The sequence below is a fragment of the Streptomyces sp. NPDC086777 genome (assembly GCF_040702065.1).
Lineage (GTDB): Bacteria > Actinomycetota > Actinomycetes > Streptomycetales > Streptomycetaceae > Streptomyces.
Genome location: NZ_JBFBJI010000013.1, coordinates 168,775 through 226,202 on the forward strand (window position 1 = coordinate 168,775; position 57,428 = coordinate 226,202).

The window sequence follows — 57,428 nt, forward strand, 5'->3', positions numbered from 1 at the left end:
ATCGGCAAGGAACTGGCGACCGGCAAATTCACCGACGAGATGCTCGACGGAATGCGCGCCCTCATCGGCACCGAGCTGCGCACCGACGCGTGCGTCAACAACGAGTACGCGACCCGACTGGCCATCCTCCGCTTCGCCGAGGGCATCGGCGACGACAACCCCCTGTGGTCCGACGAGGAGTACGCGGCCAAGGGACCCTTCGGCGAGATCGTCGCCCCGCCCAGCTTCATCTTCGCCTGCCTGGGATCCGTGCAGGTCGGCTGGCGCGGCCTCGGCGGCTTCCACGCCGAGACGGACGTGACCTTCCACCGGCCGGTCCGCGTCGGCGACAAGATCACGGCGCGGGTGTACTTCGACGGCTTCGACGGCCCGGACGCCAGCAAGTTCGCCGGGCGCCGCATCAAGGACTACCTGCGCCAGGAGTACTGGAACCAGGACGACGAGCTGGTGGCGCGCTTCATCTGCTCACGCGTCAGGTTCGAACGCACCGAGGCCCAGGCGCGCCGCAAGTCCCGCGAGATCGAACTGCCCCATCCGTGGACCGGCGAGGAGCTGGAGCGGATCGAGGACGACATCCTCGCCGAGACGCCGCGCGGCGCCGAGCCCCGCTACTGGGAGGACGTCTCGGTCGGCGACGAGATGGACGTCATCACCAAGGGACCCATCGGCCTGACCGACGAGATCGCCTACATTGCCGCCGGCGCCGCCCCCATCCCGCGGCTGTCCGCGCACGGCGTGGCCCTGCGCCGGTACCGCAAGCACCCGCGCTGGGCGTTCCGCGACCCCAGCACCAACGCCCTCGAACCGGTCTACTCGGTCCACTACAACGACTACGCGGCCAAGCTGCAGGGCGCCCAACTGGCGTACGACGTCGGCATCCAGCGCACCTGCTGGCAGATCCACTCCCTCACCCACTGGGCCGGGGACACCGGCACGCTCAAGGCGATCCACGGCCAGTACCGCGCTCACGTCTACCTCTCGGACGTCGTCCGCCTCGGCGGACGGGTCGTGGCCAAGGAGGTCGACGAGGACGGTGACTCCGTCGTCCGCCTGGAGACCTGGGCCTGGAACCAGCGCGAGCAGAACGTCATGCCCGGTACGGCCGTCGTCGCCCTGCCGCGCCGGAGGAACGCATGAGCACCACGACAGCAGCGGTCTGGGGCCAAGAGACCAGCATCGAGGAGGTGCGGGGGGTCCCGCTTCTCACCTACACCGACCGGCCCCGCGACATCGGCAGCCTGCTGGCTTTCGCGGACCGCTGGGGCGAACGGCCGCACATCGCCCAGGGCGGAGAGGTGGTGACCTTCGGGGGGTTGCGCAACGCGGTCGCGTCGAAGGCGGCCGAACTCGCCGGAGCCGGTCTCGGGCGCGGGGACCGCGTGCTGCTCCTCGGCTGGAACAGCCCGGAGTGGATCACCAACTTCTGGGCCTGCGCGGCCGTCGGCGCGGTACCCGTGCTCGCCAACGCCTGGTGGGGCAAGTCCGAACTCGCCGACGCCATAGCCCTGTTGGACCTCAAGCTCGTCCTGGCCGACAAGCGGGGTGCGGCCGGCCTTCCGTCCGGTACGACGACCGGCCGCTGGGAGTGCGACACCGCGGCGCACCCTGCCCAGCCCCTGGCCCTCGCCGAGAGCGGGCTGGACGACGAGGACGCCCCGGCCGTCATCGTCTTCACCTCCGGAACCTCGGGCCGGCCGAAGGGAGTCGTGCTCTCGCACCGGTCCCTCCTGGCCGGGCTGCACATGCTCCTGCACATCACCCGCCGGCTGCCGCAACAGGTGGACGCGTCGACCGGTGACGCCGGCCTGCACACCGGACCGATGTTCCACATCGGCGGAGTCCAGACGCTCATCCGTGCGATCACCGTCGGCGACACCCTGGTCATGCCGGCCGGCAAGTTCGACCCGGCAGAGGCGCTGCGGCTCGTCGAGGAATGGGGGATCACCCGCTGGAGCGCCGTACCGACGATGGTCTCCCGGGTGCTGGAGCATCCCGACGTCCACCACCGTGACCTGACCTCCCTGCGCTCGATCACGGTCGGCGGGGCACCGGTGCACGCCGAGTTCCTCGACCGGCTGCGCGCCGGACTGCCCGGCGTCGAACCGCGCGTGCCCACGGGCTACGGCCTGACCGAGAACGGCGGCCAGGCCACGGCCGCCTCCGGCCGGGACACCACCGAGCGCCCCGGCACCAGCGGGCGTCCGCTGCCGTGCGTCGAACTGAGGATCCTGGAGGGCGGCGACCACGAGGACGGCGAGATCCTGGTCCGCAGCCCCACCCAGATGATCGGCTACTTCGGAGCGGACGAGACACCGGTCGACGCCGACGGATGGCTGCACACCGGCGACCTCGGGCGCGTCGACGAGGACGGCTACCTGTGGATCACCGGCCGTGCGAAGGACATGATCATCCGGGGCGGGGAGAACATCGCCCCGGCCGCGGTCGAGGAGGCGCTCGCGGGGATCCCCGGCGTGGTCGAGTCCGCGGTGTTCGGCGTCCCGCACCCGGACCTGGGGGAGGAGGTGATGGCCGCGGTGGTCGTCGAGGACGGCCTCACGGCCGAGCTGCTGCGTGCGGAACTGCGCCCCAGGCTGGCGTCCTTCGCCGTCCCGAGCCGCTGGCACATCCAGCACGAGCCGCTGCCGACCAACCACTCCGGCAAGATCGACAAGAAGGCTCTGGCGGCCCAGGCGGGAGACCGGGCATGACGGACGTCTTCACCGAGCCGGTGGCCGATCGCGTCGTGCTGGTGGAGCTGCGCAGGCCGCCCCACAACTTCATCGACGAGCGCGGGCTGACCGAACTGGCCGACACTCTGCTGGCGTACGACGATGACGACGACGTCTCATGCCTCGTGCTCGCCGCCCAGGGCAGGCATTTCTGCGCGGGGGTCGACCTGCGCGGCATCGGTGCGGCCGGCATCCGTCGCTTCTACCGTCAGGCCCTGCGGGTCTTCTCCGGACGCAAGCCGGTGGTGGCGGCGGTGCACGGCGCCGCCGTCGGCGGCGGCCTCGGCCTCGCCATGGCCGCGGACTTCCGTGTCGCGGCTCCCGACGCCCGGCTCACGGCCAACTTCGCCCGGCTCGGCTTCCATCACGGCTTCGGCCTGAGCGTGACCCTGCCGAGGGCGGTCGGTCAGCAGCGAGCCCTGGAGCTGCTGTACACCGGCCGGTCGGTGGGCGGCACCGAGGCCGTCGAACTGGGACTGTGCGACCGGGTGGCGGACGATCCGCGCGGCACGGCGATCGCCTTCGCGTCGGAGATCGCGGCCTCCGCGCCGTTGTCACTGCCCGCGATCCGGGCGACGATGCGGCGCTCGATGGTGGCGGACGTCTCGGCGGCCCTCGACATCGAGGCGAACGCCCAGGCCGCCCTCCTGGGCACGGCGGACTTCGCCGAGGGGATCGCCGCGTCCGTCGAGAAGCGTTCACCCCGCTTCTCGAGTTCGTAATTATGAATCCCTGATCAGCGTGAGCTACATTGTGTGCCGTGACGGACATGTCTTCAGCTCCCGACGACAGCGGCCCGAAGAACCATCGAACCGTCGACCGGGTGACCCAGATCCTCGAAGAGGTCGTCTACAACCCGGGCATCGGTTTCGCCGAGATCGCCCGGGCGCTGGGCGCCCCGAAGAGCTCGGTGCACGGCTTCATCCGCGGCCTGCAGGCCAAGGGGTGGCTGTACGAGGACAATCGCCGCTTCTACCTGGGGCCGGCCGTGTACGGCCTCACCCTGGCCAGCGGGCACATCCGTGCCGGGCAGGTGACGCAGACCGACCTCGACGCCCTGCACAAGGCGACCGGCCTCACCGTCTTCCTCGGCGTCGAGGCCGGCGACCACCTGATCTACATCGGGGAATCGGGCACGGACGCGCTCACCGGGTTCGCGGCCCGCACCAACATCCGGCGCACCCTGCTGTCGACGGCGGGTGGCAAGGCCCTGCTGGTGGCCCGCCCCGACGCCGACCGGGAGGCCTACCTGCGCCGGCAGCAGTCGGAGAACGCCGAAGGTGTCTCGGAGTTCCTGGCTGAGTTCGCCGACATCGCCAAGAGCCGTGTCTCGTCGAACCTCCGCCACCACGGGGCTCAGCTCGCGCTCGCGGCCGTCGTGCGCAACCAGGCCGGGGACAGCGTCGCCGCGGCGATCCTGGTCGGCCAGGCGGCCGAGATGAGGCCCCGCGAGGACAAGCTGCGCAGGGCCCTCCTCAAGCACGTCGACTCCTGGTCGCGGCAGAAGGTCTCAGCGCGGGAGCCGATCTGAACGCCCTTCGGCCTCGGCGCTGAGGAACTCGTGTACTGCGCGGGTGAAGACGTCGTTGTCGTCGCCGGCGATCATGTGACCGGCCGGGACCTCCACCAGGCGTGCGGTGGGGATGAGCGCGAGCAGTTCGGCGGCGGCCTCGGCGGTGACCATGTCGGAGTGCCGGCCGCGGACGAGCAGCGCGGGAGCGGCGACACGACGGGCGGCTTCGGTCATCCTCTCCTCGGAAGTGTTCGCCGGGTCGGCGGTGAAGCTCAGGAACCGCGGGTCCCAGTGCCAGTGCCAGCGGCCGTCCTCACGCAGCCGGAGGTTCTTCCTCAGCCCCTCCGGGCCGGAGGTCGGCCGACGGTGCGGGTTGTAGGCGCGGACCGCCTCCGCGGCCTCCTCCAGTGAGGCGAACCCGTTCGGGGCGCCGCGCATGAAGGCGCGCACCCTGGCCTGCCCCGCCGGGTCCAGCCGCGGCGCGATGTCGACCAGCACGAGCCCCGCGACCGCGCCGGGGTGCTCTCCCGCGGTGACCAGAGCGGTCCGGCCGCCCATCGACGCCCCGATCACGACGGGCGGTTCGGCGAGCGACTCCACCATGTGCAGGAGATCGCCGACCATGTCGTCCAGCCTGTACACGCCGGTGGGAGCCCACGCGCTGTCTCCGTGTCCCCGGGCGTCCACGGTGACGGCTCTCCAGCCCCGCGCGGCCAGGCGCCGGGCTGTCCGCGTCCAGGAGTGGCGTGTCTGGCCACCCCCGTGCAGCAGCACAACCGTGCCGTGGGGGTCGACGGGTTCCCAGCGGTCGGCGGCGAGGCCCACGCCGTGGAGACCTTCGAATGTGACCTGGTGGCGCACGGCGCGGCTTGTCTCCGTCACGGGTTCTCCTTCGGACCGTTGACACTGTCGGCTGCCGAGCGTAGCTTGCAGTAGGTCGGAATAGCGATACAGAGTTCGTATATACGAAAAATTGCAAGGTCGTTGTCGAGTGCCCGGGACGGCGCCCGACAAGGCACCAACTGCTGGACGTGAGCTGCCTCTTGACGTCCGTCACAGCCGGGAGCCCGGAGAGCGAGGGCCCCGCTTCCCTTCCTCGCGTGCAGCCCGCGGATCCCCGTGCCCGGTCTCGCCGGGCCGTCCTGACATAGATCGAGCAGACAGGAGTGTGTCCGGTGATCGAGCGCGACCAGATCTTCATCAACGGCAAGTGGGTGGCGTCCTCGGGCGACGGTGTGCTTTCCGTGACCAGCCCAGTCACCGAAGAGACCGTGGCGACGATCCCGGCCGGCTCGGCCGAGGACGTCGACCTGGCCGTACGGGCCGCGGCGGACGCCTTCCCCGCCTGGTCGCAGACGTCGGTCGACGAGCGCGTGGACATGCTCCACAAGCTGGCCCGGCTGACCGAGGCGCGCAGCGAGGAGATCACGCGGGCCATCGTCAGCGAGATAGGCCAGCCCGCGAAGATCGCCCAGGAGTCACAGGGGGCCGCGGCGGTCGAGGACCTCCGCAGCATCGCCGAGAGTCTGCCCGGCATCACCTGGGAAGAGCAGGTGGGGAACACCGTGGTCGCCCGCGAGGCGGCGGGCGTGGTCGGCGCGATCACCCCGTGGAACGGGCCGATGCGCATGGTCTGCATGAAGGCCGGTGCGGCGATCGCCGCCGGGTGCACCGTGGTGCTCAAGGGCACCGAGGTCGCGCCGCTCAGCTCCTTCATCTTCGCCGAGATCGTCGCCGAGGCCGGCCTGCCCGACGGAGTCTTCAACCTCGTCTCCGGCGCCGGACCGGACGTCGGCGAAGCCCTCGTGACCCATCCGCTGGTCGACATGGTCTCCCTCACCGGCTCCGTACGCGCCGGACGCCGGGTCATGGAGCTGGCCTCCCGGTCCGTCAAGAAGGTCGCCCTGGAACTAGGCGGCAAGTCGGCCAACGTCATCCTGGAGGACGCCGACCTGGAGCAGGCCGTGAACGTCGGCATCGAGGACGCGTTCCGCAACTCCGGGCAGGTCTGCGGTGGCCTCTCCCGCATGCTCGTCCCGCGTTCCCGGCTCGCCGAGGCGGAGGAACTGGCCGTACGCAAAGCCGAGAGCTATGTGCTCGGCGACCCGTACGACCCCGCCACCACGCTCGGCCCGGTCGCCAACGCCAACCAGCAGCAGCGAGTGCGGGACTACATCCGCTCCGGCCTGGAGGAAGGCGTGCGCCTGCTCACCGGCGGCCCCGAGGCCCCCGAGGGCCTGGAGCGCGGCTACTTCGTCCGGCCGACGATCTTCTCCGGCGACAACACCTCCCGGATTGCACGCGAGGAGATCTTCGGCCCCGTCGTGGTGATCGTCCCCTTCGACAGCGAGGACGAGGCCTTCGACATCGCCAACGACACGGACTACGGCCTCGCCGGCGCGATCTGGGCCGCCGATGCCGACCGAGCGCGGGCCCTGGCCCGCAGGCTCCGCGCGGGCCGCATCCGCATCAACGGGTCGCCGGTCAACCAGCGTGCCCCGCACGGTGGCTTCAAGCTGTCCGGCATCGGCCGCGAGTTCGGACGGTACGGCATCGAGGAGTTCCTCGAGTACAAGTCCATCGGCTGACGAGAACGAGGAGAAGCATGATCACCGTCAACGCCCGCTCCACGGCCGGCCCCGGTGAACCGTTCAAGCCAGCCGCGATCGACCGGCGCGACGTAGGCCCGACGGACGTCCTGATCGACATCGCGTACTGCGGGGTCTGTCACACCGACGTCAGCCGCGCGCGCAGCGAGTTCGGAACGACCACCTACCCACTGGTACCCGGACACGAGATCGCCGGCGTGGTGTCGGCCGCGGGGTCCGAGGTGACCAGGTTCTCGCTCGGCGATCGGGTGGGAGTGGGCTGCATGGTCGACTCCTGCCGGGAGTGCGACTACTGCCGGGCCGGGCTGGAGCCGTACTGCCGCAAGGGGCACGTGCGGACCTACAACGACACCGGCCGGGACGGCGAGCCCACTCTGGGCGGATACAGCGAGAAGATCGTCGTCGACGAGGCCTACGTGGTCCGCATCCCCGACTCCCTCCCGCTGCACACCGCCGCGCCCCTGTTGTGCGCGGGGATCACGATGTACTCGCCGCTGCGGCACTGGAAGGCGGGGCCGGACAAGCGGGTCGCGATCGTCGGCTTCGGCGGTCTGGGGCACGTGGGTGTGTCGATCGCCGCGGCCCTGGGCGCGCCCCCGACCGTTCTGGACCTGACGCCGGACCGGCGTGCCGACGCGCTGCGGCGCGGTGCGCGTGACTACCGGGTCACCAGCGACCCCACGACGTTCACCGAACTCGCCGGAGCCTTCGACCTGATCGTGTCGACCGCGCCGGCGAACCTCGACTACGAGGCCTTCCTCGAACTGCTCGCGCTGGACGGCACATTCGTCAACCTCGGCGTCCCGAAGAAGCCGATCAGCGTCGATGTCTTCTCCTTTCTGTACAACCGGCGATCGATGGCGGGCACGCTGGTCGGCGGCATCCAGGAGACACAGGAGATGCTCGACTTCTGCGCCGAACACGAGATTGCCGCCGAAGTGGAGGTCATCCACGCCGACCAGATCGATGCTGCCTTCGACCGGGTCGCGGCCGGTGACGTTCGCTACCGCTTCGTGATCGACGTCAGCACGATGGCGGCGGACTGAACGCGAAGGGAAGAACGGGTTGGGCACATGGACTCCGGCGCCGTGCTGCCGGCCGTTGCTACCGCCGCCGTGCAGCACACATGTGTTGAGCGAGCCTTGTCCGAACGGAGAATCGCCCCAGGTGCCCTCGCCGACGTGGGGAAGGGATCATCCGGCGCCGGCCAGGCTCGCCAGTTCGGTCTCGATCCCCTCCGGGGACAGGATGTGCTGGCAGACGAGCTGACTCGCTCCCGTGATCGCGGCACGGTCGCCGGCGCGCGAAAGAATGATCCGGAGGTTGGTGGTGGCGAGCGGCGGCGAGCGGCGGTAGACGACCTCGCGCACCCCTGCCATGAGGTGTTCGCCGGCCGCTGCCATGGAGCCGCCGATCACGATCACGCTCGGGTTGAGCAGGTTGACGCACGTGGCGAGGACCTCACCGATGTCACGCCCGGCCTGGCGGAGCGCCTGAATCGCAACGATGTTGCCGTGCGAGGCGAGCGCGATCACGTCGGCGCCGTTCGCCGCGTCCAGTCCCTGGGCAGCCAGGGACTGGGCGACGGCGTCTCCGGACGCGATCGCCTCGAGGCACCCTGTGTTGCCGCAGCGGCACACGATGTCCTGGCCGCGGCCGGCACGGACGTGCCCGAGATCGCCCGCGGTGCCGTCGGCTCCGCGCTGGAGCTGACCACTGCTGATGACCCCGGAGCCGATGCCGGTGGCGACCTTGACGAACAGAAGGTCGTTGGCGTCGGGCCAGAACCCCGTCCGCTCCCCGAGAGCCATGATGTTCACGTCGTTGTCCACGAGGACCGGCGAGGGCAGGGACCGCTGGACGAAGCCGACCACGTCGAACCCGTCCCAGCCGGGCATGATCGGAGGTTTGACGGGTCGTCCTGTCGCGTGGTGGACAGGGCCTGGAAGACCGATGCCGACGCCCGCGAGGTTCTCCGGGCAATGGCTCTGGTCGAGCAGGCGCTTGCCGGAGTCGACGACATATCCGAGGAGCGCCTCGGGACCTGCCGCGACTGGCATGTTCGTACGCTCCTCGGCGAGCAGCTCGCCGTTCAGATCCGTGAGGGCCACGCGTACATGGCTTGCGCCGATGTCGGCCGCGAGCACCGTACGAGCCCGGGGATGAAAAGCGAAGCGGGACGCCGGTCGCCCTCCGCTCGACAGGGCGTCCCCGACCGAGACGACGAGCCCGGAACCCAGAAGCAGGTCGACCTTGCCCGCCACGGTCGAGCGCGCGAGCCCTGTGGCCATGGCGAGCTCGGCGCGCGTCCAGGGACTTCCGTCTCGGAGGAGCTGGAACAGATCACCGGCCCGTGAGCCCCCGGCGGCAGGAGCCTGCCCCCTGCCGGTGTCCTCAGCGGTCGCGCGGCGCCCTTTGCGTCGGTCTTCTGCCATGGGGCCGAGTGTTGCACAGCGGCTTTCGTAGTACTAGACACGAAAGTCCGCCGATGATCTTTGTACTTTCTATTGTCTCCCGTCAAAAGTCTCCCTAGGCTCCGGGACACCGGACGCGCCGCCTGGCGTCCGAGAAGCGCAGCCTCAACGGGCAGTTGGTGAAACTCCCGCCCACGCCGGCCGCCCGGGCCGTCGCGACTGCCCCCAGGGGCCCACATCCAAAGACCTCGGCGTGCTGTGACACGTCACCTCTGCGTCTCCGGCCCTCCCCTGGCCGAAGCGCAGCATCCGTCCCCAGTTCCTTCGACGAATGGGACCAGCGATGAGAACCACCCGCACAACGTTCACGCGCCGCGGCTTCCTGGGCCTGGCGGCCGCCGCTGCGGCGAGCCCCGCGCTCGCCGCGTGCGGTGGCGGCCTCGGCTCCTCAGGAGGTGGCAGCGACACCATCAAGTTCTGGGACATGCCGTGGTCCACCCCGGCGTACAACACCGCGGCCAAGAAGATCACCGAGGCCTACACGCCGTCGTCGGGCCGCTCGAGGGCCAGCTACCAGACCATCCAGTGGAGCAACTTCTACCAGACGTTCTCCTCGGCGATCGCCTCGAAGACCGGCCCGGCGGTGTCCACCGGCGGCGGCTTCCAGGCGTTCCAGTTCGACGAGCAGGGGCAGATCGCCCACGCGGACAACGTCATCGACGCGCTCAGGAAGAACGGCCAGTACGACGATTTCCTGCCCGGTGTGCTGGACCCCTTCAAGTCGGACAAGGGCTATGTCGCGGTGCCGTGGCAGCTGGACATGCGTGTCTTCTGGTACCGGAAATCCCTCTTCGACAAGGCGGGCGCGACGGTCCCGACGGACTGGCCGTCGCTGCTCGAGGCAGGAAAGGCCCTGAAGAGGATCGGCGTCATCGGCTTCGGCACCGGTGCCGGCACCGGCAACTTCCTCGGTAACCACTTCATGATCGCCATGATGATCAGCAACGGCGGCGGCGTGTTCACGCCCGACGGGCACCTGGACCTGCTCAGCGACCGCAACGTCGAGGCGATCGAGTTCGTACGCGAGCTCGTCTCGAACGGCGTCACCGACCCCGCGGCCGTGAGCTACACCATCGACAACATGGACACGCAGTGGAAGAGCAGCAAGACGGGCTACGGCCTGTATGTCACGGGCCTTCCCCAGCGCGTCGGTGACACGTCGGGTGACATCATCGCCGCGAGCCCACTCACCGGTCCGCACGGTGACAAGGCGACCCTGGTGTTCCCGAACAACATCATGATGTACGAGCACACGCCGTCCCAGGCGTCCTCCGAGGCATTCCTCGTGTACTACATGGGCCAGCTCAAGCATCTGTGGCAGCAGAAGCTGATGAGCGCGCTCCCGGTGTTCAAGTCGATCACCCAGCTGCCGGAGTTCGCCGGCGATCCGAACAACGTCAAGATCGTCAAGGAGTACCAGCCGATAGCCAAGACATTTGCGTCCCGTGGCACGGCCCTCGACGCGAACATCGCGGTGCTCGACGGCGGCCAGGCCATCAACCAGTTCACGCAGACGATCCTCACGGGCAAGTCGGACGCCAGGACCGCGCTCAAGACGTTCCAGTCCGGCCTGCAGTCCGTCATCAAGTCCTGAGCGGAGGCATCCCGTGACCGCCATGACCGATGGACTGGCCAAGGCCCGCCGGGGCGTCGCCCCCGGCGGGCCAGGGCGGACCCCGAAAAAGCGCACCGGGACGAGCACCCTGAAGTCGCAGGCCGCCAGGACGTTCTTCTGGCTGCTGCTGCCCTCGGTGCTCCTTCTCCTGCTCATCAACGGCTTCCCGCTCGTCTACGCGGCGATCCAGGCCACGCACAACGGTTCTCTCATCAACACCGGCGGCTTCGTCGGCCTGGACAACTTCGTCAACGTCCTGACCTCACCCGCGTTCTGGAAGGCTGCCCGGTTCACGCTCGTCTTCACGATCGTGGGGGTGTTCGGCTCGTGGGCCGTCGGCCTGGGGCTCGCGCTTCTGCTCCGTACCCGGATCCCGGCGCGCGGCCTGTTCAAGGTCCTGCTGCTCCTGCCCTGGGTCGTGCCGATCGTCGTCTCCTCGACGGCCTGGAACTGGCTGGTCGCGACCCCGCAGAGTCCTGTTCCGGCCCTGTTCAAGACCCTCGGCTTCGGAACACCGCTGTTCCTCGCAGACCCGACCCTGGCCGTGGTCACGGTCTGCGTGTTCAAGGTGTGGGTCAGCTTCCCGTTCATGATGATGATGTCGGCCTCCGCCCTGGCCTCGGTGGACGAGACCGTCTACGAGGCCGCGAGCATGGACGGTGCGAGCAGGTTCCAGCAGTTCACGCAGATCACGCTCCCGCTCGTGGCGCGGTCCACCTACATCAGCTGGATCCTCATGACGATCTTCTGCGTCAACGACTTCCCGACCATCTACCTCCTCACCGGTGGAGGTCCCGTCGACGCGACCACCTCACTCGTCGTCTTCGCCTACCGCACCGTGTTCCAGAACTTCCAGACGGGGCCCGGCGTCGCCGTCGCCTTCCTCATGACGCTCACCCTCGTGATCGTCTCCGCCCTCCTGTACCGCCAGATCCGAAAGGCGGGCGTCGAATGAGCACCGTCGTGCACACCCATACCGCTCCTGCCGTGGGCGGCCCCGCCGTCCCCGGCTCTCGGGAACGCCGCACCGTCTCCGAGGCCGGCATGCGAGGACGCTGGTGGCGCTTCGTCGTCATCCTGCTGATCACCGCAGCCGTCCTCGTCCCCATCGTGGTGGTCGCCGTGCTCGCCTTCACCCCCGGCACCACCAGCACGGCGACGGGGCTCACCTTCGAGAACTTCACGAACGTCTTCGACCAGACCCTGGCCTCGACGTGGCTCGGCAACAGCCTGGTCGTGACCCTGGCCACCGTCGTCGTCTCGGTCTCGGTCGCCGCGCCGGCCGGCTACGTCCTCTCCCGCGGCCGCAGCAGGGCTGTCTCGTCCTACTCGCTCCTGCTGTTCGTCATGCAGTCACTGCCGATCATCACCTCGGTCGTGCCCCTGTTCATCCTCTTCGCCAACCTCGGACTCGTCGACAACCTGCTGGGCGTCACCATCGTCTACGTCGCTTCGACCATGGCCGTCGCCACCTGGATGATGGCGGCATACTTCGACTCGATCCCGATCAGCCTCGAGGAGGCGGCGTGGATCGACGGGTGCTCGGTGCTCGGCTCCTTCACCAAGGTCGTCCTGCGCAACAGCCTTCCCGGCGTGCTCTCGACCGCGATCTTCGCCTTCCTGCTCGCCTGGAACGACTACCTCGTGGCGATCGTGTTCCTGCGCTCGGACCAGACCTTCACCCTCCCCGTCGGCGTCCAGTCCTTTTTCCAGCAGAACGCCACCGACTGGGGCTCTGTCATGGCCCTGGCCGTCGTCATGATGCTCCCGCCGGTGATCGTCTTCGCCGCCCTCAACAAGTATTTCAGCGTCGGCGGCATCGGCGGTTCCCTCGCGGGCCGCTGACGCCCGAACCGCTCGCGTCTGACCCGTTCTTCCACTTCACCGATCCCGAGAGGACACGGTTCCCCATGGCCTATTCCGTTCAGCTCTACACCGTCCGGAACGCGATTGCCGAGGACCTCCCCGGAACGATCCGGCGACTTGCCGAGATCGGCTTCACCCACGTCGAGCCGTACAACTTCGCGGCCCGTGCCGATGAACTCGCCGCGGCTCTCGCCGACAGCGGCGTCACCGCCCCGACGGGCCACGCCCCCTTGCTCTCCACCGACCAGGACCAAGTCTTCGCCGCCGCGAAGCGCCTCGGCATCGGCACGGTGATCGACCCCTACCTCCCGGCCGAGCACTGGCAGGACGCCGAGACGATCCGCGGCACCGCGGCGCGGCTGAACGCCGCGGCGAAGAAGGGCGCGCAGCACGGGATCCGCGTGGGCTACCACAATCATTACTGGGAGCTCTCCTCGAAGATCGAGGGCACCACCGCCCTGGAGTTCTTCGCAGGCCTGCTCGACCCCGAGGTCGTCCTCGAGGTCGACACCTACTGGGCCGCGGTCGGCGGCGAGGACCCGGCCGCGCTCCTGGAACGCCTGGGCAAGCGTGTGGTCGCAATCCACATCAAGGACGGGCCGATCTCCACAGACGTGAGGGCCCAACTGCCCGCAGGCCAAGGCGCGATCGACGTCAGGAGCGTCATCGCAGCCGCCGAGGACATCGAGGTCGGCATCGTGGAATTCGACGACTACGCAGGCGACATCTTCGAAGGCCTCGCTTCCGCTCTGCGCTACCTCGAGGCCGGCGACACGGTCTCCGACGGGGGTACCCGATGAGCCGCGGGCCGGTCGGCGTCGCCGTCATCGGCGCCGGCGTGATCAGCAAGCAGTACCTGGACAACCTCACGAAGTTCCCGGACCTGAAGGTCCAAGCCGTAACGGACCTCCTGCCCGAGGCCGCGAAGACACGCGCGCAGGAGTACGGGATCGCCGAGCACGGCAGCCCTGAAGTCGCGCTTGACCACCCGGACGTGGAGATCATCGTCAACCTCACGATCCCGGCGGCCCACGTCGACGTCGCGACCGCGGCGGTGCGGGCGGGCAAACACGTCTGGAGCGAGAAGCCGTTCGCACTCGACCGCGAGAGCGGGCTCAAGCTGCTGAAGGAGGCGGACGAGGCCGGGCTGCGCCTCGGCTGCGCCCCGGACACCTTCCTCGGAGCCGGCCTGCAGACGGCGCGACGGGTCATCGAGCGCGGGGACATCGGGGTTCCGCTGACCGCCCAGACCGTGTTCCAGACCCCGGGCCCGGAGTCCTGGCACCCGAACCCGGCGTTCCTGTTCCAGTACGGCGCGGGACCCTTGTTCGACGTCGGCCCGTACTACCTCACCGCGCTCGTGCAGACCTTCGGCAGCGTCCGCCGGGTCGCCGCGATCGGGTCGAAGGCCAGAGCCACCCGCACCATCGGCTCGGGCCCGAGGGCGGGCGAGGAGTTCGACGTCGAGGTGCCCACGCATGTGAGCGCGCTGGCCGAGTTCGAGTCCGGCGCCTCCTCGCACAGCATCTTCAGCTTCCAGTCCCCGCGCACCCGGATGGGCTTTGTCGAGATCACCGGCACCGAGGCCACCCTCTCCCTGCCCGACCCGAACTACTTCGACGGCGAGTTGCGGATCTGCCGTACGGGCGAGACGGAGTGGACCGCGTTGCCGACCACGGGCCCGGCGAGCGGGCGGGGCATGGGTGTGCTGAACATGGCCCGCTCCATCAGGTCCGACGAGCCGCACCGCGCCACCGGACAACTGGCCTACCACGTCCTGGACACGATGGTGTCCGTCTCCGAGTCGATCGACTCGGGCGGGTTCACCGAGGTCGTCAGTTCGGCACCCCCCTCCGCTCCGCTGCCGGAGAACTGGGCACCGAACGAAGCGACCATCGACGGGGTGTTCGCATGAGCCCGGTGCCGGGGACGGCCGTACCGGGGGCACTGGGAGTCGCGGCGATCGGGTACGCGTTCATGGGCAGGGCCCACTCGCAGGCCTGGCGCAACGTCGCGGCGCATTTCGACGTCCCGGCGGTGGAGCAGCGCGTGCTCGTCGGACGCGATGCCGCGCGGGTGGCGGAGACGGCGGCCCGGCACGGGTGGGCCGAGACCGCGACGGACTGGCGCGAGGTCATCGGCCGGGACGACGTGCACATCGTGGACGTCTGCGCTCCGGGCTGGCTGCACGCGGAGATCGCCGTCGCGGCGCTGGAGGCCGGCAAGCACGTGCTCGTGGAGAAGCCGCTCGCGAACTCCCTGGCCGAGTGCGAAGCCATGGTCGCCGCCGCGCGCGCCGCGCGGGCCCGCGGGGTGCAGTCGATGGTCGGGTTCAACTACCGGCGCGTGCCAGCCCTGGCCTATGCACGCCGGCTCATCGCGGACGGCCGCATCGGCACGGTCCGGCAGGTCCGCGCGTCCTACCTGCAGGACTGGCTCGCCAGCGAGGACGCGCCCATGACCTGGCGGCTGCGGAAGGAGACCGCGGGGTCCGGGGCCCTGGGGGACATCGCCTCGCACACGATCGACCAGGTCCAGTTCCTCCTCGGGGACACCGTCACCGAGGTCTCCGGGCGGCTGCACACCTTCGTCGCCCGGCGCACCGGTCCCCATGGCGTCGAGGACGTCACCGTCGACGACGCCGCGTGGGCCACGCTCCTCCTCGCCGGCGGAGCGGTGGCCTCGGTCGAGGTATCCCGGGTCGCACTCGGCCGGAAAAACTCACTGCGGATCGAGGTCTACGGCTCCGAGGGCGCCCTCGCGTTCGACCTCGAACGGCTCAACGAGCTCGAGTTCCTCGACGCCGTCGGACCGGCCGCGGAGCAGGGATTGCGGCGCATCATCGTCACCGAGCCCGAGCACCCCTACCTGGGAGCGTGGTGGCCGCAGGGCCACATCATCGGCTGGGAGCACACCTTCACCCACCAGATCCGCGACTTCCTGGCAGCGATCCGAGAGGGCACAGCCCCTTCGCCCTCGTTCGAGGAAGGCCTGCAGGTCCAGCGTGTCCTGACCGCCGTCGAGGAGTCCGCCGCCAAGTCCACCGCCGTCCAGCTCTGAGAAGAACCACCCCCACGAAAGGAACCCCATGCCCCGCCCCTTCACCCTGTTCACCGGCCAATGGGCCGACCTGACCCTCGACGAAGTGGCCCGGCACGCCTCCGAGTGGGGCTACGACGGACTCGAGATCGCCGTCTCCGGAGAGCACCTGGACGCCTGGCGGTGGAAAGACGAGGCCTACATCGCCGAGCGGCTCGGCATTCTCGAGCGCCACGGGCTGAAGGTGTGGGCCATCTCCAACCACCTCAAGGGCCAAGCGGTGTGCGACGACCCCATCGACTTCCGCCACCAGGCGATCGTCGGCTCCCGCGTGTGGGGTGACGGCGATCCCGAAGGCGTACGGCAGCGCGCCGCCGAGGAACTGAAGAACACCGCCCGCCTCGCCCGCGCCCTGGGCGTCAAGACCGTGGTCGGGTTCACGGGGTCCAGGATCTGGCAGTACGTGGCGATGTTCCCGCCCGTTCCGGCCGACGTCATCGACGCCGGGTACCAGGACTTCGCCGACCGGTGGAACCCCATCCTGGACGTCTTCGACGAATGCGGTGTCCGCTTCGCCCACGAGGTCCACCCCTCCGAGATCGCGTACGACTACTGGTCCACGAAGCGCGCCCTCGAGGCCGTCGGACACCGCGAGGCATTCGGCCTGAACTGGGATCCCTCCCACATGCTGTGGCAGGGCATCGACCCCGTCGCGTTCATCACCGACTTCGGCGACCGGATCTACCACGTGGACTGCAAGGACACCCGCATGCGCATGGGCAACGGCCGCGCCGGGATCCTCTCCTCGCACCTGCCCTGGGGCGACCCGCATCGTGGCTGGGACTTCGTCTCCGCCGGCCGCGGCGACGTCCCCTGGGAGGACTGCTTCCGCGCCCTGACCGCCATCGGCTACGACGGTCCCGTCTCCGTCGAGTGGGAAGACGCAGGAATGGACCGCCTCCAAGGCGCTCCTGAAGCCCTCCAGGCGCTGAAGAAGTTCGACTTCGCTCCGGGCAAGCAGTCCTTCGACGCCGCGTTCAGCAACCAGACCTGATCCTCCGGGGACATCCGTCTCTCAAAGGGCGCAGGGCACTTCGCAGAAACCGCATGATCGAAAAGGACAACACCGTGATCCCCTGTTCCGATCGAGCGCTCGTCGCCGCACTGCTCGATGTTCTGGTCCCGGCCGATTCTCAGCCCGGCGCGACCGAGGCCGGGCTGTTGGGCTGGATGGACAGTCTCGCTGATCGCGATCACGCGACGTACTGGGCTCGGCTGTTCACCCCGGGGCTGGAGGCACTGTCCGTCGAGCTCGAAGCGGGAGCTGTTCTGGGCCCCGAACTCGTCGACGAGTTGCAGGGGGCCCGGGATCGGCACGGATGGGCGGTCTCACCGTCCGAGTTCATCGCGGCGATGGCCACTGTGGCCTCCCACGGGTACTACGGGCGACGGGAGAGCGGGTCCTGGGAAGGGCTTGGATACGAACCGTCTCCGAAACAGCCGACAGCAGAGCCTGTCCATCACGCTCGCCCCGTCGAATCCGGGCCTGAGGCACTGCAACTCACGTGGGACGTAGTGGTGGTCGGGGCCGGCGCGGGCGGGGGAGTGACCGCCCGCGTCCTGACCCAGACCGGGGCCCGGGTGTTGCTGCTGGAGCGTGGACGGTTTCTCACTTTCGAAGAGATCGGACACGACCATCTCGCCAATCACCGGTTCTCCGCCTACGGCCACACCACCGGGCCCGACTACACCGGCAACCCGCGCGTGGTGGCCGAGCCGGGGAAACCGGACCGCCGGGTCGAGCGGCCCTACAGCAGGGAATGGCAGAACAATGCGATGACCGTCGGCGGCGGCACCCGCGTCTATCAGGGCATGGCCTGGCGGTTCCAGCCGGACGATTTCCGCATGGCGTCACGGTACGGCGTGCCCGACGGCAGTTCGCTCGCGGACTGGCCGCTGACCTACGACGATCTCGAGCGTCACTACACGCGTGCCGAGCAGGAGTTCGGTGTCTGCGGGGACGGACAGGCCCACCGGTGCCAGGGCTTCCGCAGCGCTGAGTACCCGATGCCCGCTCAGCCGGCGACGCACGAGGCCGGCGTGCTGCGCAAAGGCGCCGCAGCCCTCGGCCTCAGTACCGGGCCCGTGCCGTTGCTGATCAACTCCCGACCACGCGATGGACGTGCCGCCTGCGTGCGATGCGGTCAGTGCATCGGGTTCGGCTGCCCGGTGGATGCCCGTGCCGGTACCCACAACACCGTTATCCCGTTGGCACTGAACACGGGTCTGTGCCGGCTCGTCACCGGGCAGCGAGTACAGCGAGTGCTGGTGGACCCCACCGGACGTGCCACCGGTGTCGTGGTACGCGACATGAACACGGGTGCTCGTGTCGAAGTGCGCGCCGGGGCCGTGGTTCTGGCAGCAGGGGCAATTGAGACCGCCCGGCTGCTGTTGGCCAGCGCCACTGACGAACATCCTGCGGGCCTGGGAAACCGTACGGACCAGGTCGGACGCAACTTGCAGGGGCACAACTACGTCGGCGCGTTCGGGTTGTTCGACGACCCGGTACAGGACCTCCAAGGTCCGGGTGTGTCGATAGCGACCGCCGACTACACACATGATCTGGGCGGCGAGGCGATCGGGGGAGGGGTGCTCGCCAATGAAGTCGTGAAGATGCCCGTGCTGTTCCATGCCTGGGCGATGCCCTCGGACGTTCCGCGGTGGGGTTACGAGGCAAAGCGCTGGATGCGGGAGTCCTACCTGCGCACCTCGCACGTCATGGGCCCGATCCAGGAGATTCCGAATCCGGAAGCACGGGTGACCCTTGCCTCCCAGGTGTTCGACTCCGGCGGTGACGCCGTAGCCAGACTCTCCGGGGTGCAGCACCCGGAGAGTGTCCGTGCCGCGAAAGCGCTGCGCGAGCGGGCTCAACGCTGGATGCATGCGTCCGGCGCGCGCCGAGTATGGACGCTGCCAGTGCAGAGAGGCCTGTCCGCGGGCCAGCACCAGGCGGGGACGGCCCGCATGGGCACAGATCCGGCGGCCTCGGTGACCGACCCTTTCGGCCGGGTACACGGACACCCCGGGCTCTGGATCACCGACGCGTCCCTGCACGTCACCAACGGCGGAGTGAACCCGGTACTGACCATCCTTGCGCTGGCCTACCGATGCGCCGAGGAACTGGCACTGGCCCGCACGTAGGAAGCGCCCCGGCACGGCGGCTCAAAGGCTGATTTCCGCTCAGTGAGGAAAACGATGAAGCAGTCGGAAACGAAGGAGAACGCGACCTTGCCAGAGCAGGATCAGTTCGATCCCGACGAGACAGAGCGGCCGATGAGGTATGCCCGCACACTCCTTCCAGGCCAGCGTGCGGAGCTTCATGTCCTGGACGTCGAGGGCGGTCGCTCCCAGCTGGCACTGTGCTCCGAGGACCAACTGTTCGAGGCACCCAATTGGCACCCGGACGGGCGCTGGATCGTCGTGAACGCCGACGGCGCCCTGTACCGAGTGGACAGTCACGACCCCACGGGTCTCGAACCGATTCACGCCACCGGGCTGCCCGAGGTGAACAACGACCATCTCGTGTCCCCGGACGGCCGTTGGCACTATGTGTCGGCCAATGACGGGCACCTGTACCGGGTGCCGTGGAACGGGGGACGCACTGAGCGCATCACCCTGCCCAAGGCCCCGGAGCGCAGATTCCGTCACTTTCTGCATGGCATATCCCCAGACGGCAGCACCCTGCTTTACGTCGGTACAGAGGTCCTCGACGGAGACGAGTGGGGAAGACGCGCGCTGTGGTGCCTGGACCTCGTCAGCGGAGAGGAGCGCCTCGTCGGTGACGGCTACTCTCCTGCGGACGGACCGGAATTCTCCCCCGACGGCGCGAGTGTCTTTTTCAACTCGGAGGTTGCGTCCAGCGTGCCCGGTCACGCGCAACTGTTTCGGCACGACCTCGCTGAGGCGTCCGTGCAGCAGCTCACCTCCGACGAGCACGTGAACTGGTTCCCGCACCCCTCGCCTGATGGCCGTCGGCTGGTCTACCTCAGCTATCCGCCGGGAACTGTCGGGCATCCCGCCGACCTGCCCGTAGTCTTGCGCCTGATCGACCTTCCGGAGAGTCCTTCACGTGATCTGGTCACTCTCCCGGGGGGCCAGGGAACCATCAACGTTCCGTGCTGGGCGCCCGACTCCCGGCGCATCGCCTACATAAGCTATCCACTCAGTGGCACTAACGACTCCAGCCGCGCTTCTGCTGCCCCAGCAGCACTTTGACGGTTTCCCGTATGTGGGGGTCTGTGCGGTCTTCGGCCCTGTCTCACATTCGGTGGTGACGGAGAGTTGTCAGGGTCGTTGACCTTCATGTGATGAGTGTCAACGAGCTTGTGCTGACGGTGTTTTCGGGTCTGTCGCCGCTGGTCATCGAGGATGTTGCCGACGAGGGTGAGCGGATCGTGGTGCGGGCCCGGACGCCGCTGGACACCGCGGTCTGCCCGGTGTGCGGGGCCTCGTCGGGACGGGTGCACGGCTATCACCGGCGGACGGCGGCCGACGTTCCGGTCGACGGACGACGGGTGGTGGTCCGTGTGCGGGTACGGCGTCTGGTGTGCCCCACGCGAGGCTGCCGCCACACCTTCCGCGAACAGGTGCCCGGGGTGCTGGAGCGATACCAGCGACGCACCGCTCGTCTGACCAGGCAGGTCAAGGCCGTGGTCAAAGAGTTAGCGGGCCGGGCGGGATCACGTTTGCTGGCGATACTCGCGGTGGTCCTGTCCCGTCACACGGCCCTGCGCACCCTGCTGCGCATCCCGTTGCCCACCGGGCGGATGCCCCGCGTGATCGGCGTCGACGACTTCGCCCTGCGCCGGCGCCACCGCTACGCCACCGTGGTGATCGACGCCGAAACCCATGAGCGGATCGACGTACTGCCCGACCGCACGGCCGACACGCTGGAAGCCTGGCTGCGCGAGCATTCGGGCATCGAGGTCGTGTGCCGCGACGGCTCAACCACATACGCCGAGGCCATCCGCCGCGCTCTGCCTGACGCGGTTCAAGTCGGTGATCGCTGGCATTTACGGAAGAACCTGTGCGAAGCCGCCCTGAGCGAGGTGAAGGCACACAGTGCCTGCTGGGCCACCGTGCTGGACGCGCCGATCTACGACGGGCCCCGCGCTCAGACCACCCTCGAACGCTGGCATCAGGTTCATGGCCTGCCCGAGAAGGGCGTGGGCCTGCTCGAATGCGCCCGCCGCCTGCAACTGGCCCTGAACACCGTCAAACGCTACGCCCGCGCCGACCGGCCCGAGCGCATGCTCCGCGTCCCCAAGTACCGTGCCGGCCTGGTCGATCCCTACCGCGAGCACCTGCGCAAACGCCGAAGTGAAGACCCCGGCGTCCCCGTCCAGCACCTCTTCGAAGAGATCAAGACTCTCGGCTTCACGGGCTGCCTGAACCTTCTGCACAAGTACATCAACCAAGGCCGCGCGGACGCCGACCGCAGCCATATCTCGCCGCGCCGGCTCGCCCGGATGCTGCTGACCAGACCCGACAACCTCAAGCCCGAGCACCACGGGCTCCTGGCCAAGCTCACCGCCGCCTGCCCCGAGATGACCCAACTGACCTCAGGTATAAGAGACTTCGCCCCGCTCCTTACGCCCCATACCGACAACGCCGATGCGCTCACGCACTGGATCGCCCAAGTCCGAACAGCCGACCTGCCCCACCTGCACGCCTTCACCCGGGGCCTGGACCGGGACATCGACGCCGTGATCGCCGGGCTCACGCTTCCGTACAGCAACGGCCCTACCGAGGGCGTCAACACCAAGACCAAACGGATCGCGCGCCAGATGCACGGACGAGCAGGCTTCACCCTGCTCCGGCACCGCATCCTCCTCGGATAACAGCACGCTCCGTCACCACCGAATGCGAGACAGGGCCGTCGGCTGGACAGACCCCCGACCAGGATACGCAGCCGTACGAAGGCATGTTTCCAAGTTCGACTCGACTACGATCGCGTCAGCCTTGAGGGCGAGGGCGAGCTGGCAGGCCGCACGGCCCCAGTCAGCCCGCTGGCGCGGGGCAGTCTGACGCGGGGCCGGGGACACTGCCACGGCGCGTGCCGAGACCGACGCGGGCGGCAAGATCCTCTACCGCGACGGGGACCAGGCAGTGGCTGAGCGTGTCCACGAGATCGCGGGCGAGCGGGGTCTGTCCTCGGCCCAGGTCGCCCTGGCCTGGGTCATGCGCAACCCGGCGGTGACCTCGCCCATCGTCGGGGTCACCAAGCCGGCCCAGCTGGCCGACGCGGTCGCCGCGGTGGACGTCGAACTCGACGAAGACGAGGCCGCCTACCTGGAGGAGCCCTACCAGCCGCAGGAGGCCGCCTACCTGGAAGGGTCCTTCTACAAGCAGCGGCCTGTGGCGGGCTCCCGGTAGTCCGGGCTACCGCCGGGCCTTCGACGAGTCCTTGGCCTCGGCCTTCACAGCCCTGTGGCTGGCCCGGCGGTGCTTGCGGGCGGCCCCGCGCAACTGCATGATCCGCGCGCTGCCCGCAAGCGCGGAGAGCAGGATGCCCGCCACCTCGGCCAGCAGCAGGGCCACGCGCTGCGGAACGTGCCCGTGGGCACCGAAGTAGCTGACGTTCATTCGGCTGCTCCTGAGACGGCTGGCGAGAGCGGCGAGTGGTGCGACGGTGGCGACTGGCGACAGGTCGGTTCTCCGGCGGCGTTCGTTACGGGCACCTGGATTTGTGGAACCTGCACAATGGCTCGGACAAGCGGTTTAACGAGGCGCGGCAGTAGCTGTAGTCCTCTCGTAGAGGGCATCGTCACATGGGGGTGCCAGCCCGCCGGCACCCGTAGCCGAACTCCAGTGGAGCTGGACTCACCGCTTGGCCTAGTCCTGACCACTCGTCAGTAAAGTCAGCGTTGGGTCAGCATTCGTCCTGGCAAAGCTGCCCACAGATGCCCACACCCTGGAATCGAGAAGCCCCTCGGAGGTGCTGGTGCACCGGCCTCCGAGGGGACTGGCGTCAGTGAACGTCGTGGTGAGGCGGACGGGCGGCGGGCGCTGGGGGCCTGACGTCAGAAACTTGCATCTTTCCTGGTCAGCGGGCCCGTCCCCGCGCCTTCAGGGGGGTCTCGGGCAATGTCGGTGCGCGGAGCGGCGACCCGTCGTAGCCCTTCACCTCGCCGAAACGGGCCCCCTTCTCCCAGTCCTCCCGGGCCTGGACGATCTCGTCCTGGGTACGCCCGACGAAGTTCCACCACATGATCAGCTCCTCCTCGAACGGCTCGCCGCCCAGGAGCATGATCGCCGCGTCGGACTCGGCGCGCAGGGGGAGTTCGGTGCGGCCGCAGCCCAGGTAGAGCATGGAGCCCGGGAGTACCGGTACGCCGTCGACGTGTACCTCGCCGGACATGGCAAGGACGCCGTACTCGAAGTCGGGGTCGAGCGGCAGGCGCAGGTCGGCGCCCTGGGCGAGGGCCAGATCCGCGCCGACGATGGGGGTGAACGTCGTGCCGGGGGACGTCGCGCCGTCGAGGGAGCCCAGGATGACCGTGGCGGTCAGACCGGGGGCCGTGACCGTCGGCAGGTCGGGGTGGTGCTCGAACCGCGGGTCCGTGTGCCGGTGGGAGTCCGGGAGGGCCACCCACAGCTGCGCGCCGTGCAGGTAGCGGGCGTGCGACCTGGGGCTCTCCTCGGAGTGGCTGATCGCCCGGCCCGAGGTCATCAGCCCCAGCTCGCGCGGGCGGATCGTCTGCAGGCTGCCGGTGGAGTCACGGTGCAGGACCTCGCCCTGGTGCAGCCAGCTGACCGTCTGCAGCCCGATGTGCGGGTGCGGCGGGACCTGCATGCCGGGCTGGTCGGCGATGTCGTCGGGGCCGTAGTGGTCGACGAACGCCCAGGCACCGATCATGCGGCGGCCGAGGTTCGGCAGCAGTCGGCGCACCTCGGTCGACTCGCCGAGTTGCACGTGGCGGGGGCTCAGCAGCTCGCGGACGGGTTCGGCGACGACGAATCCGCGGCCGCCGCACACGCTCGGAACGGGCGCGCGGTCAAGGTTGCTCATGTCGGACAACCTAGCGGCCCGAGGTCTCCGTTGCCGAGCGGTCGGCCGGTCGTACGGAATCGGTCCCTCACGTTGCCGAAGACCGGCCGGTGGGTCACCCGACCCCGGTGCCGGCTTCGATGTCTGCGAAGTGCGGGGCGGCGCATGCCGGTCGTCGCCCCGCACGGGTGTGCTCCGGTTCACTGGCCCGTACGTCAGCGGGCGGTCAGTTTCCACAGGTGGTCGACGGTGCCGTTGTCGTCCCACTGGAGGACCTGGGCGCCGGAGGAGGTGCTCATGTTCGTCACCCCGAGCAGCAGTCCGCTGTTGTAGTTGGCGATCTTGTAGTAGCCGTCGCCGGACGGGATCAGCTGCCAGAGGTGGTCGGCGGTGCCGTTGTCGGCCCAGATCAGGGCGGTGCCGCCGGCGCCCGTGCCCGCGTTGGTGATGCCGAGGAGCAGACCGCTCGCCTGCTGCTGGATCTTGTAGAGGCCGTTGCCCGCGGCGACCAGGGTCCAGTTCTGGTCGGTGCCCGTGCCGGCGGCGGCCTGGACGACGAGGGTGCCCTGGGCGGTGCCCGCGCCGCTGGTGTCCAGGGCGAGGCCGCTGTTCCTGTTGGTGATCTGATAGCGGCCGGCCAGCGAGGTGGCGGTGCCGCTCGGCGTGATGGTCAGGTGGTAGCCGTCGGCGGCGTTCATCGTGACCGGTACGGTGATCGAACCGCCGCTGACCGCGTAGTCGGCGTCCGAGATCGTCACCGGCCCGGAGACGGCGGTGGTGCGGCCCTTGGACGGCGTGTACTCCAGCCTGACGTGCACGGTGCTGCCGAAGGCGGAGAGCGAGGACAGCCCGTTGACGGTGACGGCACACGGACCGGTGCAGCCGCCGGTGACCACGCTGATCTGGTTGCCCGCGCCGTTGCGGGCGGCGAAGCCGTCGATGCCGGTCTGCGCGGGAGGCGTGGTGACCAGCATGTTCCCGGACATGTCGCCGTACCACTTGTACAGCCAGTAGGCACCGTTGGGTGATCCGCCGGTGTCGGTGAGGGTGTCGCCGAGGGTGCCGTAGTGGTTCCAGAAGGCCAGCTCGGCGTCGTGCACGCCGGCCCGCTCGAACTTGGCGACATAGCTCGCGAGCGGGCCAGGTACGCCGACCTCGCCCGTGGTGCCGTACTCCTCGATGGCGATCGGGCGGGCGCTGATGCCGAGGCTGCTCTCCAGGGCGCGGTAGGCGGCGACATGGGCGGCGATGTTCTGCGAGCCCTGCAACTCGTGCCAGGAGACGATGTCGGGCACCGTGCCGCTCGCCTTGGCGTCGGTGAGGAACGTGGTCATCCAGCTCTGGTTCCACGCCGAGTAGCTGGGGCCCTGGACCGCGGTGGTGGAGTCCCTGGCGCGGACCTCCCTGTACGTCGTCGCCCATCCGGAGTCGAAGCTGCCGGCCGACGAGGTGTTCCAGGTCCAGTCGGGTTCGTTCCACAGCTCGTAGGCGGCGATGTTGCCGGCTCCGGAGGACTTCACCGAGGCGACCTGCTTGTCCACGGCCGACAGCCAGTCGCTCCAGCTCACCCACTTGTAGGGGAAGTTCGGATACCAGTCCGGCATCCGTACGACGACCTTGGCGCCGGCCTTCGCCGCCTCGGGGGCTACGGTCAGGGCGTCCCCGCCGGGGCTGGGCTCGCCGTTGGGCAACTGCGAGCCGCCGGGTGCCATCTGCACGAAGGTGTTCGGCTTCAGCGGCGCGACGAGGCTGTCCGCCGGCACGCTCGCGGTGTCCAGGCCGTACAGGCCGCCCGAAGCCACGTGCGTGACCGGGCGAAGAGTCTGGTTCGCGTTCACCACGAGGGTGGTGGCGGAGGTGGGCGCCGCCTGGGCGGGGGCCGTGGTGCCGAGGGCGGCGGCGGTGAGGGCCACCGCACCGAGGGCGGCTCCGAGGGGGATGATGCGGCTCATGGCATGGGTCTCCTCTAGGAGTTGGGGGTGTCAGTCCTTCACCGCGCCCGCGGTCACGCCCGCGGCCACATAGCGCTGGGCGAGGATCAGGAGGACGGCCGCGGGGACCGACGCGACGACGGCGGTGGCCATGATCGCGTTCCACTCCTGGTTGTTGTTGCCGATGTACTTGTAGATGCCGAGCGTGATGGGCTTCCAACTTCCGCCGCCGTCGAGGGTGTTGGCGAAGACGAAGTCGGACCAGGCCCACAGGAAGCCGAACAGCGAGACGGTGACGACCGCGTTGCGGCTCAGCGGGAGGACGACCGACCGGAAGGTGCGCCAGGTGCCGGCGCCGTCGATCCGGGCGGCCGAGAGGAGCTCGTCGGGGATGCCCGACATGAACGCGGTGAAGATCATGACGCCGAAGGGCACGGCGATGGTGGAGTCCGCGACGATCAGCCCCCACCAGGAGTTGAGCAGGCCGAGGTCGAGGAAGATGCCGTAGAAGCCCATCGCCATGACGATGCCCGGGATCATCTGGGCGATCAGCAGGGCCAGCGCCAGCGGCCCGCCGCCGCGGGGCCGGAGCTTCGCCAGCGCGTAGCCGGCCGGAGCGGCGATCAGGAGCGTGAGGGCGACCGTGCCGATGCCGATCAGCAGGCTGGTGCCCAGGTAGGGGAGCTGGTCGTCGAGGACCGCCCGGTAGCCCTCGAAGGTCGGGTGCAGCGGGAGCAGGTCCGGCGGGTCCTTGCGCATGTCCTGCTGCGGCGTGAGGGACACGTTGAGCATCCAGTACACCGGGAACAGCATCAGCGCGGTGAGCAGGAGGCCGATCAGGGTGTGGCCGCGCGACCTCATGCTTCCTGCCTCCTCTGGACGCGGACGTAGAGCAGGCCGAAGACGAGCGCGATGAGGATCAGGATGTTGCCGACGGCGGCACCGGGACCGAACCTGGGCAGCAGCGTGCCGAAGCCCAGCTGGTACGACCAGGTCGCGAGGGTGGCGGAGGCGTCGCCGGGACCGCCCTTGGTCATGATCCAGATCAGGTCGAACACCTTGAGGGTGTAGACCAGCCCCAGCAGCAGGGTGATGGCCGACACCGGGCGCAGCAGCGGGAAGGTGATCCGGCGGAACTGCTGCCAGGCGCCGGCTCCGTCGAGCGCCGCCGCCTCGTACAGCTCACCGGGGACGTTCTGCAGGCCGCTGTACAGGATGACCAGGTTGAAGGGGATGCCGATCCAGATGTTGGCGACGATCACCGAGGTCAGCGCCCAGTCGGGCGAGGTCAGCCAGCCGACGGGACCGACGCCGAGGAAGTGCAGGAAGTAGTTCACCACCCCCGACTCGCTGTTGAACATCCACGACCAGGTCGACGCCGACACGATCAGCGGCAGCAGCCAGGGGATCAGGAACAGCGCCCGCAGCACGGTCGAGAGCCGGAAGTGCCGGTTGAAGAAGACCGCGAGGGCCAGCCCGGTCACGTACTGGAACACGATCGACACGAAGGTGAAGACCATGGTGTGCCGCATCGCCGGACCGAACGCCGGATCGTCCAGCACGGTACGGAAGTTGGCCCAGCCGGAGAACGGCGCGTCGCCCGCCACGAAGGAGCGCACGGTGTAGTCGCGCAGGCTCAGGTCGAGGTTGCGGTAGAGCGGATAGACGTAGAAGGCGGCGAGGTAGCCGAGCAGGGGCGTCACGAAGGCGAGCGCGGTCAGTCGGCTCCGGAGCCCGGGGGACGGACGAACCCCCCGCACGGCGCCCCCACAGGGGCGCGGGGAACTGCGCGGCAAGCCCCCGCGCACCCGCAGATGCACAGCCACCGGTCAGCCCTTGTCGGCGGCGGTCTGCGCGGCGTCCAGCGCGTCCTGCGGGCTCTTGCCGCCGGAGAGCGCCGCCTGTACGGCCGTCCACAGGGGCTGCGAGATCGTCGGGTACTTGGTGCCGAGACCGCCGCTGGTCCGGCCCCGCGCCGCCGCGACCGCCGCCACCCACGGCTTCAGCTCCGCGTTCTTCGCGACCTGTTGGGTCTGCACGGCGGAGGTCGGCGCCACGTACATGAGGGTGGTGTCGGTGGCCAGCAGGCTGGAGTCGCTGGTCAGGCAGTTGACGATCTTCTTGCTGACGCCGTAGCGCGAGGTGTCCTTCTGCACGGGCACGGTGACGAACTCGCCGCCCGTGGGCACCGGCGCCGCACCGCCGTTCTGCGCCGGGATGTTGATGACGCCGTATCCGAACCCGGCCTTGTCGGCGTTGCCGAGCTGCCAGGTGCCGTTCTCCCCGAACGCGTAGTCGCCGGTGGCGAACTCCTGCCAGCTGGTGGTCTGGGTGTTCTGCAGCACGTCCTTCGGCGCGTAGCCCGCGGCCATCCACTGCTTCCACAGCGACAGGGCGGCAACCCCCTTGGCGGAGTCCAGCTTCGTCAGGTCGCCGCCCGCGCCCCAGAACCACGGCAGGAACTGGAAGCTGCCCTCCTCGGTGTTGATCGCCGAGAAGGTGATGCCCTTCTTCCCGGCCGCCGCGACCTTCTTCAGCGCGGCCGTGAGCGACGCCCAGTCCCTGACGGAGGCCGGGTCGACACCGGCCGCGGCGAGGACCTTCTTGTTGTAGTAGAGCGCGAGGGTATTGGCGCCGATCGGGACGCCGTAGGAGGCGCCGTCGATCGTGCCGGCGCCGATGATGTTCTTCTGGATCGCGGAGGTGTCGAGCCCGAGGTCGCTGGTCCTGTTGAGGATGCCCGCCTCCACCAGCGTGGAGACCACCGGGTTGTCGACCAGCATCACGTCCGGCGCGTTGCCCTGCTGCGCGGCCAGCAGGGCCTTGTTGCCGAGGTCGGTGGTGTCGTACGCGGTCCGCTTGAGCTTCACCCCGGCCGCGGTGCCGCACGCGCTGACCCGCCGGCCCCAGTCCGAGGAGGCGTCGAACTGCGGGTACGGGTCCCAGAAGGTGTACGTCCCGCCGGCCGAGGACGACGATCCCGAGGAGCCGGAACCGCCACCGCAGGCGGTGAGGGGGAGCAGGGCGGCCGTGGTGAGGGCCAGGAGAGTACGGCGGGTGGGTATCACGGGGTGACCTCGTTGTCGTAGGACGGGGGTGTCTCAGGAGGTGGGGAGCCAGACGCGCATGCTGCCGTCCTCGCGGTTGGCCCAGACGTGGTACGGGATCGCGGTCAACTCGACCGGCTCGCCCCCGGGTTCCGCCGCCGGGCCGGACGCGGGGGCGTACGGCCACCAGCCCCGGTCCGGGATGCGCCGCCGCCGGCCCGCGGCCACCACGGTGGTGACACCGCCGAGCAGGTCCGGGCGGTGCTTCACGGCGAGCGGCCGGGAGGGGTCGAGGACGATGTCGTCGAGACCCCCGCCCGGATGGTCGACCTGCTCCAGGCAGTGCACGAGCGGCCCGCGCTCGATCGCCACACAGCCGCGTACGGCGTCCACGCGCGGGTCGGCGGCCGTGAGCCGCGGCTCCAGGGCGAGCTCCAGCACCACCAGATCGCCCGGCGTCCAGGTCCGCGACAGGCGCAGCCAGCCGTCGTCGGGCGGCGAGTCGTACGTCTCCTCGCCGCACCGGACCCGGAACTCCCGGCACCACGCGGGGATGCGCAGCGACAGCGTCCACGGTTCGTCGGAGGGTGTCTCCTCGACGGTGAACGCGATCGTGCCGTGCCAGGGATAGTCCGTCTCGGCGCGCACCCGGACCCGGTCGGTCGCGTACGTACCGGTGACGAACTGGTGGATCTGCAGGCCCTGTTCGTCGCCCGACGCCAGGTAGTGCGCCAGGCTCGCCAGCAACCGCATCACGTTGGGCGGGCAGCAGGCGCAGCGGAACCAGCGGGTGCGGCGGGCCGACTGGTCGCCGCCGGTGTCGGTGTGGCCGTCGCGGACCTGGAGGGGGTTGACGTACAGCCAGCGCTCGCCGTCCAGCGAGACCCCGGCCAGGAAGCCGTTGTAGAGGGTGCGCTCGATCAGGTCGGAGTAGCGGGCCTCGCCGGTGAGCAGGGCCATGCGCCAGCTCCACTGGACGGAGGCGATGGCGGCGCAGGTCTCGCAGTAGGCGCGTTCGTTGGGGAGTTCGTAGGGGTCGCCGAACTCCTCCTGGTCGTGGTGCGCGCCGAGCCCGCCGGTGAGGTGGGTCTTGGTGGTCGTCATGGTGTGCCACAACCGCTCCCCGACCGCCCGGAGTTCGGCGTCGCCGGTCTCCGCCGCCAGGTCCGCGGCCGCCGCCAGCAGGTACAACTGCCGTACGGCATGGCCCTCGACGTCCGTCGCGGCGCGCAGCGGGACCCGGTCCTGGCAGTAGGCGTCGCCGCCGAGCAGACCGTGGCCGTGCCGGTCGACGAAGTAACCCGCCAGGTCGAGGTAGCGGCGCTCGCCGGTCTCCCGGTACAGCTCCACCAGTGCCGTCTCGACCTCCGGGTGACCGTCGATGCCGTCGAGGGGCCTGCCGCTGCCGGGGAGGCCGAACACCGAGTCGATGTGGTCGGCGAACCTCCGGGCGACGTCGAGGAGTTCGGGACGGCCGGTGGAGCGGTGGTGGGCGACGGCGGCCTGGATCAGATGGCCGGCGCAGTACAACTCGTGTCCCCAGCGCAGGTCCTGGTACCGCTCACCACCCTTGACCAGCTGGAACCAGGTGTTGAGATAGCCGTCGGGCTGCTGGGCGCCGGCCACCAGGGCGACGATCCGCGCCACGTCGGCGGCGAGCGGCTCGTCGCCCTCGTCGGCGAGTTGCCAGGAAGCCGCCTCCAGCCACTTGTAGACGTCGGTGTCCACGAACGGGAACGCGCCCTGGAACACGCCCTTTGCGGTGCCCGCCGCCAGCCGCAGGTTCTGCAGGTTTCCGGCGGACTCCAGCAGGTCCGGTCCCTGCGGGAGGGAGACACGGGCGTTGGTCGCGCGGCGGTCGTGCCAGAAGCCGCCGTCGACGGTGACGGCCGCCGGGCGCAGCGCCGTGCGGGCACGGGGGGTGGGCCGGACCGGACCGGCGGGGGAGGGCAGGGCGGAGTGGGTGCGGGGCATGGCTCTCCGGGGTGGGGAGGGACGGGGGCCGGGGCACGCTTTTCGGGATATCGAACGACGTTTGGAAGGTCGAGCATGGGGCTGCGCGATACGGCGGTGCGGAACCGGCTTGCGCAACCGTTTTCCCGCCGAGAAGTACAGGGCAGCCCGAGGGGTGGGTCAAGACGCCCGGCGCAGATTTTTCAAGTTGCACGACAGGGCTGGAACTTCGGGTGAGCGACTGCGACGATGTGGGGCGGCTCTGCCGTCGGGAGGTCGGCGGCGCAGTCGAGGAACCGTCCAGGAAAAGGTTTGCCCGTGATCCCTGTTCCAGGCTCTCCGCCCGCCGGCCGGGCCAGGCTCGCCGATGTGGCCGCGCTCGCCGGTGTCAGCGTCGGTACGGCGTCCAAGGCGCTGAACGGCGCCGGCCGGATGCGCCCGGAGACCCGGCAACGGGTGCTGGACGCCGTGGCGGCGCTCGGGTTCCGGCCCAACCAGCACGCGCAGAGCCTGCACAGCGGCCGCAGCTGGACGGTCGGCCTGATGACGACGGACGGCATCGGCCGCTTCAGCACCCCGGTGCTGCTCGGCGCCGAGGACGCGCTGGGCGCCGGGAAGATCTCCGTCCTGCTCTGCGACACCCGCGGCGACGCCATCCGCGAGCAGCACCACCTGCGCACCCTCACCGACCGCCGGGTCGACGGCGTCATCGTCGCCGGCCGCCGCACCGACCCCCGTCCGCCGCTGGCCGGCATCGATCCGGCGATCCCGGTGGTCTACGCCCTCTCCCCGTCGACCGCCCCGGCCGACACCTCCGTGGTCACCGACGACCGCGGCGGCGCCCGGCTCGCCGTGGAGCACCTGCTCGCCACCGGCCGTACCCGCGTCGCCCACGTCACCGGGCCCGAGCACCACCAGGCCGCCCGTGACCGCGCCCGGCACGCCGTCGGGCACCTGGCCGAGGCGGGCCTCGAACTCGCTGCGGGACGTGTGCACTTCGGGGAGTGGAGCGAGGCCTGGGGGCGGCGCGCCGCCGACGCCGTGCTGCGGACGGCACCCGGCACGGACGCCGTCTTCTGCGGCAACGACCAGATCGCCCGGGGGGTCGCGGACGCCCTGCGCGAGCGGGGGAAGGACGTGCCGGGGGACATCGCCGTGGTCGGCTACGACAACTGGGACACCATGGCCCTCGCCTGCCGGCCGCCGCTCACCACCGTCGACATGAACCTGGCCGAGATCGGCCGCATCGCCGCCCTGCGGCTGCTCCGGGCCATCGACGCCGAGCCGGAGCCGGGGGTGCACACCGTGCCGTGCCGGCTGGTGGTGCGTGAGTCGAGCTGACGTGGCGCCGGGCGCGCGGCGAGTCCGCACCGGTCCGCACCGGAATCCTGGTTGCTTAAGTCAATCAATTGACTTACATTCGGGAGGGTCGTGCAGACCCCAGCGGCCCGACGGAGGCCCGACCATGTCCCATGCACAGCCCCGGCCGGTCGTCGCCGGGGACCGCGCCGTGCCGCGGACCAACGTAGTCGTCGCGGTGCTGGCCTTCGGCGGGATCGTGGTCTCGCTGATGCAGACGCTGGTGATCCCCATCGTGCCCGAACTGCCGAGGCTGCTCGACGCCTCGGCGTCCGACGCGGCCTGGGCCGTCACCGCAACGCTCCTCGCGGCCGCCGTCGCGACCCCCGTGACGGGGCGGCTCGGCGACATGTACGGCAAGCGGCTGATGCTGCTGACCAGCGTGGTCATGCTGGTCGCCGGTTCGGTCACCGCCGCACTGAGCGACACCCTGGTGCCGATGATCGTCGGGCGGGCCCTGCAGGGGCTGGCCTCCGGCGTGATCCCGCTCGGCATCAGCATCATGCGCGACGAACTCCCCGCCGAACGGCTCGGCTCCGCCACCGCGTTGATGAGCGCCTCCCTCGGCGTCGGCGGCGCCCTCGGCCTGCCCGCCGCCGCGCTGATCGCCGACCACTTCGACTGGCACGTTCTGTTCTGGACGTCGGCCGCGCTCGGCGTCGTCGCCGCCCTGCTCGTCCTCCTCCTCGTCCCGGAGTCGAAGGTGCGCACCGGCGGCCGTTTCGACCTGCCCGGCGCTCTCGGCATGGCGGCCGGTCTGGTCTGCCTGCTGCTCGGCATCTCCAAGGGAGCCGACTGGGGGTGGTCGAGCGCCACCACGCTCGGCCTGTTCGCAGCCGCCGTGGTCACCCTGGCGGCCTGGGGGTTCTACGAACTGCGCACCCGGGAGCCGCTGGTCGACCTGCGCACCACGGCCCGCCGCCAGGTCCTCGTCACCAACCTCGCGTCGATCGCCTTCGGGTTCTCGATGTTCGCGATGTCCCTGGTGCTTCCGCAGCTCCTGCAGTTGCCTCGGGCGACCGGCTACGGTCTGGGCAGGTCGCTCCTGGACGCCGGCCTGGTGATGGCCCCGACCGGCCTCGTCATGATGGCCATGGCGCCGCTGTCCGCCCTCATCTCGAAGAACTTCGGCCCGAAGGTCACCCTGATGTGCGGCGCGGTGATCGTGGCCGCCGGGTACGGGCTCAACATCGTGCTGATGGACGCCGTCTGGCAGCTCGTGCTGGCCTCCTGCGTCATCGGCGCCGGCATCGGCTTCGCCTACGGTGCGATGCCCGCGCTCATCATGGGCGCCGTCGACCCGCACGAGACCGCCGCCGCGAACAGCCTCAACACCCTGATGCGGTCGATCGGCACGTCGACCGCGAGCGCCGTCGCCGGGGTGATCCTGGCCCAGCTGACCACCGTCCTCGGGACGACGGCCGTGCCCTCCGAGAACGGCTTCAAGGTGGTCATGGCGGCGGGCTCGGGCGCGGCGGTCCTCGCACTGCTCGTGGCCGCGTTCATCCCGCGCCGCAAGCAGCCCGGCGCACGTGCCGAGGCAGTGCCGGTGGTCGAACCCGCGGTCGAGCGGCCGCCGGGCGCGGAGGTGGCACCGCCGAACCTCTCCGCCGTCGGCGACGGCATCCAGGTGCACGGCCGGGTACGCGGCGCCGACGGGACCGGCGTCGGCCGGGCCGCCGTCACCCTGATCTCCCCGGGCGGCCGCCAGCTGGGGCGCGCGGTCGCGGACGCCGACGGTGGCTACGCGGTGGCGGCACCCGGCGAGGGGACGTACGTCCTGATCGCCTCCGCCGACGGCTGCCGGCCGCAGGCCACCACCCTCGTCGTGGACTCCGAACCCGTCGCCCACGACCTGCTGCTCACCGGCAGCAGCGGTCTGGCCGGGCTGGTGCGGGCCGCGGACAGCGGGGCGCCGGTCGCCGGTGCCACGGTGGTCCTCACCGACGTGCGCGGGGACGTGCTCGCCACTCAGCAGACCGACGGACTCGGCGAGTTCACGGTCGGCGACCTGGTGCCGGGGACCGTGACCCTCGCGGTCGGCTCGCCCAAGCACCGGCCGCTCGCCCTGCCCGTCGAGATAGCCGGGACCGGGACCACCCGGGTCGACGTCGAACTGCGGCCCGGCGCCCATGTGCGCGGCACCGTCCGGGGAGCCGGGGGCCCGCTGGCCGACGCCCGGGTCACGCTGGTGGACGGCGCGGGCAACGTCGTCGGCACCACCACCACCGGCGACGACGGCGCGTACACCTTCTCCGACCTGGACAGCGGGCAGTACACGGTCGTTGCGACCGGCTACCCGCCGCACGCCGCGGGGGTGGCCGTCTCCGGCGCCGACGTCCACGGCCATGACATCGAACTCGCCCATCCGGGGGCGTAGTCCGCGGGCGGTCTCAGTGCCGGTCGGGCTGCCGGGCCGCCCACAGGCCGCGGACGTGGCCCAGATGCCGGGTCATGACCTCGTGCACGGCCTGCTCGTCACGGGCCAGCAGGGCGTCGAGGAGCTCCAGGTGCTCCTCGGCGGAGGCCTTCAGACGTCCCGCCGCCACCAGCGCCGTCAGTCCGTACAGCCGCGAACGGCGCCGCAGGTCCCGTACCACCGCCACGAGATGGTCGTTGCCCGCCAGCGCCAGCAGGCCCAGATGGAAGGCCAGGTCGGCCTCGACGTAGGCGATCAGGTCGCCCTTCACGGCCGAGGTGACGATCTCCAGGGCGACCGGCCGCAGCGCCGCGAGGTCGCCGGGGTCGGCGGTGGCCGCGAGGGCGACCGTCGTCGGGATCTCGATCAGGGACCGGACGTGCGTGTACTCGTCGAGCTGCCGTTCGGAGACGGCCGTGACCCGGAACCCCTTGTTCGGGACGATCTCGACCATGCCCTCCTTCACCAGCTCCAGCATGGCCTCGCGCACCGGGGTCACGGAGACGCCCAGGCGGGGAGCGAGCCCCGGCGCGGAGTACACCTCGCCGGGGCGCAGCTCACCGGCGATCAGCGCGGCCCGCAGGACGTCCACGACCCGCTCCCGGAAGTTCGGCTTCCGGCCGCCGAGCGACGGAATGGCGGGCTCGGCCGGCTCGGCGGCGGTGGGCGTGCTGCTGGGCCGGTCGGCCATGGTGGAACTCCTGGAGGGTCGTCGCCGGAGGGTCGTCGGAGCAATCAGAGTACGAAGCCCGCCGGGAACGGGTCGTCCGGGTCCAGCAGATACTGGGCGGTGCCGGTGATCCAGGCCCGCCCGGTGAAGCTGGGCAGGACCGCGGGGAGACCCGCGACCTCGGTGGTGCCGAGGAGCCGGCCGGTGAACCGGGTGCCGATGAACGACTCGTTCACGAACTCCGTGTCCAGCGGGAGTTCGCCACGGGCGTGCAACTGGGCCATCCGGGCGCTGGTGCCGGTGCCGCAGGGGGAGCGGTCGAACCAGCCGGGATGGATGGCCATCGCGTGCCGGGAGTGGCGGGCCGTGGCGCCCGGGGCGATCAGGTGGACGTGGTGGCAGCCGCGGATGGACGGGTCCTCGGGGTGGACGGGCTCCGCCTCGGCGTTGATCGCCGCCATGAGGGACAGGCCGGCCCGGAGGATGTCGTCCTTCCGGGTGCGGTCGAAGGGGAGGTCGAACTCGTCGAGAGGGAGGATGGCGTAGAAGTTGCCGCCGTACGCCAGGTCGTAGGTCACCGACCGGCCGTCGGCGAGCACGATCTTCCGGTCCAGCGCGACCGAGAACGACGGCACGTTGCGCAGCGTGACGTTGCGCGCCGCGCCGTCCTCCACCGCCACCTCGGCGACGACCAGCCCGGCCGGGGTGTCGAGCCGGATGGTGGTGACCGGCTCCACGACCTCCACCATCCCGGTCTCCACGAGCACCGTCGCCACGCCGATCGTGCCGTGCCCGCACATCGGCAGGTAGCCGGAGACCTCGATGTAGACCACGCCCCAGTCGCAGTCGGGCCGCGTCGGCGGCTGCAGGACCGCCCCGCTCATCGCGGCGTGCCCGCGCGGCTCGTTCATCAGCAACTGCTTGATGCCGTCACGGTGTTCACGGAAGTACAGCCGCCGCTCGTTCATGGTCGCGCCGGGGATGGTGCCGATCCCGCCGGTGATCACACGGGTGGGCATGCCCTCGGTGTGCGAGTCGACGGCGTGCAGGACGAGTTTGCTGCGCATGACGCTCCTGGAGGGTGGGCGGGTTCGGTCACGCCAGTCCGGCCGCGACGGCCTTCTCGGTGGCCGCGCGGACCACGGCCTCCTGCTCGGGCAGCAGCGGTACGCGCGGCGGGCGGCAGGGGCCGCCGGGCCGGCCGACGATGTCCATGGACAACTTGATGGCCTGCACGAACTCGACCCTGGAGTCCCAGCGCAGCAGCGGATGCAACTGCGCGTACAACCGCCCGGCGGTGTCCAGGTCGCCGCGCGCCGCCGCGCGGTACAGCTCGACCGTCGCGGCCGGCAACGCGTTGGGGTAGCCGGCCACCCAGCCCTTGGCCCCCGCGATCGCCAGCTCCAGCAGGACGTCGTCGGCCCCGATCAACAGGTCCAGGTCCGGGGCGAGTTCGGCGAGCTGGTAGGCGCGCCGGACGTCTCCCGAGAACTCCTTGACGGCGTGGACGTAGCCCTCGCCGTGCAGTGTGGCGAGGAGTTCCGGGACCAGGTCGACCTTGGTGTCGATGGGGTTGTTGTACGCCACCACCGGCACCCCGGCCTTCGCGACCTCCGCGTAGTGCGCCAGCACCGAGCGCTCGTCCGCGCGGTAGGCGTTGGGCGGCAGCAGCATCACCGCCGCGCACCCGGCGTCCCGGGCCTGCTCGGCCCACCGGCGGGCCTCGGCCGACCCGTAGGCGGCGACCCCGGGCATGACGCGCGCCCCGCCGACCGCGGCCACGGCGGTCTCGACGACCTTTGCGCGCTCCTCGGGGGTGAGCACCTGGTACTCGCCGAGAGAGCCGTTCGGTACGACCCCGTCACAGCCGTTCCCGACCAGCCAGGCGCAGTGCTCGGCGTACCTGTCGTAATCGACGGAGAGGTCGTCACGGAGGGGAAGGGCGGTGGCCACGAGCACGCCCCGCCAGGGGCGGGCGTGGGGGTGGGGGTGCGGGGTGGGCATCAGGGTTCCTCCGAGGGGGCCGGGTGGTCCGCGTCGTCCAGGTGGTGTGTGACATGGCACTGTTCGTCGTCGTCGCTGCCGGCCCGTGCCAGCACCCCGAGCGGCACCGGCCGCGCGAACGGCCTGCGTGCCGCCGTCTCCGGGCAGCCGGCGAGCCCGGCGACCGCGGGCCCGCACATCCGGCCCTGGCACCAGCCCATCCCGGCCCGCGTGAGCAGTTTGACGGTCCGTACGTCTTTGGCGCCCAGCTCGGTCACGGCCCGTCGGACCGCACCGCCGGTGACCTCCTCGCAGCGGCAGACGACCGTGTCGTCCGTGACCTGCTCGGCCCAGTGGGCGGGCGGCGTGTACGCCTCGTCCATCGCCGTGGCGAACCTGCGCAGTGCGGCGCGGGCCCGAGCGGCCCCCGCCCAGTCGCGTGGGCCCGGCTCCCGGCCCGCCAGCCGCGCGGCGGCCGAACTGCCCGCGACGTGTCCCTCGGCGAGGGCGAGGAGGGTCCCGCCGACGCCGGTGGTCTCGCCCGCCGCCCACACCCCGGGCACGTCGGTACGCTGCTCGTCGTCCACGTGCACCGCGACCTCGTCGATCCGGCAGCCCAGGCTCCCGGCGAGGTCGGTGTGCGGGAGGATGCCGTGCCCGACGGCCAGGGTGTCGCAGTCGATGCGCCGCCGGGTGCCCGGCCGTACCCGGCCCGCGGCGTCCAGCGCGGCGACCGTGACTGCTTCGAGCCGTCGGCCGAGCCGGTCGCCGTGGGCCTCCACGACGGTGTGGTGGACCAGGGTCCGGACCCCGTGCCGCAGCAACCGGGCGGCGTGGTGGGCGCCTTCGGCGAGCTTGCCCGGCTGGGCGACGAGTGCGCGGGAGTGCCGTACGAAGGCCCGCGGGTCGGCCGACTCCACCAGTGCCGCCACCCGGGCGCCCGCCGCCGCGAGCCCGGTCGCGACCGGCAGCAGCAGTGGTCCGGTGCCCGCGACGACCGCCGTACGGCCCGGAAGCACCAGTCCGCCCTTCAGCATGGCCTGCGCCCCGCCCGCCGTGACGACACCGGGGAGCGTCCAGCCGGGGAAGGGCAGCACCTTCTCGTAGCCGCCGGTGGCGAGCAGTACGGCGTCCGCGCGCACCTCGACGGGCCGTTCCTGTTCGGGGCCGAGCAGGGCGTGCACGGTGAAACCGGACCGCCGCCGCGTCACGCACCACACGTGATGGTCCCGCAGGTGCGTCACCAGCCCCGCCGCGACGAGTCCGTCCAGGCCGGCGCGCAGGCGCTCCCAGTCGCGCCACCGGTGGTGCAGCGCCTGCGGACGGCGGGCGCCGAGCCCGGTGGCGGGCTGCCGGTAGAACTGGCCGCCCGCCTCGGGCGCCGCGTCGACCAGGGTGACCCGCAGCCCACCGCGGGCCGCTGCCAGGGCGGCGGCGAGACCGGCCGGGCCCGCGCCGACCACGGCGAGCCGGGGCGCCGGCCCCCGTCGATGCGGGTCAGTCATCGTGCCCCGTCCCCCGCTGCGTACCGATCGCGTCGCCAGGGTGCAGGGGAATCACGCAAGCCCGTTGATTGGGGCGGCCGTTGACGGTCACCAGACAGTCGAAGCAGACACCGGTCCCGCAGAAGACCCCGCGTGGCAGAACCGCGCCGCGGGTGGAACGCCAGGACGTGACACCGGACGCCCAGAGCGCGGCCGCGACCGTCTGACCCGGCAGCGCCACGATCTCGCGCCCGTCGAAGGTGACGGTGAAGGCCGGGTCGGGGCGGGCCTGCACCAACTCCATGGGATTCACGGGCTCTCCTCGCCGAAGCGCTCGGGACGGAACGGGGTCAGGTCCAGCTCGGGTGCCTTGCCGCTCAGCACCTGGGCGATCAACTGCCCGGTGCCGGTGGCCAGTCCGATGCCCGCGCCCTCGTGCCCGCAGGCGTGGAGGAGACCGGGCACCCGGGGGTCCGGTCCGATCGCGGGGAGGTGGTCGGGCAGGTACGGGCGGAAACCCAGGTACGTGCGCATCGCCCGGATCCCGGACAGGAAGGGGAACAGCCGGACGGCACCGGCCGCCAGCGCCCGTACGGCCGGCAGCGAGAACGACCGGTCGAAGCCGACGCGTTCCCGGCTCGCGCCGATCAGGACCGGCCCGGCCGCCGTGCCCTCCACGACCGGTGAGGTCTGCAGGGCGGCCGAATCGCTGGCCACGTCGGCCACGTAGTCGGCGGCGTACACCTTGTGCCGTACCCGGCGCGGCAGCGGCTCGGTGACCAGCACGAAGCCGCGCCGGGGGAGGACGGGCAGGCGCGCACCGGCGAGCGCCGCCACCTCGCCGCCCCAGGTCCCGGCCGCGTTCACCACGGCCGGGGCGTGGATGTCGCCGCGGCCGGTACGGACCCCGCGTACGGCACCGTCGGCGCCGCGCAACACCTCCGTCACCGGATGGCCGGTCGACAGCCGGGCGCCCGAGGCCCGCAGGAGATGCGCAGCGGCCAGGGTCGGCATGACCTGGGCGTCCTGGGGGTAGCGCACCCCGCCCGCCAGACCGGGCGCCAAGTACGGTTCGAGGTCGTGGAGTTGATCCGCGCCGACGTTCTCCGCCGTCACCCCGGCTGCGCGTTGCCCGGCGGCGAACCTCTCCAGGGCGGCCAGCCCCTCCGGTTCGGCGGCGACGACCACCCCGCCCTTGGGCTCGTACTCGATCCGGTCGCCGAACTCCCCGGCCAGTCCGGTCCACAACCGGCCCGACAGCAGGGCGAGTTCGAGCTCGGGCCCCGGTTCCTTGTCGGAGACGAGCAGATTCCCCTCTCCCGCCCCGGTCGTACCGCCGGCCACCGGGCCACGGTCCACCACGATGACGTCCAGACCCGCCCGGGACGCGTACAGCGCACAGGCGGCGCCTGCCATGCCCGCCCCGATCACCACGACATCGCAGGTCAGTCGCATGCTCACGCCAGTAATATGTCACACAGCACAGACTCGCGGAAAGACCCCGGCACCCAATGGCGCTCCCGATTTGACAGGGAAGGGACTACGCGAAGGCCGAGGAGGGCTGAGAGCGGCCCACGGTGCCGTCACCCTGCGCGGGTGGCGGCACCCGGTGCGTCAAACCGGCAGCAGCCTGGCGATCAGGCCGCCGAGCTGGCGGGCGGTGCGGCACTCGTGCATCTCCACCAGCTCCGCGTAGTCGGGCGCGGCCGAGTCGCCGGTGCCCCACAGGGAGAGCGGTTCGGGGTTCAGCCAGTAGACGCGCCGCGCCTGTCCGGCGATCCGGCGGACGGCGGCGAGGTTCGGGTCGAGGTTGTTGGTGCGGGCGTCGCCGAGCACGAAGACCGTGGTGCGCGGGCCCACCGCGGCGCCGTACCGCTCCGCGAACTCGCCGAGCGCGACGCCGTAGTCGCTGCTGCCGTGCCAGCCGGTGAGGGTCGCCTCGGCGCGGATCCGGGCGCCCAGCCCCTCCGGATCGGCCCTGCCGTGCTCCAGCAGGCCGGTCACCTCGTCGATCCGGTTGACGAACGCGAACACCCGCACCTTGCTGAACTGGTCGTGCAGCGCCTGTACCAGCAGCATCGTGAAGTCGGAGAACCCGGACACCGAGCCCGACACGTCGCACAGCAGCACCAGCTCGGGGCGGACCGGCCGGCGCCGGCGCAGTACCGGACGCATCGGCACCCCGCCCGTCGACAGCGAGCCGCGCAGGGTGCGGCGCAGGTCGATGGTGCCGCGCGCGGCCCGGCGGCGGCGCGCGGCCAGCCGGGTGGCCAGCTTCCGCGCCAGCGGCTGCACGGTCCTGCGCAGTTCGGTGAGCTGTTCCCGGCCGGCGGACAGGAAGTCCACCCGGTCGGCGGACGGCGCCACCGCCCGCCGCGCGATCCGGTCCCGCCCGCGCCGCTCGGCCACCCGGCGCCGGGCCTCCGCCGCGACCATGCCCCGGAAGGCCTCGATCCGCCGCCGGATCTCGTCGTCGAGCAGCCGGTCCGCGAACCCGGAACCGCTCCCGCCCCGCGCGCGGACATCCGCCCGCACCCGCGCCAGCAGCGTCTGCGGCCGCAGCCGGTCCAGGGTCTGGTACGACGACCAGCCGTCCGAACCCGGCGAACTCCCGTACCCGCCCAGGCCGTCCACCGCCTCGGCCGCCAACTGCCGCATCAGCGCGGTGTCGTCGTCGGCAAGCGCGGCGGCGAGCCGGTCCCGAAGCTCCTCCCGGTCGCCGGACGGGTCGCCGGAGCCGCCGCCGGGCGCGCCCACCGCACGCGGGAAGTAGAGGTCGAAGACCTGGTCGAAGACGGCCCGTTGGCCGGTGCCGTGCAGCAGGGTCGCGGCCAGCCCCTCGCGCAGCAGCCCCCGGTCCGCGAGGCCCAGCGCCGCCATCGCCCGCCCCGCGTCCACGGTCTCCCCGGTGCCGATCCGCACCCCGTGCGCCCGTAGCGCGCCGACCAGGCCGGTCAGCCGCCCGGCGAGGTCGGCCGCGGCCCCGGTGGACGAGTCGGCCGGTGCGCCGGCCGGCGTGCTCACAGCGCGTCCAGGTCCAGCTTGGCGGCCGCCTTCTGGATGTCGTCCTGGTGCTTGAGGATCACGCCCAGGGAGTCCCGCACGACCTGCTCGTCCAGCGTGTCGGCGCCCAGGGCCAGCAGGGTGCGGGCCCAGTCGATCGTCTCCGCCACCGACGGGACCTTGCGCAGGTCCATCGCCCGCAGCGCCCCGACCACCCGGACCACGGACTCGGTCAGCGCCTCGGTGAGACCCGGCACCTTCAGCCGTACGATCCGGCGCTCCAGGTCCTCCTCCGGGAAGCCGATGTGCAGGAACAGGCAGCGGCGGCGCAGTGCCTCGGACAGCTCGCGGCTGGCGTTGGAGGTGAGGACGACGAAGGGGCGGCGGGTCGCGGTGACCGTGCCCAGCTCGGGGACGGTCACCTGGAAGTCGCTGAGCACCTCCAGGAGCAGCCCCTCCACCTCGACGTCGGCCTTGTCGGTCTCGTCGATCAGCAGCACCTTGGGGTCGTCGCCCCGGATCGCGGTGAGCAGCGGGCGGGGGAGCAGGAACTCCTCGCTGAAGATGTCGGTGCGGGCCTCGTCCCAGGTCTCGTCCCGGCCGGCGCTGATCCGCAGCAGCTGCTTGGCGTGGTTCCACTCGTACAGCGCCCGGGACTCGTCCACGCCCTCGTAGCACTGCAGCCGCACGAGACGGGCCCCGGCGACCTGGGCCACGGCCTTCGCCAGCTCGGTCTTGCCGACCCCGGCGGGGCCCTCGACGAGGAGCGGTTTGCCCAGCCGGTCGGCCAGGAAGACGGTGGTGGCGACGGCCGGGGAGGCGAGGTAGCCGGTCTCCGCGAGGCGCGCGGAGACGTCGTCGACGGAAGTGAACAACGGGGCCTCCGGCTGATCGGGGGTGGAACGCCCGCAGGTGGGACGTGCGCGGGGCAACAGGTTCGAGTTCCTATCTAAGCGCTTGTTCACCTCTCCTGCCACCCTGTATACCGATCAGTTTCCTCACGTCGCCCCACGCGGTAGTCTCGGCCGTATGGCCACCACAGAAAAGGCGTCCCCCCGCGACCGCCTCCTCGACGCCGCCGCCGAGCTCTTCTACCGCGACGGCGTCTCGATCGGCGTCGAGGCGCTGTGCAAGTCCGCCGGGGTCTCGAAGCGCTCGATGTACCAGCTCTTCGGCAGCAAGGACGAGGTGCTGGCCGCCAGCCTGGAGCGGCGCAGGCCCTGGTACGAGACCCAGCTCAGGTCTCCGGGCGTCGAGACGGCCACCCCTCGCGAACGGATCGGGTACGTGTTCCGCCGGGTGGAGGAGAACGCCGCGGCCCCCGGCTACTGCGGCTGCCCGTACCTCGCCGTCCTCGTCGAGCTGAAGGACGGCGAGCATCCCGCGAGCGTGGTGGCCCAGGCCGCCAAGGAATTGCTGCAGGGCTACTTCGAGGAGCAGGCCGAACAGGGCGGCGCGGCCGAACCGGCCCTGCTCGCCCGGCAGCTCATGCTCATCTTCGACGGGGCCAGCGCCCGGGCCGGCGCCCGCATCGAGCACCTCGACGACGGGCTGCTCACCCGGACGGTGACCACCCTCCTGGACGCGGCCGGGCTGAAGTAGCCGCCCGGACGGATCACCACAACGCGCCGGGCCGGTCGCCCGCCCGGTGCAATGGAGGCGTGACCGCGCCCCCGAACGACTGCCTCGCGCGCAACGAGTGGATCTGCGGCGCCTATCTGACCAGCCGCCGCCAGATCCTGCTCGACGCGGTCGGCCAGCATCTGCGGCTCACCGTGGTCTCGGTGCTCCTCGGACTCGTCATCGCCGTTCCCCTGGCCGTGCTGGCCCGCCGCTGGCACTGGTCGGCCGGACCCGTCCTCGGTATCACGACCATCCTCTACACCATCCCGTCCCTGGCGATGTTCTCCCTGCTCCTGCCCCTGTACGGGCTCTCGGCCACCCTCGTCGTCGCCGGGCTGGTGCTCTACTCACTCACCCTGCTCGTCCGCAACATCCTCGCGGGCCTGCGCGCCGTCCCCGAGGAGACCCGGCAGGCCGCCCGCGGCCTGGGCTACGGCCCGATCCGCCTCCTGCTCACCGTCGAACTGCCCCTCGCACTGCCCGCCGCGATGGCCGGCCTGCGCATCGCCACGGTCTCCGCGGTCTCCCTGGTCACCGTCGGCGCGATCGTCGGCTTCGGCGGGCTCGGCAACCTGATCTACGCCGGCATGAACACCTACTTCAAGGCCCAGGTCCTCACCGCCTCCGTGCTCTGCGTGCTGATCGCGGTCGTCGCCGACCTGCTGCTGCTCGGGGTGCAGCGACTGCTCACCCCGTGGACGCGGGCGGCCCGCACGTGAAGACGCTCGCCGACGCCTGGGCCTGGCTCACCGACCCCGCGCACTGGTCCGGTGACGACGGCATCGGGCACCGGCTGCTCCAGCACCTCGTCCTCACCGCGGTCTGCCTGGTCGTCAGCTGCCTGATCGCGCTCCCGGTCGCACTGGTCCTCGGCCACCTCGGCAAGGGCGGCGCGCTCGCCGTGAACATCTCCAACGTCGGCCGGGCCGTCCCCACCTTCGCCGTCCTGGTGCTGCTCCTGCTCACCCCGATCGGCGGCTGGGGCGAGGGCCCCACCGTGGTCGCCCTGGTGCTGTTCGCCGTGCCGCCCCTGCTCACCAACGCCTATGTCGGCATGCGCCAGGTCGACCGGAACATCGTGCAGGCCGCCCGGGGAATGGGGATGACCGGGCGGCAGATGCTGTGCCACGTGGAACTGCCCCTTTCGCTCCCCATGGTCCTCACCGGGGTGCGGATCGCTGCCGTCCAGCTCGTCGCCACGGCCACCATCGCCGCACTCGCCGGCGGCGGGGGACTCGGCCGGATCATCACCGCCGGATTCAACCTGGCCAGCACACCCATGGTGGTCGCGGGGGCGATCCTGGTCGCCGTCCTCGCCCTGTTCGTCGAGGGGATCTTCGAACTCGCCGAGCGCCTCGCCCCACTCTGGCTGCGGGGCTCGCGATGAGACTCCGTACGGCCGCCGCCGCCGTACTTCTCGCCCTCACCGCGTGCACCACCGGACCCTCCCTGGAGGACCGCGGCGAGGTCACCGCACCCCCGGGCGACAGCAGGCACCTGACCGTCGGCTCCGCCGGCTTCACGGAGAGCGACCTGCTCGCCCAGATGTACGCCCAGCTCCTGAACCAGGCCGGGTACCGGACCTCCCTCATCACCGTCGCCAACCGCGAGCTCTACGAACCCGCCCTGGAGTCCGGCCAGATCGACGTGGTCCCCGAATACGCGGCCACCTTCGCCGACTGGCTCGACGCCAGGACCAACGGCCCCGACGCGCCGCCCGTGGGCTCCCCGGACCTCACCACCACGATGCGGGCACTGCGCCGCCTCGCCACCCCCCGTGGCCTCACCGTCCTCGACCCCGGCAGGGCGGTGGACCAGAACGCCTTCGCGGTCACCGCCGCCTACGCCCGGCAGCACCACCTCAGGACGCTCAGCGACCTCGGCGCCTCGGGGCTGAAGGTGCGACTCGCGGCGGGCGACGAATGCGTGCAGCGGCCGTACTGCGAGCCGGGGCTGAAGAAGGTCTACGGCATCGACATCACCGGTGTCGACCCCAAGGGCGTCGGCACCACCCAGGCCAAGCGGGCCGTGCAGAGCGGACAGGACCAGATGGTGCTGACCACGACCACCGACGCCACGCTCGACCAGTTCGGCCTGGTCCTCCTCGCCGACGACAGACATCTGCAGAACGCCGACTACGTCGTCCCGGTCGTCAACCGCGCGCGGGCCGGCAGCGAGCGGGTCACCAAGGCGCTCGGCAGACTCAACGACGTCCTGACCACGGCCGACCTCGCCGCGATGAACCGGCAGGTCGACAGCTGGCGGCGGCTGGCCCAGGACGTGGCCCGGACCTATCTGCGGGACAAGGGCCTGCTGAAGTGACCGCGAGCGGCGGCCGGTGCCAGGACGGCCGGGGCCTTGTCAGTGGCGGGCGGTACGTTCGGGGGCATGGGGATCTATCTGGTGAGTGTCGGTGCTCAGGAGTGGCTCGCCGGCGACGAGGACGACGAGGACGAGGGCGGCAGGGGCGCCCTCGCCCCGGCACTCGACGACGAGCTGCGACGGCGCGGGCTGGCACCGTACGAATCGGTGCCCGAGACGGCCGCCTTCGTGCGCGGCTCGGGGCTGTCCTTCGAGGAGAAGCTGGTCCCGGCCATGGACGGGTTCGGCGCACTGTGCCGGGAGCACCTGTCGGCGCGGGAGGGCGAACTGCTGCTGGGCTGGTCGGTGCTGGTGCCCTTCTCGCTCGACGAGGAGATACGGCTGCCCGTCGAGTCCGCCTACACCGACGAGACGGTGGTCGCCGGCGCACCCGAGGTGCTCGCCCTCGCGCAGCGGCTGGCGGCGGTGATCGGACTTCCCGTCGAGGCGGTACCGGAGGCCTGCGACAACCTCGATCTGACCCTGTGGTTCCTGGAGGGGCAGGCGAAGGAGACGGCCGAGTCCCGCCCCGGCCCGTGGGGCGAGGACCTGGACACCGCGTTCTACGTGGCGCTGTACCTGCGGGCCGCCCAGCACTCGTTGCGCCGCGGCTGCCCGATGACGTACTGCTGACGGACACCGGACTCGCTCCGCCGGTCAGGCGTCGGAGACGGAGTCGAACGGCACCTGGCCGCGCGGCACGCCGCGCGCGTCCGCGTCCACCGAGCGGCGCAGCGCCTCGTGCAGCTTGGCCGGGGTGAGGACACCGAGGAAGCGCGAACCGTCCAGTACCGCGACCCATCCGGCGTCGTACTGGAGCATCACACCGAACGCCTGCTTCAGCGGGGCGCCCACCGGCACCCACGCGGTCATCCGGTGGGCGAGTCCGTCGACCGTGCCGCCCGTCGCCAACTCGTCCCGGCCGACCCAGCCGTGCAGGTCGCCGTGCGGGTCCAGGACCACCGCCCATCGGGCACCCTCGGACCGCAGCCGTGCCGCGGCGCGCTCGGCGGACTCGCCCAGGCGCACGACCGGCGGCTGCTCCAGGTCGTCCGGCTCGACGTCGGTCACCGAGAGCCGCTTCAGCCCGCGGTCCGCGCCCACGAACCCGGCCACGTACGGCGTCGCGGGCCTGCCCAGCACCGTACCGGGAGTGTCGAACTGCTCGATCCGTCCCTGCCCGTACACCGCGATCCGGTCGCCGAGCCGCACCGCCTCCTCGATGTCGTGCGTGACCAGCAGTACCGTCTTGCGCACGGCGGCCTGCATCCGGAGGAACTCGTCCTGCAACTGCTCCCGCACCACCGGGTCGACCGCGCCGAAGGGTTCGTCCATCAGCAGCACCGGGGGATCGGCGGCGAGCGCCCGGGCCACGCCGACCCGCTGCCGCTGGCCGCCGGAGAGCTGGTCCGGGTAGCGCGGCCCGTACGTCTTCGGATCCAGGCCGACGAGGTCGAGCAGTTCGGCGGCGCGGGCCCGGGCCCGGGCCCGTCGCCAGCCCAGCAGGGCCGGGACCGTCGCGGTGTTGTCGAGGATCGTGCGGTGCGGGAACAGGCCCACCTGCTGGATGACATAGCCGATCCGGCGCCGCAGCCGCACCGGGTCCACGCCCGCGACGTCCTCGCCGTCGACGAGGATCCGGCCCGACGTCGGTTCGATGAGCCGGTTGACCATCATCATCGTCGTGGTCTTGCCGCAGCCGGAGGGGCCGACGAGCGTGACGAGTTCGCCCGCGGCCACCTCGAAGGTGAGCCCGTCGACCGCGGTCGTCCCGTCCGCGTACCGTTTGGTGACCTGCTCGAACCGGATCATTCCCTCACGTTAACCGCGAGCGTCACGATCCGCCCGTACCGGACTTGGCGCCCCGCGGGCCGCCGCCGACGAGCACCACCTCCAGGGTCCGTGGGCCGTGCACCCCCTCGACCCGGTCCAGTTCGATGTCGCTGGTGGCGGAGGGTCCGGAGATCCAGGTCAACGGGCGTGTGGGGTCGAGTCGTTCGAGGGCCTGGGGCACGGACGACACGACCTGGTCCGGGATCCGGACGACGCAGATGTGGTGGTCGGGGACGAGGGTGATGCGGCGGCGGCCCTGGTCGGGGCCGCCGTCCAGGACGATCGTGCCGGTCTCGGCGATCGCCACCGCGCACCCGGTGACGACGCTGTCCACTGCATCCAGCTCGTGCGTCGTGTCCACCGCCCGGTCCGCGACCCGTTCCGCCTCGGTCGCGGTGAGCCACTCCGGGGGCAGTCCGGCCGGCACGATCACCGTCCCCGCACCACGTCGGGCGATCAACCGGCCGATCGTGGCGGCCAGTTCGTCCTCCGCGCACCGGTGCACGAGCGCCCGGTAGTCCGCCAGGTTCTCGGCGAGCAGGTCCACCGTCTCCGCGACGCTGCGGTGTCCGTGTTCGCGGAGATACGTCCGTTCGACCGGTGTGTCCTCCTCCCGTGCCTCGGCCAGTGCGCGTCGTACCCGGCCCAGGATCCGTTCTCTGCTGCTCACTTGGCGTGGTCCTTTCCGCCGTTGGTGCGCTGCCACCAGTCGCGGAACGGCTCGGCCGGGAGGGTCGGCAGGTCCCGGGTGCCGGTCCAGGCCCGGCCGGGGCCGGGCAGGGTGCGGGGATGCAGACGGCGGGTGCGGGAGGCCAGGCGCTGGCCGGCGCGCAGGGCGGCCGGGTGGGAGAAGGCCCAGCGGGCCGCCCGCATCGCGGCCCGTTCGGCCGCGTGCCCCCTGGCCGGCTTGAGCACCACCTTGTTACCGCCCCGGACTGCTTCGCCGCCTTCGACGATGCGTTCGCGCAGGTGGACGAGGACTTCGGGGATGTCGATGGCGACCGGGCACACCTCGTAGCAGGCCCCGCACAGCGACGACGCGTAGGGCAGGGAGGCGTCGATCGCGCTGGTGGTGCCCCGTAGCTGGGGGCTGAGGATCGCGCCGATCGGGCCCGGATAGACCGAGCCGTAGGCGTGGCCGCCGGCCCGTTCGTAGACGGGGCAGACGTTGAGGCAGGCCGAGCAGCGGATGCAGCGCAGGGCCTGGCGGCCCACCTCGTCGGCGAGGGTGTCGGTGCGGCCGTTGTCCAGGAGCACCAGATGGAAGGCACGGGGCCCGTCGCCGGCGGTGGTGCCGGTCCACATGCTGGTGTAGGGGTTCATGCGTTCGGCGGTCGAGGAACGGGGCAGGGTCTGCAGGAAGACCTCCAGGTCCCGCCAGGTCGGCACGATCTTCTCGATGCCGACGACCGAGATCAGCGTCTCGGGCAGGGTCAGGCACATCCGCCCGTTGCCCTCGGACTCCACGACGACCAGGGTGCCGGTCTCGGCGACCATGAAGTTGGCGCCGGAGACACCGACCTTCGCGCGCAGGAACTTCTCCCGCAGGTGCAGCCGGGCCGCCTCGGCGAGCTCGGCGGGTGTGTCGGTGAGGCCCTCGGGCGCGGGACGCCCCCACTCGCCCATCTCACGCCGGAAGATGTCCCGGATCTCGCCCCGGTTCCGGTGGATCGCCGGGACCAGGATGTGCGAGGGCCGGTCCTGGCCCAGCTGCACGATCAGCTCCGCCAGATCGGTCTCGTAGGCCCGGATGCCCTCGGCCTCCAGCGCCTCGTTCAGCCCGATCTCCTGCGTGGCCATCGACTTGACCTTCACGACCTCCGACTCACCGGTCTCCTTGACCAGATCGGTCACGATCCGGTTCGCCTCCTGGGCATCCGCCGCCCAGTGCACGACCCCACCGGCCCGGGTGACGGAGGCTTCGAGCTGTTCCAGATAGGTGTCCAGGTGCCGCAGTGTGTGGTCCTTGATCCGCTTGCCGGCCTCGCGCAGCGCAGCCCAGTCGGACACCTCGGCGACCGCCCTGGCCCGCTTGGCCCGGATGGTGTGCGTGGCATGACGCAGGTTCTGCCGCAGGACGGGATTGCTGACCGCCTCGTGCGCGGCCTGCGGGAAGGCCGGCATCCCCAGATAGGTTCCGCTCACAGCGCCGGCTCCTCCTCGGTGCTCGCCAGGATCTCCGCGATGTGCACCGGCCGCAGCCTGCTGCCCAGCCGGGCCATGGTGCCCCCGATGTGCATCAGGCACGAGTTGTCGGCCGCGCACAGCACCCCAGCCCCCGTCGACTCGGCATTGCGGACCTTGTCGGCCCCCATCGCCGCCGACACGTCGGGGTTCTTCACCGCGAACGTGCCACCGAACCCGCAGCACTCCTCCGCCCCCGGCAACTCCACCAGCTCCAGCCCCTTCACGGCCTGCAGCAGCCGCCGCGGCCGGTCCCCCAGCCCGAGACTCCGCAGCCCGTGGCAGGTCGGGTGGTATGTGACATAGTGCGGATAATATGCCCCGACGTCCGTCACCCCCAGGACGTCCACCAGGAACTCCGTCAGCTCGTACGTCTTCGGCACCACCGGCGCCAGCACGGTGGCGAGATCCCCGCCGCGCCCCTCCGCCCGCGCCCGTTCACCCAGCCGCGGATACAGCTCCCGCACCATCGCCCCGCACGAGCCGGACGGAGTCACGATCGCCTCGTACCCGCTGAAGACATCGGAGAAATGCCGAGCCAGCGGCTCCGCGTCGTGGCGGTACCCGGTGTTGTAGTGGGCCTGCCCGCAGCAGGTCTGACCCATCGGGAAATCGACCTCCACGCCCAGCCTGGTCAGGAGTTTCACCACCGCGCGACCGGTGTCCGGATACAGCGTGTCGTTGACGCAGGTCAGGAACAGGGCGACACGCATCGCGGCTCCTAGAGGTCGATCATCGGATGAGTGCAGCGTAATGGGCCGGTGCGAGGAGCGGGAGACCCGGTCACCGCCTGGCGAGTCGTGCCTCGGCCGCCTCCCAGCGGGCGGTGCCGCCCCGCGGCGCGTACCGGGTCAGCGGCTGGGTGCGGGTGAGCAGCCGCCGCATGTCGGCCAACTCGCCGACGACACCGTGCGCGCGGGCTTGGACCAGCACGTTCCCGAGTGCGGCCGCCTCCGCCGGCCCCGCCACCACCGGCAGTCCGCAGGCGTCCGCCGTGAGCTGGCAGAGCAGCGCGTTACGGGTGCCACCGCCCACCACGTACACCGTGTCCACCGGATGGGCGGCGAGCCGCTGCGCGTCCGCGACCGCCCGCCGGTGGGCCAGTGCCAGCGAGTCGAGAATGCACCGGGTGATCTCACCGGGCGTGAGGGGCACCGGCTGCCCGGAGACCCGGCACGCCTCGGCGATCCGCTCCGGCATCCGCCCGGGTGCCAGGAACCCGGCGTCCCCCGCGTCCACCACCGACCGCAGCGCCGGCACCGCGGCCGCCTCCCGCAGCAACCCGCTCAGTTCCGGGTCGCCCCAGGCCCGTACGCACTCCTGGAGCAGCCACAGCCCCATGATGTTGCGCAGGTAGCGGACCGTGCCGTCGAGCCCCAGTTCGTTGGTGAAGTTGGCGGCCCGGCTCTCCTCGGTCAGCACGGGCGCCGTCAGCTCCAGCCCGGCCAGCGACCAGGTGCCGGTGCAGATGTAGGCGAACCGCTCGCCGAGCGCCGGTACGGCGGCGACCGCCGACGCCGTGTCGTGCGAGCCGACCGCGGTCACCGGCACCGGCCCGGTCAGTCCCGTCTCCTCCAGCACCCCGGGCCGCAGCACCCCCGCGGGATCCCCGGGCCGCCGCAGCGGCGCGAACAGCCCGAGGTCGATCCCCAGTCGGTCCGCGACCTCGTACGACCACTCGCGTGTCCGGGGGTCGATCAGCTGGGTGGTGGAGGCGTTGGTCAGCTCGGTGCCCTGCTCGCCGGTGAGCCAGTACGACAGCAGGTCCGGGACGAGCAACAGCCGCTCGGCGTGGGCGAACTGGACGCTCGACCGCGCCGCCACCAGCTGGTAGAGGGTGTTGAAGGGGGCGTACTGCAGCCCGGTGCGGGCGTACAGCTCCGCCGCCGGCATCCTCGCCCACACCTGCTCGGCGACACCGTCGGTCCGCGCGTCCCGGTAGTGCACCGGGTTGCCGAGCAGGGTCCCGTCGGCGTCCAGCAGCCCGTAGTCCACGGCCCAGCTGTCGATGCCGACGGAAGCCACCTGCCCGGCGGCCCGCAGACCGTCCAACACCCCGGCGTACAGGCCGAGTACATCCCAGCGCAGCCCCTCCGGCACCCGCACCGGGCGGTTCGCGAACCGGTGCGCCTCGGCCAGTTCCAGCGAGTCCGGGCTCACCCGCCCGACCATGACACGCCCGCTGGACGCGCCCAGGTCGACCGCCGCGTACGACCTCGGCGAGCTCATCGCAGGAACGCGGCCGCCACACCCGCGTCGACGGGCACGTGCAGCCCGGTGGTGTGGGTGAGTTCGCCGCCCGTCAACGCGAACACCGCGTTCGCCACGTGCTCGGGCAGCACCTCACGCTTGAGGATGGTCCGCTGGGCGTAGAACTCGCCCAGCTTCGACTCCTCCACCCCGTACACGGCTGCCCGCTGGGCTCCCCACCCCCCGGCGAAGATCCCCGACCCGCGCACCACACCGTCCGGGTTGACGCCGTTGACGCGAATGCCGTGCTCGCCCAACTCGGCGGCCAGCAACCGCACCTGGTGCGCCTGGTCGGCCTTCGTCGCCGAGTAGGCGATGTTGTTCGGCCCGGCGAACACGGCGTTCTTCGACGCGATGTAGACGATGTCACCGCCGATGCCCTGCGCGATCATCACCCGGGCCGCCTCCCGCGACACCAGGAAGGAACCGCGGGCCATGATGTCGTGCTGGAGGTCCCAGTCCTTCGCCGAAGTCTCCAGCAGCGGCTTGGAGATGGAGATCCCGGCGTTGTTGACGACGAGGTCGACCCCGCCGAAGGCCAGGACGGCGGCCCGGAAGGCGGCGGTGATCTGCTCCTCCTCCGTCACGTCGACGGTGACCGCGACGGCCCTGTCGGCCCCGCCGAGCTCCTCCGCCACCGCGGCCGCGCCCTCGGCGTCGAGATCCGCGACGACGACACAGGCCCCCTCGGCCGCGAGCCGGTGCGCGATCGCCTTCCCGATCCCGCTCCCGGCCCCGGTCACCAGCGCCACCCGGGTCGCGAGCGCCTTCGGCCTCGGCATCCGCTGGAGTTTGGCCTCCTCCAGCGCCCAGTACTCGATCCGGAACTTCTCCGACTCCTCGATCGGCGCGTACGCCGACACGGCTTCGGCGCCGCGCATCACGTTGACGGCGTTGACGTAGAACTCACCGGCGACCCGGGCGGTCTGCTTGTCCTTGCCGAAGCTGAACATGCCGACGCCGGGCACGAGCACGATCGCGGGGTCTGCGCCGCGCATGGCGGGGGAGTCGGGCAGGGCGTGCCGCCGGTAGTAGGCGGCGTACTCCTCCCGGTACGCGGCGTGCAGCTCGCGGAGCCGGGCGACCGCCTCCGCCACCGGTACCGCCGGCGGCAGGTCGAGCACGAGCGGCCGTACCTTCGTGCGCAGGAAATGGTCCGGGCAGGAGGTGCCCAGCGCGGCGAGCCGCGGATGCTCGGCCCGCGCCAGGAAGTCGAGCACCACGTCGGAGTCGGTGAAGTGCCCGACCTGCGCCCGGTCCTGGGAGGCGAGGGCCCTGACGCACGGCGCGAGGGCCGCGGCCCGCTCTCGTCGCTCGGCCTCCGGCAGCGGGCCGTACCCCTCGACGAGGGGCCCGAAGGGTTCCGCCTTCCCGCGCTCCGCCAGGAACCGCTCGGCGGTACGGATGATGTGCAGCGAGTTGCGCTCGCACTCCTCGGAGCTGTCGCCCCAGGCGGTGATCCCGTGCCCGCCGAGGACGCACCCGATCGCCCGCGGGCTGGCGGCCTTGATCGCGGCGATGTCCAGCCCCAGCTGGAACCCCGGCCGCCGCCACGGCACCCACACCACGCTGTCCCCGAAGCATTCGGCGGTCAGCTTCTCCCCGTCCGCGGCACAGGCGAGCGCGATCCCGGAGTCCGGATGCAGATGATCCACGTGCGGGGCGTCGACGAGCCCGTGCATGGCGGTGTCGATGGAGGGAGCGGCCCCGCCCCTGCCGTGCAGGCAGTAGTCGAAGGCGGCGACCATCTCGTCCTCGCGGTCGACCCCCGGGTACACCCCGGCCAGCGCCCGCAGCCGGTCCAGCCGCAACACGGCGAGCCCGCCCTCGGTGAGCGTCCCGAGATCCCCGCCGGACCCCTTCACCCACATCAGCTCGACATCACCACCGGTGACGGGGTCGGCGGCGGTGCCCTTGGCGGACGTGTTGCCGCCGGCGTAGTTCGTGTTGCGGGGATCGGCACCGAGTCGATGGGACCGGGAGAGGAGAGCGTCGGCCTCGGGATGGGTGGACATGAGGTTCCTTACTTGTCGAAAGAGGGTCACTGCACTCCGCAGGGGTGCTGGGGGTAGCCCGGCCGAGGGCTGGGGGAGGAACTGCGCGACCAGCCACATCCGGTCCGCAGCCCGCGACGGGACAGCTCAGGGCGTACGCTTACGCCCCCCAACCCGCCTGTTCCCCTCCGACACGTTCGGCGACGATCTTCTCGGCCCACCCGGAACGGCGGTACGCCGCGATCGGGTCGGGGTCCAACCCCATCTCGTCCCGCACCTCCCGCAGCAACGGCCGTACATCCGTGTTGTAGGCATCCATGACCACGGCATTCGCGCCCAGCACGTCCCCGTCGGCCTGCGCCCGAGCCAACGCCCCCCGGTCCACCAGCAACGCCTTCGCCGTCGCCTCCTGCACGTTCATCACCGACCGGATGATCGCCGGGATCTTCGCCTCGATGTTGTGGCACTGGTCGAGCATGAAGGCGACCTCGGCGGTGAACCCACCGCCCCGCACCACCTCGTACATGATCCGGAACAGCTGGAACGGATCGGCGGCCCCCACCATGAGGTCGTCGTCCGCGTAGAACCGCGAGTTGAAGTCGAAGGCGCCGAGCTTCCCCTCCCGCAGCAGCGTGGCGACGATGAACTCGATGTTGGTGCCCGGCGCGTGGTGGCCGGTGTCGACCACGACCTGCGCCTTCGGTCCCAGCTTGAGGCAGTGCGCGTAGGCCGTCCCCCAGTCCGGCACGTCGGTCGTGTAGAAGGACGGCTCGAAGAGCTTGTACTCCAGCAGCATCCGCTGCCCCTCGCCCAGCCGCGCGTACACCTCGGCCAGCCCCTCGGCCAGCCGGTCCTGGCGCGCCCGGATGTCGTCCTGACCGGGGTAGTTCGTGCCGTCGGCGAACCACAGCTTGAGGTCCTTCGACCCCGTGGCGTCCATGATGTCGACGCACTCCAGCAGATGACCGACGGCCTTGCGGCGCACCGCCGCGTCCGGGTGGCAGATGCTGCCCAGCCGGTAGTCGTCGTCCTGGAAGGTGTTGGAGTTGATCGCGCCCAGCCGCAGGCCACGCTTCTCGGCGTGCTCGGCCAGGTCGGCGTACCCGTCGGAGCCGTCGACCTTGTCCCAGGGGATGTGCAGCGCGACCGTCGGCGCCACCCCGGTCACGGCGTGGACCTGCGCGGCGTCGTCCAGCTTCTCCTTCGGCGAGCGCGGTACACCCTGCTGGGCGAACACCTTGAAGCGGGTCCCGGAGTTTCCGTACGCCCACGACGGCGTTTCGACGGCCTGGGTCTTCAGCGCGGCCTTCACCGCGGCGAGGTCGGTCACTTCGGGGCTCCTGGAGGATCGGAACAACTGAGTGGTGAAACGATTCAGAACCGCAAAGTATGAGCCCCTCGCAGGGGTGTCAAGCGTTCCGACCAACCCCGTTCTTCGTGACCCGGCCGTGACCTTTGGCTATCGAAATTTTTTCGACACGGACCCATTGACGTGACATGCCCGTGGTGCCTACGGTCCCGGCAATCCAGTTGAAACCTTTCACGACGCCGTGAGGTCCGGTGCCCCACCGTCTCGCCGGTGTCGTCGAGGAGCCCCCATGACCCACCCGTCCGACACGGGACCGGCCCCGGTGCTGGCGCTGAAGGACGTCTCCAAGTCCTTCGGCGCCGTCCGCGCCCTGCGGGACGTCTCCCTGGAGCTGTTCCCCGGCGAGGTGCACGCCATCGCCGGGGAGAACGGCGCGGGCAAGTCGACGCTGATCAAGACGCTCGCCGGAGTGCACCGGCCGGACGCCGGGCAGGTGCTGCTCGACGGCGGGCCCGTCGTCTTCCACGGACCCGGCGACGCCCGCGACGCCGGCATCGCCGTGATCTACCAGGAGCCCACGCTCTTCCCCGACCTGTCGATCGCCGAGAACATCTTCATGGGCCGTCAGCCCCGGCGCGCCCTCGGCCGCATCGACCACAAGGCCACCCGCGCGGCCACCGCCGCCCTGATGAAGCGGCTCGGCGTCGCCCTCGACCCCGACCGCCCCGCCCGCGGCCTGTCCATCGCCGACCAGCAGATCGTCGAGATCGCCAAGGCGCTCTCCTTCGACGCCCGGGTCCTGATCATGGACGAGCCGACGGCGGCCCTCACCGGCAGCGAGGTCGCCCGCCTCTTCGGTGTCGTCCGCACCCTGCGCGACCAGGGCGCGGCGGTGCTCTTCATCTCGCACCGCCTGGAGGAGATCTTCCAGATCTGCCGGCGGGTCACCACCCTCCGGGACGGTGCCCGGATCGCCAGTGAGCTCGTCGCCGGCATGACCGAGGACGACCTGGTGCGCCGCATGGTGGGCCGGGACCTGGACGAGCTGTACCCGAAGCAGGACGTACCGGCCGGCGAAGTCGCCCTGAGCGTACGGCGTCTGACCCGCGAGGGGGTCTTCACCGACGTCTCCTTCGAGGTGCGGTCCGGTGAGATCGTCGGCCTGGCCGGACTGGTCGGCGCCGGCCGCACCGAGGTCGCCCGCGCCGTGTTCGGCGTCGACCGCTGGGACGCCGGCGAGGTCGAGGTCAGGGGGCGGAGGCTGACCAACGGCGCACCGTCCGTCGCGATGTCCGCCGGCCTCGCCCTCGTCCCCGAGGACCGCCGCGCCCAGGGCCTTGTGATGGACATGTCCATCGAGCGGAACATCGGCCTGACCGGACTGCGTACGACCGTGCGGGCGGGCCTCGTCGACCGGGGCGCCGAACGCAGCCGCTCCCTGGACTGGGCGGTCCGGCTCCAGGTGAAGTACGCCCGGATCGCCGACGCCGTCTCCACCCTCTCCGGCGGCAACCAGCAGAAGGTCGTCCTGGCCAAATGGCTCGCGACCGGGCCCAAGGTACTGATCGTCGACGAACCGACCCGTGGCATCGACGTCGGCACGAAAGCCGAAGTCCACCGGCTGCTCGGTGAGTTGGCCGCCGACGGGGTGGCAGTCCTGATGATCTCCTCCGACCTGCCCGAGATCCTCGGCATGGCCGACCGCGTGCTGGTGATGCACGAGGGCCGGATCACCGCCGAGATCCCCCGCTCCGAAGCCAGCGAGGAGACCGTGATGGCCGCAGCCACGGGGAGGGCCGCCGCATGACGGTGACCACCTCGGAGCAGACCCCCGTCGCGGAGACGCCCGAGTCCGCCGGGACCCGGCTCGTCGACCGCGTCTTCAAGATGCGCGAACTCGCCATCCTCGTCGTCTTCCTGGTGATGATCGCCGTCACCCAGGCCGGCAACAGCCAGTTCCTCTCCGCGCAGGGCATCAAGGACCTGCTGCTCAACGCCACCATCCTGGTGCTGGTCGCCACCGGCCAGTCCCTGGTGGTGATCACCAGGAACGTCGACCTGTCCGTCGGCTCCACCCTCGGCATCACCGCCTTCGCCGCCGGCGACTACCTGCACGGCGGCGGCAACCCG

At 70.9% G+C, this 57,428-nt stretch carries 50 protein-coding genes (2 of these 50 only partly in view); 26 read left to right on the top strand and 24 right to left on the bottom strand.

Going from position 1 to position 57,428, the window contains the following annotated elements; all coding sequences use genetic code 11:
• The 4 genes in view from AB0472_RS20210 to AB0472_RS20225 are tightly spaced (at most 47 nt apart) and all read left to right on the top strand, a layout consistent with a single transcriptional unit that may run on beyond the window.
• Positions 1-1,137: the 3' portion of a MaoC family dehydratase N-terminal domain-containing protein gene (locus AB0472_RS20210; protein ID WP_366357832.1), read on the top strand. The gene continues 42 nt to the left of window position 1, outside the view; the window shows 1,137 of its 1,179 coding nt (coding positions 43-1,179); its start codon lies off the left edge, out of view; it ends in the stop codon at positions 1,135-1,137.
• Entirely contained in the window at positions 1,134-2,708 is a 1,575-nt protein-coding gene (locus AB0472_RS20215; RefSeq protein WP_366357833.1) for a class I adenylate-forming enzyme family protein, read from the top strand. Before AB0472_RS20210 ends, AB0472_RS20215 begins: the two co-directional genes overlap by 4 nt.
• The gene (locus AB0472_RS20220) at positions 2,705-3,451 is read left to right on the top strand and encodes an enoyl-CoA hydratase/isomerase family protein (protein WP_366357834.1); all 747 of its coding nucleotides are present in this window, start codon (positions 2,705-2,707) and stop codon (positions 3,449-3,451) included. The genes AB0472_RS20215 and AB0472_RS20220 overlap by 4 nt, the downstream gene beginning before the upstream one ends.
• A 47-nt stretch (positions 3,452-3,498) precedes the next feature.
• A complete protein-coding gene (locus AB0472_RS20225) occupies positions 3,499-4,260 on the top strand; it encodes a helix-turn-helix domain-containing protein (protein ID WP_366357835.1) in 762 nt (253 codons plus the stop codon).
• On the opposite strand, the gene AB0472_RS20230 is transcribed toward AB0472_RS20225, so the two are convergent.
• Positions 4,240-5,124 carry an alpha/beta hydrolase gene (locus AB0472_RS20230; protein ID WP_366357836.1) on the bottom strand — a complete coding sequence of 295 codons (885 nt, stop codon included), beginning with the start codon at positions 5,122-5,124 and terminating at the stop codon, positions 4,240-4,242. The two genes, AB0472_RS20225 and AB0472_RS20230, sit on opposite strands and share 21 nt — an antisense overlap.
• A gap of 293 nt (positions 5,125-5,417) precedes the next feature.
• On the opposite strand from AB0472_RS20230, the gene AB0472_RS20235 reads away from it, so the two are divergent.
• Together AB0472_RS20235 and AB0472_RS20240 are read left to right on the top strand one after the other, a co-directional pair.
• Positions 5,418-6,830: an aldehyde dehydrogenase family protein gene (locus tag AB0472_RS20235; RefSeq protein WP_366357837.1), complete on the top strand. Its 1,413-nt coding sequence runs from the start codon at positions 5,418-5,420 to the stop codon at positions 6,828-6,830.
• 17 nt (positions 6,831-6,847) lie between these two features.
• Entirely contained in the window at positions 6,848-7,897 is a 1,050-nt protein-coding gene (locus AB0472_RS20240) for an NAD(P)-dependent alcohol dehydrogenase (RefSeq protein WP_366357838.1), read from the top strand.
• Positions 7,898-8,044: 147 nt separating this feature from the next.
• On the opposite strand, the gene AB0472_RS20245 is transcribed toward AB0472_RS20240, so the two are convergent.
• Complete coding sequence (locus AB0472_RS20245; protein WP_366357839.1) at positions 8,045-9,286, bottom strand: ROK family protein; 1,242 nt, start codon at positions 9,284-9,286, stop codon at positions 8,045-8,047.
• Between the two features lie 322 nt (positions 9,287-9,608).
• Here AB0472_RS20245 and AB0472_RS20250 point away from each other — a divergent pair, with 322 nt between their 5' ends.
• The 11 genes from AB0472_RS20250 (at position 9,609) to AB0472_RS20300 (ending at position 22,280) form a co-directional block, all read left to right on the top strand.
• A complete protein-coding gene (locus AB0472_RS20250; protein WP_366357840.1) occupies positions 9,609-10,919 on the top strand; it encodes an extracellular solute-binding protein in 1,311 nt (436 codons plus the stop codon).
• A gap of 22 nt (positions 10,920-10,941) precedes the next feature.
• The gene (locus AB0472_RS20255; RefSeq protein ID WP_366357841.1) at positions 10,942-11,895 is read left to right on the top strand and encodes a sugar ABC transporter permease; all 954 of its coding nucleotides are present in this window, start codon (positions 10,942-10,944) and stop codon (positions 11,893-11,895) included.
• Entirely contained in the window at positions 11,892-12,785 is an 894-nt protein-coding gene (locus tag AB0472_RS20260) for a carbohydrate ABC transporter permease (RefSeq protein WP_366357842.1), read from the top strand. The genes AB0472_RS20255 and AB0472_RS20260 overlap by 4 nt, the downstream gene beginning before the upstream one ends.
• 65 nt (positions 12,786-12,850) lie before the next feature.
• A complete protein-coding gene (locus AB0472_RS20265; RefSeq protein WP_366357843.1) occupies positions 12,851-13,606 on the top strand; it encodes a sugar phosphate isomerase/epimerase in 756 nt (251 codons plus the stop codon).
• Positions 13,603-14,721 (top strand): Gfo/Idh/MocA family oxidoreductase, encoded by a 1,119-nt coding sequence (locus AB0472_RS20270; protein WP_366357844.1) that lies wholly within the window; start codon positions 13,603-13,605, stop codon positions 14,719-14,721. Before AB0472_RS20265 ends, AB0472_RS20270 begins: the two co-directional genes overlap by 4 nt.
• Positions 14,718-15,866, top strand: coding sequence for a Gfo/Idh/MocA family oxidoreductase (locus tag AB0472_RS20275; protein ID WP_366357845.1), 1,149 nt, complete (start codon positions 14,718-14,720; stop codon positions 15,864-15,866). The genes AB0472_RS20270 and AB0472_RS20275 overlap by 4 nt, the downstream gene beginning before the upstream one ends.
• A 28-nt stretch (positions 15,867-15,894) precedes the next feature.
• Complete coding sequence (locus AB0472_RS20280) at positions 15,895-16,899, top strand: sugar phosphate isomerase/epimerase family protein (protein ID WP_366357846.1); 1,005 nt, start codon at positions 15,895-15,897, stop codon at positions 16,897-16,899.
• 53 nt (positions 16,900-16,952) lie between these two features.
• Complete coding sequence (locus AB0472_RS20285) at positions 16,953-19,046, top strand: GMC oxidoreductase (protein ID WP_366357847.1); 2,094 nt, start codon at positions 16,953-16,955, stop codon at positions 19,044-19,046.
• Positions 19,047-19,100: 54 nt separating this feature from the next.
• On the top strand, positions 19,101-20,120 hold the full coding sequence (locus AB0472_RS20290) for a hypothetical protein (RefSeq protein WP_366357848.1): 1,020 nt from the start codon (positions 19,101-19,103) through the stop codon (positions 20,118-20,120).
• Between the two features lie 92 nt (positions 20,121-20,212).
• The gene (locus tag AB0472_RS20295) at positions 20,213-21,745 is read left to right on the top strand and encodes an ISL3 family transposase (protein WP_366357849.1); all 1,533 of its coding nucleotides are present in this window, start codon (positions 20,213-20,215) and stop codon (positions 21,743-21,745) included.
• Between the two features lie 268 nt (positions 21,746-22,013).
• Positions 22,014-22,280 carry an aldo/keto reductase gene (locus AB0472_RS20300; protein WP_366357850.1) on the top strand — a complete coding sequence of 89 codons (267 nt, stop codon included), beginning with the start codon at positions 22,014-22,016 and terminating at the stop codon, positions 22,278-22,280.
• A gap of 6 nt (positions 22,281-22,286) precedes the next feature.
• Here AB0472_RS20300 and AB0472_RS20305 read toward each other — a convergent pair whose 3' ends face one another.
• From AB0472_RS20305 to AB0472_RS20335, 7 genes are all read right to left on the bottom strand, one after another.
• Positions 22,287-22,490, bottom strand: a complete 204-nt coding sequence (locus AB0472_RS20305) for a lipopolysaccharide assembly protein LapA domain-containing protein (protein WP_366357851.1) — start codon at positions 22,488-22,490, stop codon at positions 22,287-22,289.
• Between the two features lie 460 nt (positions 22,491-22,950).
• On the bottom strand, positions 22,951-23,916 hold the full coding sequence (locus tag AB0472_RS20310) for a pirin family protein (RefSeq protein WP_366357852.1): 966 nt from the start codon (positions 23,914-23,916) through the stop codon (positions 22,951-22,953).
• A gap of 194 nt (positions 23,917-24,110) precedes the next feature.
• Complete coding sequence (locus AB0472_RS20315; RefSeq protein ID WP_366357853.1) at positions 24,111-25,847, bottom strand: RICIN domain-containing protein; 1,737 nt, start codon at positions 25,845-25,847, stop codon at positions 24,111-24,113.
• A 30-nt stretch (positions 25,848-25,877) separates the two neighbouring features.
• The gene (locus AB0472_RS20320) at positions 25,878-26,687 is read right to left on the bottom strand and encodes a carbohydrate ABC transporter permease (protein ID WP_366357854.1); all 810 of its coding nucleotides are present in this window, start codon (positions 26,685-26,687) and stop codon (positions 25,878-25,880) included.
• A complete protein-coding gene (locus AB0472_RS20325) occupies positions 26,684-27,586 on the bottom strand; it encodes a sugar ABC transporter permease (RefSeq protein WP_366357855.1) in 903 nt (300 codons plus the stop codon). The genes AB0472_RS20320 and AB0472_RS20325 overlap by 4 nt, the downstream gene beginning before the upstream one ends.
• 69 nt (positions 27,587-27,655) lie before the next feature.
• Positions 27,656-28,894, bottom strand: a complete 1,239-nt coding sequence (locus AB0472_RS20330) for an extracellular solute-binding protein (RefSeq protein WP_366357856.1) — start codon at positions 28,892-28,894, stop codon at positions 27,656-27,658.
• Positions 28,895-28,927: 33 nt separating this feature from the next.
• Complete coding sequence (locus AB0472_RS20335; protein ID WP_366357857.1) at positions 28,928-30,847, bottom strand: beta-L-arabinofuranosidase domain-containing protein; 1,920 nt, start codon at positions 30,845-30,847, stop codon at positions 28,928-28,930.
• Positions 30,848-31,144: 297 nt separating this feature from the next.
• Here AB0472_RS20335 and AB0472_RS20340 point away from each other — a divergent pair, with 297 nt between their 5' ends.
• Entirely contained in the window at positions 31,145-32,167 is a 1,023-nt protein-coding gene (locus AB0472_RS20340; RefSeq protein ID WP_366357858.1) for a LacI family DNA-binding transcriptional regulator, read from the top strand.
• A 124-nt stretch (positions 32,168-32,291) separates the two neighbouring features.
• Positions 32,292-34,565 carry an MFS transporter gene (locus AB0472_RS20345; RefSeq protein ID WP_366357859.1) on the top strand — a complete coding sequence of 758 codons (2,274 nt, stop codon included), beginning with the start codon at positions 32,292-32,294 and terminating at the stop codon, positions 34,563-34,565.
• Positions 34,566-34,578: 13 nt separating this feature from the next.
• On the opposite strand, the gene AB0472_RS20350 is transcribed toward AB0472_RS20345, so the two are convergent.
• The 8 genes from AB0472_RS20350 to AB0472_RS20385 form a co-directional block, all read right to left on the bottom strand.
• Positions 34,579-35,295 carry a GntR family transcriptional regulator gene (locus tag AB0472_RS20350; RefSeq protein WP_366357860.1) on the bottom strand — a complete coding sequence of 239 codons (717 nt, stop codon included), beginning with the start codon at positions 35,293-35,295 and terminating at the stop codon, positions 34,579-34,581.
• A 44-nt stretch (positions 35,296-35,339) separates the two neighbouring features.
• Positions 35,340-36,341, bottom strand: coding sequence for a proline racemase family protein (locus tag AB0472_RS20355; protein WP_366357861.1), 1,002 nt, complete (start codon positions 36,339-36,341; stop codon positions 35,340-35,342).
• Positions 36,342-36,369: 28 nt separating this feature from the next.
• Positions 36,370-37,278, bottom strand: a complete 909-nt coding sequence (locus AB0472_RS20360; protein WP_366357862.1) for a dihydrodipicolinate synthase family protein — start codon at positions 37,276-37,278, stop codon at positions 36,370-36,372.
• Positions 37,278-38,762 carry an NAD(P)/FAD-dependent oxidoreductase gene (locus tag AB0472_RS20365; protein WP_366357863.1) on the bottom strand — a complete coding sequence of 495 codons (1,485 nt, stop codon included), beginning with the start codon at positions 38,760-38,762 and terminating at the stop codon, positions 37,278-37,280. The genes AB0472_RS20360 and AB0472_RS20365 overlap by 1 nt, the downstream gene beginning before the upstream one ends.
• Positions 38,755-39,054, bottom strand: coding sequence for a (2Fe-2S)-binding protein (locus AB0472_RS20370; RefSeq protein WP_366357864.1), 300 nt, complete (start codon positions 39,052-39,054; stop codon positions 38,755-38,757). Before AB0472_RS20370 ends, AB0472_RS20365 begins: the two co-directional genes overlap by 8 nt.
• Positions 39,051-40,202, bottom strand: coding sequence for an FAD-binding oxidoreductase (locus tag AB0472_RS20375; protein ID WP_366357865.1), 1,152 nt, complete (start codon positions 40,200-40,202; stop codon positions 39,051-39,053). Before AB0472_RS20375 ends, AB0472_RS20370 begins: the two co-directional genes overlap by 4 nt.
• A gap of 153 nt (positions 40,203-40,355) precedes the next feature.
• Positions 40,356-41,765, bottom strand: a complete 1,410-nt coding sequence (locus tag AB0472_RS20380) for a VWA domain-containing protein (RefSeq protein ID WP_366357866.1) — start codon at positions 41,763-41,765, stop codon at positions 40,356-40,358.
• The gene (locus tag AB0472_RS20385; RefSeq protein WP_366357867.1) at positions 41,762-42,619 is read right to left on the bottom strand and encodes a MoxR family ATPase; all 858 of its coding nucleotides are present in this window, start codon (positions 42,617-42,619) and stop codon (positions 41,762-41,764) included. Before AB0472_RS20385 ends, AB0472_RS20380 begins: the two co-directional genes overlap by 4 nt.
• Positions 42,620-42,773: 154 nt before the next feature.
• On the opposite strand from AB0472_RS20385, the gene AB0472_RS20390 reads away from it, so the two are divergent.
• From AB0472_RS20390 to AB0472_RS20410, 5 genes are all read left to right on the top strand, one after another.
• Positions 42,774-43,346 carry a TetR/AcrR family transcriptional regulator gene (locus AB0472_RS20390; RefSeq protein WP_366357868.1) on the top strand — a complete coding sequence of 191 codons (573 nt, stop codon included), beginning with the start codon at positions 42,774-42,776 and terminating at the stop codon, positions 43,344-43,346.
• Positions 43,347-43,405: 59 nt separating this feature from the next.
• Positions 43,406-44,086 carry an ABC transporter permease gene (locus AB0472_RS20395; RefSeq protein ID WP_366357869.1) on the top strand — a complete coding sequence of 227 codons (681 nt, stop codon included), beginning with the start codon at positions 43,406-43,408 and terminating at the stop codon, positions 44,084-44,086.
• A complete protein-coding gene (locus tag AB0472_RS20400; protein WP_366357900.1) occupies positions 44,083-44,754 on the top strand; it encodes an ABC transporter permease in 672 nt (223 codons plus the stop codon). The genes AB0472_RS20395 and AB0472_RS20400 overlap by 4 nt, the downstream gene beginning before the upstream one ends.
• A complete protein-coding gene (locus tag AB0472_RS20405; protein ID WP_366357870.1) occupies positions 44,751-45,689 on the top strand; it encodes an ABC transporter substrate-binding protein in 939 nt (312 codons plus the stop codon). Before AB0472_RS20400 ends, AB0472_RS20405 begins: the two co-directional genes overlap by 4 nt.
• A gap of 66 nt (positions 45,690-45,755) precedes the next feature.
• Positions 45,756-46,361 (top strand): hypothetical protein, encoded by a 606-nt coding sequence (locus tag AB0472_RS20410; RefSeq protein ID WP_366357871.1) that lies wholly within the window; start codon positions 45,756-45,758, stop codon positions 46,359-46,361.
• A gap of 24 nt (positions 46,362-46,385) precedes the next feature.
• On the opposite strand, the gene AB0472_RS20415 is transcribed toward AB0472_RS20410, so the two are convergent.
• The 7 genes from AB0472_RS20415 to rhaI form a co-directional block, all read right to left on the bottom strand.
• Positions 46,386-47,540 carry a betaine/proline/choline family ABC transporter ATP-binding protein gene (locus AB0472_RS20415; protein ID WP_366357872.1) on the bottom strand — a complete coding sequence of 385 codons (1,155 nt, stop codon included), beginning with the start codon at positions 47,538-47,540 and terminating at the stop codon, positions 46,386-46,388.
• Between the two features lie 22 nt (positions 47,541-47,562).
• Positions 47,563-48,231 (bottom strand): lactate utilization protein C, encoded by a 669-nt coding sequence (locus AB0472_RS20420; protein WP_366357873.1) that lies wholly within the window; start codon positions 48,229-48,231, stop codon positions 47,563-47,565.
• On the bottom strand, positions 48,228-49,706 hold the full coding sequence (locus AB0472_RS20425; protein ID WP_366357874.1) for a LutB/LldF family L-lactate oxidation iron-sulfur protein: 1,479 nt from the start codon (positions 49,704-49,706) through the stop codon (positions 48,228-48,230). The genes AB0472_RS20420 and AB0472_RS20425 overlap by 4 nt, the downstream gene beginning before the upstream one ends.
• Positions 49,703-50,458: a (Fe-S)-binding protein gene (locus AB0472_RS20430; protein ID WP_366357875.1), complete on the bottom strand. Its 756-nt coding sequence runs from the start codon at positions 50,456-50,458 to the stop codon at positions 49,703-49,705. The genes AB0472_RS20425 and AB0472_RS20430 overlap by 4 nt, the downstream gene beginning before the upstream one ends.
• A 70-nt stretch (positions 50,459-50,528) precedes the next feature.
• Positions 50,529-51,974 (bottom strand): rhamnulokinase family protein, encoded by a 1,446-nt coding sequence (locus tag AB0472_RS20435; protein WP_366357876.1) that lies wholly within the window; start codon positions 51,972-51,974, stop codon positions 50,529-50,531.
• Positions 51,971-54,010: a bifunctional aldolase/short-chain dehydrogenase gene (locus tag AB0472_RS20440; protein ID WP_366357877.1), complete on the bottom strand. Its 2,040-nt coding sequence runs from the start codon at positions 54,008-54,010 to the stop codon at positions 51,971-51,973. Before AB0472_RS20440 ends, AB0472_RS20435 begins: the two co-directional genes overlap by 4 nt.
• Before the next feature lie 139 nt (positions 54,011-54,149).
• A complete protein-coding gene (gene rhaI / locus AB0472_RS20445; RefSeq protein WP_366357878.1) occupies positions 54,150-55,319 on the bottom strand; it encodes an L-rhamnose isomerase in 1,170 nt (389 codons plus the stop codon).
• A gap of 268 nt (positions 55,320-55,587) precedes the next feature.
• Between rhaI and AB0472_RS20450 the strand changes: the two genes are divergently transcribed.
• Together AB0472_RS20450 and AB0472_RS20455 are read left to right on the top strand one after the other, a co-directional pair.
• Positions 55,588-57,105, top strand: coding sequence for a sugar ABC transporter ATP-binding protein (locus AB0472_RS20450; RefSeq protein ID WP_366357879.1), 1,518 nt, complete (start codon positions 55,588-55,590; stop codon positions 57,103-57,105).
• Positions 57,102-57,428 carry the 5' portion of an ABC transporter permease gene (locus AB0472_RS20455; protein ID WP_366357880.1) on the top strand. The gene runs 714 nt beyond the window's last position, so 327 of the gene's 1,041 nt are visible here — the first part of the coding sequence; its start codon is at positions 57,102-57,104; its stop codon lies beyond the right edge, outside the window. Before AB0472_RS20450 ends, AB0472_RS20455 begins: the two co-directional genes overlap by 4 nt.

Excerpts from the sequence above, each read along its gene's own strand:
- AB0472_RS20255 (WP_366357841.1), top strand. The coding sequence starts at position 10,942 with ATGACCGATGGACTGGCCAAGGCCCGCCGGGGCGTCGCCCCCGGCGGG.
- AB0472_RS20240 (WP_366357838.1), top strand. The coding sequence starts at position 6,848 with ATGATCACCGTCAACGCCCGCTCCACGGCCGGCCCCGGTGAACCGTTC.
- AB0472_RS20310 (WP_366357852.1), bottom strand. The coding sequence starts at position 23,916 with ATGAGCAACCTTGACCGCGCGCCCGTTCCGAGCGTGTGCGGCGGCCGC.
- AB0472_RS20345 (WP_366357859.1), top strand. The coding sequence starts at position 32,292 with ATGTCCCATGCACAGCCCCGGCCGGTCGTCGCCGGGGACCGCGCCGTG.
- AB0472_RS20285 (WP_366357847.1), top strand. The coding sequence starts at position 16,953 with ATGATCGAAAAGGACAACACCGTGATCCCCTGTTCCGATCGAGCGCTC.
- AB0472_RS20275 (WP_366357845.1), top strand. The coding sequence starts at position 14,718 with ATGAGCCCGGTGCCGGGGACGGCCGTACCGGGGGCACTGGGAGTCGCG.
- AB0472_RS20305 (WP_366357851.1), bottom strand. The coding sequence starts at position 22,490 with ATGAACGTCAGCTACTTCGGTGCCCACGGGCACGTTCCGCAGCGCGTG.
- AB0472_RS20450 (WP_366357879.1), top strand. The coding sequence starts at position 55,588 with ATGACCCACCCGTCCGACACGGGACCGGCCCCGGTGCTGGCGCTGAAG.
- AB0472_RS20250 (WP_366357840.1), top strand. The coding sequence starts at position 9,609 with ATGAGAACCACCCGCACAACGTTCACGCGCCGCGGCTTCCTGGGCCTG.
- AB0472_RS20405 (WP_366357870.1), top strand. The coding sequence starts at position 44,751 with ATGAGACTCCGTACGGCCGCCGCCGCCGTACTTCTCGCCCTCACCGCG.
- AB0472_RS20295 (WP_366357849.1), top strand. The coding sequence starts at position 20,213 with ATGAGTGTCAACGAGCTTGTGCTGACGGTGTTTTCGGGTCTGTCGCCG.
- AB0472_RS20220 (WP_366357834.1), top strand. The coding sequence starts at position 2,705 with ATGACGGACGTCTTCACCGAGCCGGTGGCCGATCGCGTCGTGCTGGTG.
- AB0472_RS20265 (WP_366357843.1), top strand. The coding sequence starts at position 12,851 with ATGGCCTATTCCGTTCAGCTCTACACCGTCCGGAACGCGATTGCCGAG.
- AB0472_RS20280 (WP_366357846.1), top strand. The coding sequence starts at position 15,895 with ATGCCCCGCCCCTTCACCCTGTTCACCGGCCAATGGGCCGACCTGACC.
- AB0472_RS20415 (WP_366357872.1), bottom strand. The coding sequence starts at position 47,540 with ATGATCCGGTTCGAGCAGGTCACCAAACGGTACGCGGACGGGACGACC.
- AB0472_RS20410 (WP_366357871.1), top strand. The coding sequence starts at position 45,756 with ATGGGGATCTATCTGGTGAGTGTCGGTGCTCAGGAGTGGCTCGCCGGC.
- AB0472_RS20225 (WP_366357835.1), top strand. The coding sequence starts at position 3,499 with ATGTCTTCAGCTCCCGACGACAGCGGCCCGAAGAACCATCGAACCGTC.
- AB0472_RS20315 (WP_366357853.1), bottom strand. The coding sequence starts at position 25,847 with ATGAGCCGCATCATCCCCCTCGGAGCCGCCCTCGGTGCGGTGGCCCTC.
- AB0472_RS20390 (WP_366357868.1), top strand. The coding sequence starts at position 42,774 with ATGGCCACCACAGAAAAGGCGTCCCCCCGCGACCGCCTCCTCGACGCC.
- AB0472_RS20435 (WP_366357876.1), bottom strand. The coding sequence starts at position 51,974 with ATGAGCTCGCCGAGGTCGTACGCGGCGGTCGACCTGGGCGCGTCCAGC.
- AB0472_RS20290 (WP_366357848.1), top strand. The coding sequence starts at position 19,101 with ATGAAGCAGTCGGAAACGAAGGAGAACGCGACCTTGCCAGAGCAGGAT.
- AB0472_RS20355 (WP_366357861.1), bottom strand. The coding sequence starts at position 36,341 with ATGCGCAGCAAACTCGTCCTGCACGCCGTCGACTCGCACACCGAGGGC.
- AB0472_RS20335 (WP_366357857.1), bottom strand. The coding sequence starts at position 30,847 with ATGCCCCGCACCCACTCCGCCCTGCCCTCCCCCGCCGGTCCGGTCCGG.
- AB0472_RS20320 (WP_366357854.1), bottom strand. The coding sequence starts at position 26,687 with ATGAGGTCGCGCGGCCACACCCTGATCGGCCTCCTGCTCACCGCGCTG.
- AB0472_RS20245 (WP_366357839.1), bottom strand. The coding sequence starts at position 9,286 with ATGGCAGAAGACCGACGCAAAGGGCGCCGCGCGACCGCTGAGGACACC.
- AB0472_RS20440 (WP_366357877.1), bottom strand. The coding sequence starts at position 54,010 with ATGTCCACCCATCCCGAGGCCGACGCTCTCCTCTCCCGGTCCCATCGA.
- AB0472_RS20215 (WP_366357833.1), top strand. The coding sequence starts at position 1,134 with ATGAGCACCACGACAGCAGCGGTCTGGGGCCAAGAGACCAGCATCGAG.
- AB0472_RS20360 (WP_366357862.1), bottom strand. The coding sequence starts at position 37,278 with ATGCCCACCCCGCACCCCCACCCCCACGCCCGCCCCTGGCGGGGCGTG.
- AB0472_RS20365 (WP_366357863.1), bottom strand. The coding sequence starts at position 38,762 with ATGACTGACCCGCATCGACGGGGGCCGGCGCCCCGGCTCGCCGTGGTC.
- AB0472_RS20270 (WP_366357844.1), top strand. The coding sequence starts at position 13,603 with ATGAGCCGCGGGCCGGTCGGCGTCGCCGTCATCGGCGCCGGCGTGATC.
- AB0472_RS20430 (WP_366357875.1), bottom strand. The coding sequence starts at position 50,458 with ATGCGTGTCGCCCTGTTCCTGACCTGCGTCAACGACACGCTGTATCCG.
- AB0472_RS20350 (WP_366357860.1), bottom strand. The coding sequence starts at position 35,295 with ATGGCCGACCGGCCCAGCAGCACGCCCACCGCCGCCGAGCCGGCCGAG.
- AB0472_RS20260 (WP_366357842.1), top strand. The coding sequence starts at position 11,892 with ATGAGCACCGTCGTGCACACCCATACCGCTCCTGCCGTGGGCGGCCCC.